Consider the following 57,671-nt stretch of genomic DNA (forward strand, 5'->3'; position numbering starts at 1 on the left):
ATGCTGGAGTCGTCTGAACGGTGCCGCCAGAGTACCGTCGCCGCCGCATTCCTGGCCGTAGAGCCGGAAGCGGGCTACACCCCCATCGCCGCAAATCTACAGTCGGAGACACAGCATGAAGAAATTGACGTTCCAGCAGAAGTTATGGATCCCCCTGATTTGCAGCCTGTTGTGCATCACCGTTATTTTTGTCTATAACGCCCTGGAAGTGCGCAAGATCCGCATCGAGGAGCGCAGCGCCGACTTGAGCAATGCCGCCGACCTGGGCCTGGGCGCCGTCAAGATGTTTGGCGACCTGGCCGCCAGCGGCGCCTTGACGAAGGAAGAGGCGCAAAAGCAGGCTACGGCCGTCATCAAGAGCATGCGTTTCGGCGAGACCGGTTATTTGTCCATCATCAACCTCGATGCCGTCGTCGTGATGAATCCCGCCGCGCCGCAAACCGATGGCAAGAACATGTCGGACTTCAAGGATGCCAACGGCACCTATCTGTACCGCGACATCGTTACCGTCGGCAAGAGCGATGCGGGCAAGGGTTTCGTTCACTATTATTTCCCCCGTCCGGGCCAGAAAACCCCCGAACCGAAGATGAGCCGCGTGGTGGCCTACAAGCCATGGGCCTGGACCCTGGTGGTGGGCGTGTACATGGATGATATCGATGCGGCCTTCCGCCAGTCGCTGCTGACCTCGCTGGGTGTGCTGGTACTGGTGTGTGCGCTGCTGGCGGCCGTCGTCGTCGTGATCAACCGCAGCCTGCGCCATGCGCTGGGCGGCGATCCCGAGTATGCGGCCGACGTGGCGGAAAAGATCGCGAATAACGATTTGAGCGGCGTCGTGCGCACGCATGCCAACGACCGCCACAGCGTGCTGTACGCGATGAAAACCATGCAGACCAATCTGGTCGATGCGATCAGCGAAATCCGCCACAGCGCCGAGACGATTGCCACGGCGTCGAGCGAAATTGCCAGCGGCAATATGGACTTGTCGGCGCGCACGGAAATGCAAGCCAGTTCGCTGGAAGAAACAGCCGCCTCGATGGAGGAGTTGACCTCGACCGTGACGCAAAACGCGGGCAACGCCGTGCAGGCGAATGAACTGGCGCAGTCCGCTTCCGCCGTGGCCCGTCAGGGCGGCGCCGTGGTGGCGCAAGTGATCGGCACGATGGACACCATCAACGCCTCGTCGCGCAAGATCGTCGACATCATCGGCGTCATCGATGGCATTGCCTTCCAGACGAATATCCTGGCCCTCAACGCGGCCGTGGAAGCAGCGCGTGCCGGCGAACAGGGACGCGGCTTTGCCGTCGTGGCGTCGGAAGTGCGCAACCTGGCGCAACGGTCCGCTGGCGCAGCGAAGGAAATCAAGGAACTCATCGGCGCTTCCGTCGACAGCATCGCTGCCGGCAGCACCCTCGTCGCACAGGCGGGCACGACGATGGATCAGGTGGTCGCTTCCGTGTCGCGCGTGACCGACATCATGGCCGACATCACGGCCGCCTCGCACGAGCAAAGCACGGGCATCGGCCACGTCAACCAGGCGATCACGGAGATGGATAGCGTGACGCAGCAAAATGCGGCACTGGTGGAAGAGGCGGCGGCGGCGGCGTCGAGCATGCAGGACCAGGCGGCCGTGCTGGCGCAACTGGTCGCCCGCTTCAAACTGTCGGCGCAAGAGTCGGGAACATCGCCACGCCTGGCGGCCACTTCGGCTGGCGCGCCACGCGCCGTGGCGAAAAAGCCGCTGCGCAGCCTGGCGGCGCGCTAAGGACTTATTGGGCTGGTGCCGCCGCTTACGGCGCCGGTTCGAATTCCAGCTTGTCATCAACGACCACGAATTGCCCGACCGGCTGGCCCAGGTCGGCTTTCGGGTCGTTTTCCATTTCCGTCAGTTCATTGCAGGTATTCGTTTCCGCCTGCCACAGCTGCTTGCCCATGCGGATATTCCACAAGCCATCGCCAGCCGCAAACAGCTCGACGGTGATGTCGGCCGGTGCATCCGTCGACAGGGTATGCAGGCGCTGGCATTGCGGCAAATTGGTCGCCATCAGCTGCACTTCCACGGTATCTTGCCAAAAATAACGTTGCTGACGGCGCACGGTCAGGGAATGGTCTTGCCCATCGAACATGTAGATGGCGAAGTCCTGGACACAGCCTGACAGCAGGACGGACAGCGTGACGATCAGGAGTTTGCGCATGGTCGGCTTTCTTGGTTGGTGCTCGGGAATGTCGGGATGCCTGCGTGACGGCGCTAGTGGGTGCTTGCGCCGTCTTGTTTTCCGCTTACGTGGCATTATATCCATGCATATCAGTTGCGGCGCGACAATAGTTATGCCAAGTGCGCCTGCCCCACTTATCTACCTGGAAAGACCACGATGATCGACCTGTATTACTGGACCACGCCCAACGGGCACAAAGTGACGATGTTCCTGGAAGAAGCGGGCATCCCCTATAACATCATTCCCGTGCATATCGGCAAGGGCGACCAGTTCAAGCCCGAATTCCTCGCCATCGCGCCGAACAACCGCATCCCCGCCATCGTCGACCAGGCGCCGGAAGATGGCGGTGCACCGCTGTCCCTGTTCGAGTCGGGCGCGATTTTGCAATACCTGGCCGAGAAAAGCGGGCAATTCCTGCCGGTGGATGTGCGGGGACGTGCCGAAGTCATGCAGTGGCTGTTCTGGCAAATGGGCGGCCTTGGCCCCATGGCCGGGCAAAACCACCATTTCGTGCAGTACGCGCCCGAGCCCATCGATTACGCCATCACGCGCTACGTCAACGAAACGAACCGGCTATACGGCGTGCTGAACAAGCGCCTGGCAGACCGCGAATTCGTGGCCGGCGACAGCTATTCCATCGCCGACATGGCGATCTACCCGTGGATCGTGCCGCACGCACGCCAGCGCCAGAAGCTGGAAGACTTCCCGCACCTGGCGCGCTGGTTCGCCGCCATTGCTGCCCGTCCCGCCACCGTGCGCGCGTATGCGCGGGCGGCTGAAATCAATGTGCAACCGACCGTCAGCGGCGACGCGAAAAGCGTGCTGTTCGGACAGACGGCGAAGACGCTCGGTTAAACTTAATTTCCTCGGGAGGTTGAAAAACCGAAAGGGCTGAGCAGCAAGGGAATGTGATAGTGCTGGTCAGTCTTTTCCACGTGAAATTGCACAGGAATTTCCGGGAAAAACGTTTCCTGTTTCAGGCGCGCATAGTGCTCGCCTGTCTTGAACACGATGCGGTAATCACCCGCCTGCATGGCGATATTTTCCGGATACATGGCCGCGATGCGCCCCTGCCCATTCGTCACGCCACTGCCCAGTTGTTGCCAGCCGTCGCCCTGCTTGTGCTCCAGGGTGACTGTCACGCCCGCCGTCGGCTGGCCGCTCTGCAAGTCGAGGATGTGCACGCTCAAGGGATTGGCGGCTTGCGCCATGGCGCACAGGCAGGTGCAGGCGAGCAGGATGCTGCCGGGAAGAATGGATTTCATGCGTTTTTCCGTTGAGTGCAATGGCGCCAGTATGGCCAGTGTTGCCCTACGCGACGATGATGGCCACATGACATTTTTATCATCCGCGGCCGTGTGTGCGCGGCGTAGAATGGTTTCATATTCTCTTTAGAAAGTGGCCATGCGCATCCTGGTAATCGAAGACGAACCGAAGACGGGCGACTATTTGCTGCGCGGTCTGGCCGAGTCCGGCTTTACGGTGAGCCTGGCGCGCAATGGTCGCGATGGCTTGCACATGGCAAGTACGGAGTCACCCGACCTCATCGTGCTCGACGTCATGCTGCCTATCATGGATGGCTGGCAAGTCTTGCGCGCGCTGCGGCTACAAGAAGGAGGCGCGGACGTGCCCGTGATTTTCCTCACGGCGCGCGACGAGGTGCAGGACCGCGTGAAGGGGCTGGAGCTGGGCGCCGATGACTATCTGGTGAAGCCGTTCGCGTTTGCGGAACTGGTGGCGCGCATCCGCACCCTGCTGCGGCGCGGGCCGCCGCGCGAAGACGACGTCATCCGCATCGGCGACATGGAAATCGACGTGATGAAACGCAAGGTCAGCCGCCAAGGCCAGCGCATCACCCTGACGGCCAAGGAATTCGGTTTACTACACCTGTTGGCGCGGCGCCAGGGCGAGGTCTTGTCGCGCTCCATCATCGCTTCGCAAGTGTGGGACATCAATTTCGAGAGCGACACCAATGTCATCGACGCGGCCATCCGCCGCCTGCGCAGCAAGCTCGACGATCCGTTCGAACCCAAGCTGATCCACACCTTGCGGGGCATGGGTTATGTCTGCGAACTGCGCGCGCCCACGGCGCCTGACAACGGCGCGGCCCCATGACGCTGGCGCAACTCCGCCGCTCGCTGACCCTGCGCGTCACGCTCGTCTTCGTGCTGATCGTGGCCCTCGTGTCGGCCGGGCTGGGCATGCATTTGTACCGTTCATTCGTCGCGGAAATCGAGCGCCGCGACGACATTTTATTATTGGGGAAATTGCGGCAGATCCAGCAGTTGCTGGGCAATGCGGGCACCCTCGACATCATCCGCGAGCGGCCTCAGTATTTCCGCGACACCATGAGCGGGCAAGAAAATTCCCTGGTGCGCATCGTGCGCGCCGATGGCACGCGTTTGATCGATGTCAATCCGAACGGCGAGACGGTGGCGCATGCTGTTCCTGTCGCCGTCGATGCGCCCGTCACCGACAGCGCCATCGTCAGCTGGACCAGCCGCGACGGCTATCCGGCCAGGGTCGTGGCGGCCAGCGCGCGCATCGGCGAGCCGGCGCAGATGGCCGACATTTCCGTCGCCCGCGTGTATGGCGACCGCACGGCCATGTTTGCCGCCTACCGCTGGCAGATCGTCGTGTCCGTTGCCGTCAGCGCGCTGGTGGCGGCACTGTTGGCGAGCTTGATGCTGCTGCGGGGGTTGCGGCCGTTGCGCAATATCGCCGCGCACGCGGCCCTCGTGCGGCCTGGCAAGCTGGAGCAGCAACTCGATGCGCGCGGCGCGCCGAGCGAGCTGCTGCCGCTGATCCAGGCCCTGAACGCCATGCTGGCGCGGCTGCAGGAAGGCTATGCGCGGCTGTCGCAGTTTTCCGCCGACCTGGCGCATGAATTCCGCACGCCCGTCACCAATCTGCTGGGGCAAAGCCAGGTGATGCTGGCCCGCCCGCGCAGTGCGCACGAGTATGAACAGCTGGTGTCGTCGAATGTGGAAGAGCTGGAACGGCTGTCGCGCATGATCGACAGCATGCTGTTTCTGGCGCGCGCGCAGCAGGATGAAATGGTACTCGTCAAACAGGTCTTGCCCGTGCAGGACGAGTTTTTGCGTCTGGCCGATTTCTTTGAGGGCCTGGCCGAGGAGCGCGAGCTGGCGCTGGCCTGCCACGGCAGCGGCAATGTGACGGCCGAGCCGCAACTGCTGCGCCGCGCGCTGGGCAATTTGCTGTCGAACGCCATCCGCCACGCGGCGCCCGGCAGCACGATTTTATTGCGCGCTCACGCGACGAACGAGGGCGTGGAATTGAGCGTGAGTAACCTGGGGCCCGCCATCCCCGCGCGCCACTTGCCGCACCTGTTCGAGCGTTTTTATCGCGCCGACCCGGCCCGCAGCGATTCGGCCGCTTCCACAGGCCTGGGCCTGGCCATCGTCACGGCCATCATGCAATTGCATGGCGGCAGCGCGACGGTCGCGTCGGATGCGGCCGCCACGACATTTACCCTCACGTTCCCAACGCAGCGTAGGTTGGATTAGCGGGGCGAAGCCACGCGTCATCCGACAATATTGTTGGCGTTGGCGGTGTCGGATTACGGTCCTGCGGCCCTCGGCGGCCCCACCTAATCCGACCTACGCAGCTGACCTTCCCCGTTTAGCCCATTTCTACCAAAAACTCATGCATGCCCGTATGCGGCAACTGCGCACACGCTGGCGCAAAGTGAGGCAACTGCCCCCACAGCTGCGGGTTGCCGACGATGTACACATAATGCTGCGCGCGCGTCAGGGCCACGTTGAGCAGGTTCGGCGTGGCGGCAGCCCATTGCGCCGCGCCTACCGTGCTGTCGTCGGCGCCGAGAACCAGCATCACCACGCTTTGCTCCTTGCCCTGGAAGGTGTGCACGGTGCCCACCATCTGGCTGCTCCACTGGCGCAATTCGCGCGCCGTCGGCGCCTTGCCGTAGCCGAGGCGGCGGTCCCAGTCCATGTCGACGATGCGCGAGCGCAATTCGTTGCGCACGGCCTTGAACGGCGTAATCACATACATGTCGGGCAGCTTGCCGTCGCGGCGATACAGTTTCAGCAGCACTTCCAGCACGAAATCGAGCTGCACCGGCACCACCTGCTTGTAGCTGACGGGGCCGACGGCGTCGATCCAGTGGCTGGCGCTCCGCGTCAGGCCCCGCGCGCCAGCCGGCGGCATGCGGTCAGCTAAGCCATAGACCATCTTGTCTTCGTAGGCGATGCTGTTGGCCAGCGAGAACATCGGTTCCACGCAGCGGCGGTGCACGCGCAGGGGGCTGCCGATCCACAGCGGCTGTGCGCTGCCGGTGCCGACAGTCGCGCCATAGCGGTTGGCTTTGTCCGCCAGTGTCTGCACGGAAACGGACGTTGGCGCATAGCTGCCATCCTGTGTGTGCGGCGACAGGGCGGACAGGGTTTGCACGAGGCGGCCCGGTACCGTGAACACGGGTTCGATCTGCAGCGGGTCGCCCACGACCACGGCGCGCTTGGCGCGCCACAGGCTGCCCAGCGCCGCCTGTGGCACGGCCTGGCCCGCCTCATCGATGAACAGCCAGCCCAGCGATTCGGGACCCATGCCCTGGAACTGGCGCGCGAACGAGGCAAACGTCGTCGACACGACGGGCACTACCATGAACAGGCTGTGCCAGACCATGGCGATGTGCGACTGGTCATAGGCGCGCTTGTTTTTCAGCAATTTCGACACGGCCAGCAAGTTGCCGCCAAAGCCGGGACCGCCCTTCTTTGCCACTTCCGCCAGCCACGCTTCATGCAGGGCCAGGGCCTTGGCGAACAGGCGCGAGCGCAGGCGGGCCAGGGCCGGTTCATGCCACAGGCCGCCAATTTGCAGGGCGTCGCCGTCCAGCTCGTCCAGGCTCGCCGGCGCGATAATGGTGGGGAAACGCATGCGCGCGCGGCGCAGCAGCTCCGTGCTGTCATCCCATTCGCGCTGGCGCGATTGCGCCGTGCGCAGGGCGATGTGCAGGGTGTTGCGGGCGCGCTCGCAGCGCGGCTCCAGCTCGCCCTTCAGCAGCAGCTTGATGGCGGACACGTCGCGCGCAGCCTGGCGTTGCGCTTCGGCATTGGCGACGACGGCCTCTTTGTAGGCGCGCGCCGGTGCCGTGCGGAACAGCCGGGCAAAGAAACCGGGCTGCGTCAGCGCCACCAGGCGTTCTTCTTCCAGCAATTCCTTCTTGCTGGCGAGCAGGGTGTCCTGCTGCGCCAGCGCGTCGGTCAGTGCGCCATTCGCCGCATCCATCTCTTGCTCAGCCGCAATCAGCGCTTGCTGGCTGGCCTCGATGAAATCGGCTTCCGTGCAGGTGCCCACGGCTTGCCACAGGGCCGCGTATTGGGCGTGCTCGGCCAGGGCCTTTTCCACCACGTGTTCCGTCTCGCGAAACTCGCGCGCCGCCTGGGCGAAGCTGACGCCCTGGTAGCTGGCCAGCCATTGGCGGATATTTTGCGCATTCGGTGTCTTGCGCGCCGTGGTCTTGTCCCAGTCATCGTCGTAGAAATTGCTGACGAAGCGGCGGCGGTTGGCGCTGTTGCCCAGCGCACAGGACATCATGCCCCATGGCGCTTCCGCCTCGCTCAAGGCGCGGTTGGCACCATTGCCGTCGGCCACGACCCGGCGCGCCACGCTTTCAAAGTAACGCGTGCGCGCCCATTCCTTGCCCAGCTGTTTAGGTTTCGGGAGGTCGCCGGAAATGTTTTCCACCGCCGCATTGTTCGACGAAGCGACGACCATTTCAAAGCCCGTCAGTTCCGGGCGCAAGCGCGCGATGGTGATCGGGTCGCGCACGCCTTCGAAGGCCACGGCCACCTTGCCGATGAAGGCGTCGCCGGCGCGGTCCAGGCAGGACAGCACGCTGGCGCGGCGCACGATGTTGTCGGCGAACAATTCGCGCAACAAGGTCGTCTTGCCCGTGCCCGGCGGACCGTTGACGGAAAAGATGCCGCGCTCGCTCAAGCCCGTGCGCGCGCCGTGGATGGCGAACTGCTGCATCAGGCTCATGGCGTAGCTGGCGTCTTCCAGCCAGTGGCCCCGGTTCATGTTGGCCGGATTGAGCATGGCGGCCAGCGCCTGGCGTCCGGCCGGGCTGTACAGGTCAATGCGCTCGTCCTGCGCCAGCGGCGTCAGGTAGTCGGCCACCGTCGCGGGCAACTTGCCGCCACGCAAGGCACGGATGATCTGTTCCAGGTCGTCCAGGTAAAAACTGTTGAGGATATCGATCGAGGGTTCCACTGCGTCGCCGAAGTCCAGGCTGCGGTTCTGGCTGGACTCCAGTGCATCGGCGTCCGCCACGGCGGCGCGTTTCTTGCGCGTGCGCAATTCCAGCACGGCCAGCGGCTGGCTGGCGGATGGGTGGAAACCGGCCCAGTCGCGCAGCAGGTCGGCCAGGGCCGCGATTTCCATGCCGGACAGGGGAGAAGACACATTGCCCGCCTCGTCCGTCACCTGCTGCGGGGCGCGGCTTGCCGCGAAGTTGCGCAGGCTGTCTTGCAGCGCCAGCTGGCTGTCGCTGAAGGCATCCAGGCTCAGGCCCGACCAGTCCGGCGTGCGGGCGCGGCCCAGGGCCCAAGGCAAAGTCGACACGGACACGGGGTCGAACTGCGGCTCGCCCAGCGCATTCAGGGACAGGCGGGCAAAGCACGAGCGTCCCAGCAGTTCTGTTTTTTCTGTTTCGGCCATGTTTTCCGGGCCGTTGGCTGGCGGACAAGCCTTGTTGATTTCGGCCTTGTCGAACACGCCGAGGAACAGCGAGTAGCCGTCGATCTCGCGGTCGGATGGCACTTGCCATTGCGTGGCGAACTGCAGCGGCAATTGCGCCAGCTGTTCGCGGTGCAGGAGACGCACGGTGGACTGGTCTTCAACGTCCGTGATTTGATTCAGGTCAAACGGGATAAAAAATTCGATCTTGTGCCAATACTCCAGGATAGCCAGGAGGCGCTGCTGTTCTGCCTGATTCATGATGACCAATATTTTGTAAAGCGAGCGAGGATTGTAAAGCGTATGCGCGGCGCGTGTTTTGCACTTTCGCCTATTGCGCGGGCTTTGCCGCAAAAAAAGTGGCGATTGCGGACGAAAAAAAGCCAGGCAGCAACTTCCTGCCTGGCTTTCCCTTATCCCGATGTTGCTGGGTGTTAAAACTCTTGTATTAAAGCTCGTGCCTTAAAACTCTTCCCATTCGCTCTCGGCAGTCGCATTGCTGCGGCGTGCCGGCGCGGCCACGACGGCCTTGCGCGCGGGTGCGGGCTTGGCCGATGGGCGTGCGATGGCTGGCGCTGCCGGCGTGGTGCGCACCGGGCTCAGTTTGGTTGCGCTGGCAACATGGTCGCCCGTCTTGAAGAAGCCCACCACGTGCGCCAGTTCGCCGGCCTGTTCCTGCATGCTTTGCGAAGCGGCCGCCGCTTCTTCCACCAGGGCCGCGTTTTGCTGCGTCACTTCATCCATCTGCGCGATGGCCATGTTGATTTGCTCGATGCCGATGGTCTGCTCGTGCGTGGCGGAGGTAATTTCTCCCATGATGTCGGTCACGCGCACGATGCTGTCGACGATGTCGCCCATGGTCTGGCCCGCTTCATTGACGAGGCGCGAACCCGTGTCCACGTTGGCGACGGACGCGGCGATCAGTTCCTTGATTTCTTTTGCTGCGCCAGCCGATCTTTGGGCAAGATTACGCACTTCCGTTGCCACGACGGCAAAGCCGCGTCCCTGCTCGCCTGCGCGCGCCGCTTCCACGGCCGCGTTCAAGGCCAAAATGTTGGTCTGGAAGGCAATGCCGTCGATGACGCCGATGATGTCGACGATTTTCTTCGACGACGCGTTGATGGTGCCCATGGTGTCGACCACTTGCGAGACGATGCTGCCGCCGCGCACGGCCACTTCCGACGCGCTTTTCGCCAGCTGGTTGGCCTGGCGCGCATTGTCCGCGTTCTGTTTCACGGTCGAGGTCAATTCTTCCATGGCCGACGCCGTTTCTTCCAGCGAACTGGCCTGCTCTTCCGTGCGTGACGACAGGTCGAGGTTGCCGGCGGCAATTTCGCTCGATGCCGTGGAGATCGCATCCGTGCCGTGGCGCACTTGCGCCACCACGCCCAAGAGGCTGGTATTCATGGCTTTCAGGGCGCCCAGCAGGCGGCCCGTTTCATCGCTGGAATTGACGACGATGTGCGACGACAAGTCGCCCGAAGCCACGGTTTCGGCCACGCTGACGGCCGCATTGATGGGCTGGGTGATCGAGCGGGTGATGATCCAGGCAACAAAAGCGCCCAGCAGCACGGCCACGCTGCCCAGGGCAATCATGGAGGCGCGCGCGCTCGTGCTCAGCGTTTCGGCGTCCGTTGCCGCCTGCGCCGCCTGCTGCGCTTCATACGCGACCAGGCTGTCGAGCGCGCCCAGCACGATTTTCAGGCTCGGTGCCGCCTGCTGCGTCAAAAAGGCGATCGCCTCTTCCGTCTGGCCCGCATTGCGCAGCTCGATGACCTTGTTGTTCAGCGGCGCGCCCGATTTCAGGGCGGCATCGAGTTCGGCCATCAGCGCCGTTTCCTTGTCCGTCGAGATTTTCTTTTGCAAGGTTTCCTTGGCGGCGCCGTATTTCTTGCGCGACTCGCCGATCTTGGCCAGTTCCGCCTGCACCAGCGCTTCCGTCGGCGCCACCACAATGCTCGTGATCGCCAGGGTAATGTTGCGCACGTTGTCGCTCATGGTATTGGCGGCCGCCATCTTGACGTTCTTGTCGGCCACGATGTCGTGCGTGCGCGCGCTCAGTTGCCCCATCGAGTACAGGCCGACGAGCAAGACGGCCACCAGCAGGCCGAGGACGACAGCAAACCCGATCCCGAGCCGGGTGCCGATTTTGAATTGTGTGAGTGACATGATTGCTTTCGTGTTGCGGAAGTGAAGGAAAACGTCGACAGGCCAGGGCTACGGGTTTATACGTAAGGGCGGCCAGCCTGTAATTGTTCCTCAAAATTCCGCACTGCAATACAAAAACTTGTATCAAGTCCGCGAAAAGTTTAAAAATTGGTAGCAAATTAAATAAGTTGTCGTGTGGAAACAACGAGCGCGGCGCTGGATGCGGTCTTAGTTTTCCGGAAACACGTGCTTGGCCAGGAAGTCGATGAAGGCGCGCAGTTTCGGCGTCAGGTGACGGCTGCTGGGCCACAGGATGCGAAAGGCGCCGTCGTGCTGGCGGTGCGTGTCCAGCACCGGCTGCAAGCGGCCTGCGGCGAGCGCCGCGCGTACGGCAAAGTCGGGCAGGGCGGCGATGCCCAGGCCGCTTTCGGCAAAGTGCAGCAGGGTCTCGACATTGTTGCAGTTGAGCAGGGCCGGCAAGCCGGCCGCGTGCAGGGCAGGCCACTCGGGCAAGGGCCAGGCTTCGACCTTGCCGCTGCTGGGAAACTTGTACAGCAGGCAAGTGTGCTGCGCCAGCTCGGCGGGAAGCCGCGGCGTGCCATGTTGCGCCAGGTAGGCGGGCGCGGCCACCAGCTGCAGCTGGAACTGGCCCAGCTGACGGCTCATCAAACGGCTGTCGGCGCTCTCTCCCGCGCGCACGACGGCGTCGTAGCCTTCCTCGATCACGTCGACCCGGCGGTCGCTGAAATCGAGGTCGAGTTCCACCAGCGGATAAGCGCGCGCAAATGCGGTCAGCACGGGATTGAGCAAGCTGCCTACCTGCGGCAGGCTGACGCGCAGCCGGCCTCGGGGTGCGCTCTTGCTATTGGATAACTCCAACTCGGCCGCCTCGATCTCACTCAAGATGCGCCGGCAGCGTTCCAGGAACACGGTACCCTCGCTGGTGAGCGCGATGCTGCGCGTGCTGCGCTGAAACAGTCGCACGCCGAGGCGCTCTTCCAGCCGCGCAATGCTCTTGCCCACGGCCGAGGCGGAAATGCCGAGCACCCGGCCCGCCGCCACAAAACTGCGCGTCTCCGCCGCCTGCACGAAGGCCGCGAATCCCGCCAGGTTATCCATGTGCTTCCTCTTTGATTGCGGATGCCAGCGTCCGCACAGACAGAAACTATAGCCTGTTTTTCTTTGATCGCGCCTGCCTTACCTTGGCAGCCTGATCATTTGAAAGGCTACGCCATGATGTACAACTTCTCTCCAGCGGCCCTGTCCGCCCGCATCGATCCCTTGCTGGACGTCGTGTTGCACCAGCAGCGCCTGGTGGGCGCCGTCGTGCTGGTGCGCCAGCGCGGCCAGGACGTGTATCGCCGCGCGGCCGGCTACCTGGATCGTGAGGCGGGCAAGCCCATGGTTGAGGACGCCGTCTTCCGCCTGGCGTCCGTCAGCAAACCCATCGTCTCGACGGCCGCGCTGGCGCTGGTGGGGCAGGGTCGGCTGGGGCTGGACGATCGGGTAATGCGCTGGCTGCCGTATTTCGCGCCGCGCCAGCCGGACGGCGCCGTGGCGGCGCTCACCGTGCGGCATCTGCTCACGCACACGGCAGGACTCGACTATGGCTTTTTCCAGCCGCCGGGCGGCGCGTATGCGCAGGCCGGGGTGTCGGATGGCATGGACGCGTCGCCCGTGAATCTTGAAGACAACCTGCGGCGCCTGGCCACCGTGCCGCTTGCGTATGCACCGGGCGAGCGCTGGGCGTACTCGATCGCCACCGACGTGCTGGGCGCCGTGATCGAAGCGGTGACTGGTTGGCCGCTGGCGCACGCCGTGGCACAGCTGGTGACGGCGCCGCTGGCCATGCGCGACACGGGCTTTTTGGCTAGCGACCCGGCGCGCCTGGCCGTCGCATATGCAGACCGCGCAGCGGGAGAGTCCAAGCCGCGCCGCTTGCTGGACGAGAGGGAAGACCATCTGCCGTTTCTTGATGGCATGGCAGGTTTTGCCTTATCTGCGGCGCGTGCCCGCGACGCGCACGCCTACCCGTCCGGTGGTGCCGGCATGGTCGGCTCGGCTCCCGACTTCATGCGTTTGCTGGAAACCTTGCGCCTGGGCGGCGCGCCGCTGCTGCCGCCGGCGCTGGCGCGCCAGATGGGAGAAAACCAGACCGGTGGCTTCGATTTGCCGTTCTGGCCCGGCCGTAGTTTCGGCCTGGGTTTTACCGTCTTGACGGATCCGCTTGCGGCCACCACGCCGGAATCCACGGGCAGCTGGCGCATGGGCGGCACGTATGGCCACTCGTGGTTTGTTGATCCTGCGCAGGAACTGTCCGTGGTGGCGTTCACGAATACGGCACTGGAAGGCATGGCGGGGCCGTTCGTGACGGAACTGTGCCAGGCTGTGTATGGCCGGGAGCCGGGACAATGACGCGCCCGCACCCCATCGTCTTCCTTGCGCTGGGCCTGTTCGGCGTGTATTGCATCGAGTTTGGCGTCGTCGGCATCTTGCCGATGATCATGCGTCGCTACGACGTGACGGCCGCGCAGGCGGGCTCATTGGTGAGCCTGTTCGCCCTGGTGATTGCCGTTGGCGGCCCCTTTCTCGTGCTGCTGGCCACGCGCTGGCGCCGCAAACCCGTGCTGATCGCGTCCCTGCTGGTGTTCGCGCTGGCCAGCGTGGTGTCGGCGTATGCGCCCCGCTTCGGGCTGCTGCTGGCGCTGCGCATGGTGCCGGCCCTGTTTCATCCTGTGTATTTCTCGCTGGCCATGGTGGCCGCTGCCGCCCTGTACCCGCCGCAACAGGCGGCGCGGGCCGGCGCGCATGCGTTTACGGGTACCAGCATGGGCATGGTGCTGGGCATTCCGCTCACGACGTGGATCGCCGCGCAGTATGGTTATGAGGCATCGTTCCTTGCCTGCGCGCTCGTCAATGCCCTGGCGGCGCTTGGGCTATTCCTGTTCTTGCCGGACACGCCGTGCGAGGCGCCGCTGGCGTATGGCCGCCAGCTGGCCGTGCTGCGCAAACCGGCCCTGTGGTTCAATATTGCCGCCGCCGTGCTCGTATTTGCCGCCATGTTTGCCGTGTATGCGTATGCGGCCGCCTACCTGCAGCAGGAAGTGGGCTTGTCGGCGCGCCAGACGGGGCTGGCGCTGGTGGTATTTGGCGTGGGTGGCGTGGCGGGCAATCTGTTCGCGGGGCGTCAGCTCGGCACGCACGTGCTGCGCACGGTGTTGCTGCAACCCCTGCTGCTGGGACTGGCGTACTGGCTGCTGTACCGCTATGCGGGTAGCGAAACCGGCTGGGCGGCGCTGGCCGTCTTGCTGCTGTTCTGGGGTGCCGCGCACACGAGCGGGCTGATCGTCACGCAAGTGTGGCTCAGCAGCGAAGCGCGCGAGGCACCCGCGTTTGCCATCGGCGTGTATATCGCCGCTATCAACCTGGGCGTGACGGTGGGTGTATTGGCGGGAGGCATGGCCATCGTGTCTTGCGGCATGCCGGGGGCGCTGGCTTGCGGCGCGCTGCTGGGCGGTCTGGCGCTGGCCTTGATCTTGCTCAAGGCGTGGCTGTACCGCCCGTCGTCAATCCTCGATATGGTTGGGGATGCGAAACAGTAGATCCGTGTCGCCGATGTCCACGCCCGCTTGCGACAGCAGGGTGCTGGCCTGGCCCCGGTGATGCGTCTGGTGGTTGAAGAAATGCATGAGCAGGCTGAAAAACTCGCGCCGGTTCGGCCCCTTGCTGTTGCGGTAATCGAGCAAATGGTCGAGGTCCGCTTCCGTGATCGAGGCGGCCCAGGCTACGATGAGCTGGTCCAGCCATTGCCGGTGCGCGTGCATGGCGGCAAAATCCTCGGCCGCGAACAGCGGGTGCGTGAGTGAGGCAGGCGGCGTGATGGCGCGGATGGGATCGAGCAGGGGGAAGCCGGCCGGGTGCTTGGCATAGCGCTGCAGCCACAAGGTGTCGCCCACCATCACGTGGTTCAAGGTGGCCAGCAGGGAGCCAAAAAAGGCGCCCCGCTCGCGCTGCAGCTCGCCGGGCGGCAGGCTGGCTGCCGCCGCGTAGACCTTGGCATTCATCCACTGGTTGTAATCGGCCATCAGGCAAAGGTGGGCGCAACGGCTCATGATGATTCCTCCGGTGGATGAATGATGATGTTAAACGGATTTCAGGAACGCGCGTATGCCGGCGAGCAACATTTCTATGGCCATCGCCGTCAGGATCAAGCCCATCAGGCGCTCGAAGGCCGTCATGACCCTTGGACCCAAGGCCCGCTGCAAGCGTTCGGCGCACAGGAACACGGCCAGCCAGACGACGGCCACGGCCGTCAGCCCCGCCACGTGGGCGATGACTTCGTTCATTTCATGCGAGGAAAACAGCAGCACGGTGGCCAGGGCCGACGGGCCGGCCAGCGCGGGGATGGCCAGCGGCACGATGAACGGTTCGCCGCCCATTTCGTGGTCGCTATTACCGGCGTTTGGCTGCGGAAACACCATGCGCATGGCGATCAGGAACAGGATCACGCCGCCGCCGATGCGCAGGGCCACTTCCGACAATTGCAAGGCGTTCAGGAAATGGCGGCCGAAGAACATAAACAGCAGCAAGATGCCGAAGGCGATCAGGCACTCGCGCACCACGACTTTCCAGCGCCGCTCGATGGGCACCCGTTTCAGGGCATTGACGAACAGGGAAACGTTGCCGAACGGATCGGTGACGAGCAAGAGCAGGATAAAAGTCTGGAAGAAATTCTGTGTCATGGTGGTGTGATTGAGGTCAACACCGCTGCCAGGATGGGCGCGGTGCGATAAGGCTTGCGATGATAGCAAGAGCGGCGGCTATCGCCCATGATTATTGATGCATAGCAGCATTTTTTTTACGCTGCGATGACTTTTGCCTGGTAAAACGCGCTGGGCGTGGTGCCAAAATGCTTCTTGAACATGGCGGTGAACGCGCTCTGGCTGGTGTAGCCATTGTCCATGGCCACGTCGATGACCTTGCTGCCATGCGCCAATTGTTCCAGTGCCCGCAGCAAGCGCGCCTGCTGGCGCCACTGGCCAAAGCGCATGCCCGTCTGTTTCTGGAACAAGCGGTGCAGGCTGCGCTCGGTGATCGCCAGCTCCTGTGCCCAGTGCGCCACCGTCTGCTGTTCGCCCGGTTGCGCCATCAGCCGCGCGCAGATGCCGCGCAGGCGCGCGTCAGAAGGCAAGGGCAGATACAGGGGCAGCACGGGCAGGCTGTCGAGCTCGTGCAACAGCAATTGCAGCAGATGCCAGTCGCGGCTGCCTTCCGTAAAGTCGGGCGCGATGTCGACGGCCGCCACGATCAGTTGCCGCAGCAGGGGGCTGATGTCGAGCACGCAACTGTGGCGCGGCAGCAAGGGCGAGCTGGCGCAATCGATGAAGACGGTGCGCATTTTCACGGCGCCGCTCATGCGCACCTGGTGCGCGATGCCGGGCTGCAACCACACGCCGCGCGTGGGCGGCACCACCCAGCGCCCACCCTGCGCCTCGATGGTCATCACGCCTTCGATGGCGTACAGCAATTGCGCATGCGTGTGGCGGTGCACGGAAATCACGTGGCCATGCGCATAGTCGACGGCCAGCGCCATGGCGCGCGCCGTGACGGGCAGCAATTCCTGAAAGGCGTGGGAGGAACAATCCATTAAATAAGGTCAGTTTTGCGATAGGTATGGACATCTTAGCGCGAGAAGGCGCGGCGTGCCTGCGGCATGATGGTTCCCCGCAACTATTCCCGGAGTGACACATGCCTGTGCGCGCTTATCTGTATCCGTTTCTGGCCATGCTGCTGTGGGCCGGCAACGTCGTCGTCTCGAAGCTGGCCGCGTCCAGCATCGCCCCCACAGCCATCACTTTTTACCGCCTGGTGCTGGTCTTGCTGGTGATGACGCCGTTTATCGCCCGCCCTCTGTGGCGCAACCGTGCCGCCATCCGCCGCCAGTGGTGGCAGCTGGCGCTGTGCGGCGTGATGTCGATGGCGCTGTTCCAGAGCCTATCCTACCGCGCCGCGGAAAGCACCACGGCGACGAATATGGCCATCGTCACGGCGCTGGCGCCCCTGATGACGGCCCTGCTCAGCGTGCTGCTGCTGGGCGAGCGATTGACGGTCGGCATGGCGGCCGGCGGCGTGCTGTCGTTTGGCGGCTTGCTGTATCTGGTAGGGCGCGGCGACGTGCTGGCCTTGCTGCATCAAGGCGTGCATGCGGGCGACGCGCTGATGCTGCTGGCCTGCCTGGTGTTTGCCCTGTACGGCGTGCTGCTGCGCCGCTGGCGTCTGTCCATTCCCGCCTGGCAAGCTATTTATTGCCAGGCGCTGGCAGCCCTGGCGTGCATGCTGCCGCTGTTCCTGCTGCTGCCGCCCGGCAGTGCCAGGCTGGACGCCACCACCTTGCCGCTGATCGGTTATGCGGGCATCGGTTCGTCCATCGTCCTGTCCTACCTGTGGATCGAAGGGGTAAAGCTACTGGGGCCGAACCGCTGCAGCATCTACGTCAACCTGCTGCCCCTGCTGACGGCCTTGCTGGCCATCGTCTGGCTGCACGAAAGCATGCATGTGTACCACCTGGTTGGCGGCGGCATTTCGCTGCTGGGCGTGTTGCTGGCGCAGACGGTGCAGCGGCCCCTGTGGCGCCAGCGTCCTGGCGTGTCCGGTCTTGCCTGAACGGCCATGCATAATGGCGCTTTTCAGGCAGTGGAGTTGGCATGCGGCAAATATTTTGGATGAGCACGATGGCAGCGCTGCTGGCGCTGGGTACCTTGGCGCCGGCGCAGGCGGCAGTGCGGTTCTACGAGGGTAAACCGATGGCTACCGCCAGCGTTGTCGAGCGCCGCGACGGCGGCGTGGTGCTGGCCTTCCTGCGGGAAAATGGCGAAGTCAACGGCTACTACTGCCAGTGCAACGGGATCAGTGAAAAACGCATGAACCTGGACAAGTACGGCAAGGCCAGCATCGCGGCCGTGTTCCAGCTTGACCTGGACAGCGAGGGCGAAACGACGTTCGTGCTCAGCCGCAACGGCGGTCAGTACGGCTTGCATGCCTACCGCTACGAGCGCAGCGGCGGCAGGATGTTCAAGGTCGCCACTTTGCAGCCCACCCTGGACGCCATCGTGCGCGGCGCGAAAACCATGGACGAGGCGCTGGTGCGCGCCGCGCTGGCCCGCTTGCAGCTGATCGACTACAGCATCGCGTATGCACCGACGGGCGTGGCCGAGTTCGACGCCATCGAGCATGGCCATGGCACCCTGGTCGGCTATTTCAATATCGATGGCGAGTTATTGCCCGGCAAGCCGGCGGACGCGCCGGCATTTGCCTATAAAAAAACCTTCGAGGAAAAGGACGGCCATTTCCTCACGGTGACCTATCTGCTGGGCAAGGGCTGGGAAGGGGGCCGCGCGCCCAGTTATCACGTCAAGTGGATCACCTGGGAAACGCAGCCGCAGCGCTTTGCCGCCAGCCAGGATGGGCTGCTCATCGAATACGACGTGAATTGCTGCACGGGCAGCGTGTTTGCCCGCGGCCTGTATGCGCAGGGCAAGCGCACGGGGCAGTGGCACTATGAAGAGCCGCTCACCATCCGCTCTTTTGGCGCCTTCGTCGATGACAAGGCCGAAGGGCCATGGACGTATGAAAGCGGCGATGAAACGACGACGGGCATGATGCAGCGTGGCCAGCGCACGGGCCGTTGGGAAGTGAGTCCGGGCGTGGAGGAGTGGCGCGCAGCGGACATGCACAGTTTCACCGGTTACGACACGTTTGTGAAAGACCGCTTGAACGGTCCCAGCGAACGCCGCGTCAATGGCGTGGTGCAATGGCAAGGTAACTATGTCAATGGCAAGAAGCAGGGCCAGTGGGTCGAGCCTGGCGGTGGCGGCAACTACGTCAATGATGTGAAACAGGGGCCGTGGAAGAAGGCGACGCCGGACGGCGGCTGGCAAGTGTTGACGATGATCGACGGCAAGCCCGACGGCAAGCTGGAACAATACGCGGCCAGCGGCCAGCTGGAACTGGCCGAACATTATCGCCTGGGCGACCTCGATGGCCCGATGGAGAGCTTTTATCCGGATGGCAAGCGGCGTTACCAGGGCAGCTTTGCCGGCGGCAAGCGCGATGGCGCGGAAACCCTGTTTTATCCCGATGGCGAAGTGCCGCAATTTCACCGCAACTGGCACAAGGGCGTGCTGCATGGCGTCAACATCGAGAATTTCCAGAATGGAAAACCGAAGCAGATCGGCGCCTACAACATGGGCAGGAAAACGGGCCGTTTCCAGTATTTCCGCGACGATGGCCAGCTCATCGAAGAAACCATGTATTAACTAATTGGCTAACATAAATGGCATTCCGGCGCGAGCGCGCACGATTGCGGAATGCCAGTTCTGCGCAAAAAACATCATCCGCTTGTTACAAAGCGTGAAAATCCATGCTGGATGTTGCTACTAGTAATCTTTCCCTGTATCTTGCAGTCAGGAAATAAAAGTACAGAAAACCTCAACCCTGTTGATCTGTCTTTCACTCCTGACGATATGCGCGGGCCGCCTTCCCCCCTGCCGCCGCACACGCCGTATCGACCTGTCCTGAACAATTCACGTGACCCGCCCGTCTGGCGCTTGCTGCTATCCCGTTTGGTGAGCGCAGGCATGGTTGCGCCCCTACCAAGGAAACTGCATGCTGTCGAATATAACAATAAAAATGCGCCTGATCGCCACCATGAGTGTGCTGGGCCTGCTGATCGCCGTGCTGGGCGTCATGAGTATCATCAGCCTGAAATCGGCCAACAACAGCCTCAACGAGGTCTACAGCAATCAGCTGGCATCGACGCAAGCGATCGGCGAATCGCAGATTTCCCTGGGCCGCGCGCGGTTCACGATGGACCGCGTGATGGTGCACCCCGAAGCGGCCGATGCCAAGGATACCCTGGCCCGTGCCGAACAATTCATGGAAGCGTCCAACAAGTCCTGGAAGGTGTACCTGGCCTTGCCGCAAAGCACGGACGAAAAGCGCCTGTCCGACGACATGGACAAAAAGCGCAGCGATTACATGAGCAACGGCTTGCTGGTCATGAGCAAGGCTTTGCGTGAAGGCAACGTTGCACAAGCGGACGGTTTGATGATGTCGGGACTGACGCCGCTGTACCGCACCCTGGACCAGGCCGCCGAAACATTGACGCAATACCAGGCCACTTCGGCCGCCGCGATGTATGCGGCCAGCCAGTCCAGCTATCGCAGCCAGGTGGCCATGGCCATCGGCGGCATGATCGTCGGCGCCTTGCTGACCATTATTTCCAGCTTTTTGCTGCTGCGCGCCATCTTTAACCCGCTGGACCAGGCCCTGCGCCATTTCGGTGCCATTTCCGACGGTAACCTTGCCAATGACATCGTCATCACGCGCAACGACGAGATGGGCGCCTTGCTGACGGGCTTGCAGAAAATGCAGGAACGCCTGTCGACCACCGTGCGCGGCGTGCGCGACGGCAGCGGCGCCATCGCCACGGCCAGCAATGAAATCGCCTCGGGCAACCTGGATCTGTCGAGCCGCACGGAGCAGCAGGCGTCGAGCCTGGAAGAAACGGCGTCCTCGCTGGAAGAACTGACCTCGACCGTCAAGCAGAATTCCGACAATGCGCGCCAGGCGAACCAGCTTGCCGTGTCGGCCTCGGACGTGGCCGTGAAAGGTGGCGCACTGGTGGCGCAAGTGGTCGACACCATGGGTACCATCAGCGAATCGTCGAAAAAGATCGCCGATATCATCGGCGTGATCGACGGCATCGCCTTCCAGACGAACATCTTGGCCCTGAACGCGGCCGTGGAAGCGGCCCGTGCCGGCGAGCAGGGCCGCGGCTTTGCCGTCGTCGCCACGGAAGTGCGCAACCTGGCGCACCGCTCGGCCAGCGCCGCCAAGGACATCAAGATGCTGATCGAAGCGTCGGTGCAGAACGTGGGCGCCGGCAGCGCGCTGGTCAGCCAGACGGGCACGACGATGGACGAGATCGTCTCCAGTATCCGCCGCGTGACGGACATCATGGGCGAAATCAGCGCCGCCGGCCGCGAGCAGGAACTGGGCATCGGCCAGATCAATCAAGCCGTGGCGGAAATGGATACCGTGACGCAACAGAATGCGGCACTGGTGGAAGAAGCGGCAGCCGCGTCGGAATCCATGCAGGAGCAGGCAGCGGCGCTGGCCGAGATGGTCAGCATCTTCAAACTCGATGCCAACCATAGCGGTCCTGCCGCCAAGCCTGCCTTGCGCAAGCCTGTCGTGGCCGCCGCCAGCACGGCCTTGAAACGCCCGGCCCTGCGCCTGGCGCCGGCCCGCGCCGCTGCAGCACCTGCCGCTGCAGCAAAACCGCGTCCAGCCAAACCTGCCGCGGACAATAGCGGCGAGTGGGAAGAGTTCTAAGTTACTGCGCCGGCAGGGTGGCCTTGCTGCCCTGTTCCTGCAAGCGCGCCGCCTCGGCCAGGGCCTGGGCGCGCGCTTCTTCCGCCGCCTGTTCCGCTTTCTCATGCGCATCATGGCGCGCCTGCAATGCCGCCCGCGCGCGCACGAAGACGATCTTGATGGCCGCCATCACGGGCACGGACAGGAAGATGCCCACCACGCCCCCCAACTGGTCGCCGGCCAGCAAGCCGACGATCACCATCAACGGGCTCACTTCCACACCCTCGCTCATCAGGTAGGGATTGACCACGTAATCCTGGAACAAACGGTAGGCGGCGATAAAGCCGATCAGCCAGAACACGTGCTCGAAACCGCTGAAACCGGCCACGACCACGGCGATGACGGCGGCGGCCAGCGGGCCGGCAAACGGGATGAATTCCAGCAAGGCGGCCGCGCCGGCCAGCAGCAGGCTGTACGGCACGCCCATCAGGGAAAAGGCGATGCTGTAGGAGACAAAGGTGGCGATCGACAACAGCAGCAGGGCGCGCACATAGCGCGACAGCAGGATGTCGAGGTCATCGATGATGGCGCCCCAGAGTTTCTTGTTCGGGCGGTTCAGCAGGGACAGCAAGCCGTCGCGCATGTCCGGCCCTTCCTTGATCAGCAAAAAACTCAGCACGGGCACCAGCACCAGATAGATCAGGTTGCTGGCCGCATGCATGACGGTCAAGCCCAGTTCCTTCGCCAGCGGCATGGCTTGTCCCGTACTGCTGCTCAGCTGCGTCTGCATGAACGACAGCAGGCGCGCGCGCAACGGTTCCATGAATTCCGGTAATGGGATGCGCTCGGCAAAGTTGTTGCCTTTGAGCAGGGTCGGTAACTGATCACTGAGCTTGATCGCCTCCTCCTCGATGCGCGAGCCGAAGATGGAGCCCAGCACCGCCACCAGCAGGATCACCACCAGGAAGACGATGCCGATATTGGCCGTGCGCGGCAAGCGCTTCGGCCCATACCGCTCCAGCAGGCCGATCAGCGGGTACACGAGATAGCTGAAGAAAATGGCAAAGACCACCACGATCAGGGTCGACGAGACCTTGTAGGTGAGAAAGAGCAGGAAGGCGATGAGGAAAGCCGTCCACACCATCTTGGCAACGCGCAAGTTAAAACCGAACATATGAATTCCTTAGGGCAGGAGGCGACGCAAGCGTGACTGGCTTGAAGGGCAGGGTGGGCAAGGCAGGGATCGGGCCGCGCCGCACGGCCGGAAATCATACCGCAAAATGCCAAAATGCCATGCTCTTGTGCGGAATGGCAATGCTTTCCCTGCTCTTGCGCTTATTTTTCCCGCCAGCTTGCCACGGTGATGAAGACGCCATCGTCCTTGTTGGGCTCGCGCAAGGTCACCGTATAGCGGCCGCTCGTATCGCTGCCGGTGAACACGACCTTGTCGTCATGGCCCTTTACTTGCGCGCCCTTGGCCAGCTTGGCGTAGGTGTTGAGCACCCAGTGGAAATCGGCATAGCTGCGCACGGTGATGTCGGCATCGGGCATGGGCTCGTCGCCGGCCTCGGCCGCTTCCGTGGGCGTGCGCATGGGCAAACCGGCCAGGCCGGCCGGTGTGACGATCTTGCCGCCGCTGGAACTGCTGTTCAACTCCGCATTCGGCAGCAGCAGATGCAACAAGCTGGCGGGAAAGCCGGGCGGCACGTCGCGCGAATCCCAGCCGGGCTGGCCGGGGCGGGTGGTGATGTATTCCACCACAGCAATACTTTGCCGCTGTTCCGGCGCACCCTGTGCCAGCATGGTCGGCAGTTGCCGCGCCCAGACCAGAAGCGGCGCGGCCGTCTCGTCCTCCGCGCCCGGCGGCAGGAACAGGGTCAGTACAGCGTGCGTGGACGGCAGGCAAGCGGGGCCGGCGTCGCCGATGGCGGCCTGGCAATGGCCGTTGACGAGGCCCAGGGCCAGCAGCTTGCGTTGCGGATCGAACAGCATGGCGGCGCGCCATGCACCGTGCGTGCCGGCATCGATGGAGGCCAGCACCGAGCGCCCGTCGGGCAGCATGGTGCGCGTGATGTCATCGAGTGAATGCATGCTGTCGAACACCTGGCGCGCGATCAGGGAGTTGCCTTGCGTATAGCTGCCGCGCGCATAGCCGAGCAGTTTCAAGACGTCGGCGCGGATCTGCGGATGCGCACTCAGGCGCAGCGGCGGCGACGGCACGGACACGGTGGCGGCCACGAAGGCGGAATCTTCGGCAGAAATGACTTGTGCCATGCTGGAAAGCGGCAAGCACAGGGCGGCGCACAGCGTCAGCATGCGCAGAGTGATTTTTCCTGGGGTGTTCAATGGCCATCCTTGTCGAGACGCCATGCCGGACTGGTTGCCGGCATGCGCGGGCCGCGATCTTAGCATTTCAGGAATAAATCCCTTTCTGCTAAGCTTGGCTATTGAATCACTGTCCCGTTGCCATGGCCAAGATCACCATTTCCTGCAGTATTCCCGTCGACGATGAAGTCGTGACCGAGTTCCTGTACAAGTACGTGGGCTACTCGCGTGTCGGCCTGGCCAGGAAATTGCGCATGGGAGAGAAGGGCTGTTTCTATACCTGCTCCTTGTATATGGACGACCACGCCAAGGTGAGTCGTTTGATTCGCCGCATGCTGGCGTTCTTTGAAAGCAAGGACATTCCCTTGACCATCCTCAAGATCGGCGCCCTGGACAGCTGGGACGAGGTGGACCCCGAGCAGCGCGACCCGTGGAAAATTGCGCCGCAAGCCTTGCTGGCGCTGCTCGACGCGACGCCGGACGGAGGTGTTCAGGCGGCGTTGAGCACGTAGCGGTTCTTGCCGCTTTTCTTGGCCTGGTACAAGGATTCATCGGCGCGTCGGTAGCTGTGCGACAAGTCCGCTTCCTTGATCAGTTCCGCCATGCCGATGCTGACGGACACCTTGCGTTCCGGCACAAAGGCCGCCTCGACAGCATCGACCAGCTGCGCGGCAAAGGCGCAGGCCGCGTTTTTTTCGCCCAGGTAAATCACGGCAAACTCCTCGCCACCCAGCCGGCCGCACAGGTGCTCGCCCGACAGTCCACTGATGACCTCGGCGATCTTTTTCAGCACCTCGTCACCCACGTCATGGCCATGCACGTCGTTGATTTGCTTGAAGTCGTCGATGTCGATCATCAGGAAATACGCGGGCGTGCGCGCCGTGCGCTGCAAGGCGCGGGCGCTTTGCGTGAACATGCGTCGGTTGTTGAGCCCGGTCAAGCCATCCTTGTAAGCCATCGTCGCCAGTTCGCGCTGGGAGCGGTAGTTATGGATGCGCAAGACGAGAAAATAGATATTCAGCGCCAGGCCGATGATCACGCTGATGGTGACGGCCAGCACGGGCCAATGCTGGTCGGCCTGGCCCGCATGCACGGGAAACTGCCCCAGCCCCAGGATGGCCCACACGCACAGCGATACGCCCAGGTAATACGCGATGCCGCTGAAGATGGGCGCCGTCGTCAGGGTGATCATCACGCCCAGCGGCAATACCCAGAAAGCGGGATCTTCCGTGCCCAGCATCAGCACGCGAAAGCTGAAAGCGATGAACAGCACGCTGATCGTGCCGCTGGCAATGATGGCCTGCAAGGACTTCGCATACACGGTCAGCAGCAGCCCGACCAGCATGCCCGTCACGCCCAGCGCCGCTTGCGCATGATCGAGCGAGGCGCGCGGCAAGGTCAGGCTGAACGTGACCAGCCAGCAGACCAGGCCAAACGTCAGGATGGCTATCGAAATGAAATGCAGTTCCTTGAAAAAGCGCTGCTGCTGCTCCCGTTCTCCTGAAAAGAACAGGTAATAGAAGGCAGGAGACAGGCTGCGCGAAGTGAACATTGCATTTGTCCAGGCAGACAACACGCCTTGCGGCAGGGGCGCCTCCCGGCAACGGCAGGCGGCTTGGTGCATGCGCAAAATTAGTTGCGCTCAGGAACTAGTGTACTGGTTTCTTGGGGGGAATGGTGACTGGGGCGAGGAAAACGGCGGCCAGTGTCCTGCTGCCGCCACAGTGAGCGTCACAGCTCGCGTGCCAGCACCTGGCCGACCAGGTCCTTGCCAAAGCTGTGATGCGCTTCTTCCTCGACCAGCTGGAAGCCAGCCTTGTCGTAGATGCGGCGCGCATCGGTGAGGATGCTGTTGGTCCACAACACCATGTTCGTATAGCCGACCTGGCGGCTGAAGCGCAGGCATTCATCGACCAGACGGCTGCCGATGCCCAGGCCGCGCGCGCACGGATCGACATACAGCAGGCGCAGCTTGGCCGTCGTATCGTCCTGGCGCACGATGAAGACGGAACCGATCACCTTGCCGTCTTTTTCGGCGATCCAGCAGCGCTCACGGGCCGGGTCGAATTCGCGCACGAACTTGGCGAGAATCTCGGCAACGAGTGCCTCATATTCGTTGTTCCAGCCATATTCCTGCGCATACAGCACGGCTTGCCGGTGGATGATCCAGCCCATGTCGCCCGGCTGTGGATTGCGCAGGATATAACTGGGTGACGTTTCTCCCAGCAAACCCTGGATTTGCCCCATCGCAGCGACCAGCTCCTGCTGCGCCGTTGGCGGCAAGCGCTCCAGCATGGCGGCAACTTCGCGCCGCGAAGCGTCGACCAGGGGCGCGAGGGTGCGCTGTCCTTGCTCGGTCAGCTGCAATTGCGCCGCGCGTGCATCCGTGGGCGAGCGCGTCTTCGCGATCAGCCCCTGCTTTTCGAACCCGGCAATGACACGGCTCAGGTAGCCCGCGTTCAAGCCCAGCTCGCGGCACAGGTCCGCACTGGTCAGTTGCGCCTGATGCGCCAGTTCATACAGGATGCGCACTTCCGTCAGCGAAAACGCGCTATCCAGCAAGTGTTCATGCAGCACGCCAATCTGGCGCGTGTAGAAACGGTTGAAACGACGCACGATCTCCGTGCGTTCGCCGAGTTGGTCTGTCTGCATGTGATACCTCTTATTTGCTTGCTTAAGGCAGATTATTGCTTGCTTTTGGCAAGTATGTCAATATGGCGACAGGATGCAGGCGTACATAAAAAAAGCGGCCCTGAAGAGGGCCGCCTTGGCGGTCACGCAAACCAGAAAAGCTGTGTCGTGTGACACAATACTTGCAAACACGTCGATTGATTTATAAGGGTTTTTTCACTTACTTTGTCACGCCTAGGATTAGGTTGTGACAAAATAAGTGAAAAAAATGTGATTCGTGCCATCAATAGTGAAAATTTTGTGCGACTCTATCGGTCATGGCCGTGATGATCCCTTCAATACACGTGTTGGTTTTTAAAGAAGGTTGAAATATTAAGAAGGGATATAAAACTACAGAGCGGGCGCAACGTTGTTATCTAGTTGATGATTCGCTAAATTGCGGTGGAAATAATCTTTAAATTTAGGATTCTTGACGTACTCTAAGACTCTGGCATAAAGCTTAACTTTTCCTAGCGAGGAGGCTCTTCCCTATCCGCCTGCCTCTCAGTTATCACCTCATCTATGTTTATCTCCCCAGCAATATACTGCTCCATCATATCCAGTACTCGTTGACTTACCGTGAAGCCAGAAAGCTCTACGTTTGCTCGTGCGAAATTCACTGCAGCACGTCGACGAAGAGATTCCACTTTGTCAATTTTTCCCATTGCACACCCTTCCAAGTGCTTGTTTTCAAGTAAGACCTTTACCCAACGTATCTTTGATCGTTTTATTTAGGTACTTCTTTACTTAACGAATTGATTGAGTCAAAAGCCCGTAGCGTACACAACACGTCAACCAAATTGCGACAGCATTGCTCCGCGAAATCTTCCAGGTGAGCGATTTGAGCAACTAGCTCATTATATTCAATTGCCCTGCGCATTGCGGCTTGAGTCGCTCTGACTTTTTCTGGATTGCAGCCGACGTACCGAAAAACTCGCCGTTCGCCTCGTTGCGATGGGGAGTAGAGGCAAAAATACTTGCGTTCCCGCCAGTACCCCTTTGCATGAATCAGTCCTTGATGCTCTAAGCCTGCCATGGTGGCTTCTAACGATTGATAGACGGCATGGGCGTTCGCTATCGACACCTGCAGTTCGGAGGTCAACTGCGTTAGTTGATTGAGTGTTTTTCGTAAATTCAAAGCAATCTCATTGGTTGGTGGCCGGTAAAGTCAGCGCTGTAACCCGGACATGAGTGTGTGTGATAACACGCGTCAAAAGCTAATCGACAGAGGAGTGGCGGCATCAACGGCATCTCTTCGGAAGAAATATTGCCGTCCGCCGTCGATTCCTGGTCCTGTTATCGGCCTTGCTGAAATGCGTTTAAGTAGCGCCGTCGTTGAGGTACCGTGAATCTGAGAAAGTTCTGAAGCTGAAACATAGGTCTGCTTAAATTGGTCGAGACTGGAAAGCGAAATTCGGCGCGTTGCGTGTCCATTTTTTGAAATTACGTCTGCGTCGATGTAGTTCCGAGAAACGAGTTCATACACTACTTGCTCCTTCAGACCAAGACGCACCGATGCGTTTGAAACGGAAACCCATTCGACTGTCGCGGCTCGGGCCCTTGATAGCCAGTTGCGCAGCACGTCTTCGCAGAATTTCAGCTCACCCAGTCGGCAACTCGATGACGCGGAGAACGGTATTTCTCGACGCTTCAATGCCTTGATCAATTCGCTCAGTTCTACTGAGGAGATGCGCCAGAACTGAAGGGCATGGGCTAGCGTGACTACCTCAGCCGCGTCTCCGGCTGGTTGGGCGTCGAGCAAGGATGCGTTTTGGATCTCATCCATGAAACCTTCTATGTCAGTGCGTCGAAAATGCCAACGATTGCTGATTCTGAAATCAGGTTTGGCGTCTGCTAGGATGGCGCCGTGCGCGACAAGTTGCCGTAGACGAGTCCGCTTTAATCCCAGTATTCGGGAGACGGTGCGTAGGTCTAGATACTCCGTTGGAGAAGGGACCAGACGAGCAAGTAAGTCTTTGTCGACAGTGATGATATTCCTAGCGGAATCCGGATTAAATTGATTCGCTGGGAACCGATCCTGGTGGATCATTTTTCGGAGGCGCTTACTGCTCATGCCGGCCGCCCGTGCAACTCGCGCAAGACCTTGATGACGATGATTCTTGATCGTCACTTCGCTGAAAAGCCGGTGCCGTCCACATAGTTCCCCGCGCCAATGTTCGAGTAAGAAGAGCTCGAATGAGTCGCGTAGGAATTGAAAAGACGGGTCGCGCAGGTCCTGATAAAGGACGTGGTACAAAGAACCGAATACTCGTCGGATGCTTGCGTCGGCGGGCGCAACGTCTACGAAGCTTTCAAGACAGCTCCAGAATGATGATGGCCAATCGGCCAGCAGTTTGGCTGTTCCGGCCACCAATTCGGCCGCTATCGATATGTCTTCTAACTCTCGAATTTTTCCTGGCCGGCGCAATGGTGGGCCCTTGATGAACTGACCTATATAGCAGATCATGCGTACTAGGTGAGGCGTGTCGAGTTTGACATTGGTCTCGCCCAAATTTAACGTGGCGACGCCGCTCAATGAATCGCTTAAAGCGCGTGCGATATGCAGTTCCGTTCGCGTAGCCGGGATCGAGGTCTCGACAAAGCGACTGCCACACTTGCAAGCACCGTGCAGCAGCTCCTGTAGGCTTGGGGATGAGCGGCACTGAGAACACGTCTGTAGCAGCCTTGTTCGATGAATAGCGCAGATCGTCACTACTTTGACCCGCCATATTGGACGCATCCATCCAGCCTGAACAATGCAGGACGGACACCAACGCCGATTAATATGTGTGAAATCGACTGTTTGCAGGCCAAACGTGTCAACATCGATGGGAGCCCATTGGACTACTGGCCCCGAGAACTTCGGTAGCGCACAGCCGTTCAAAATGCGTGCAAGCTTTTCTGGCGTAAGGCCATCAGAGCCACTTAGCGATGATGTGAATTCCCGAAGGGTATAGCCGTTCGCGTTGGCAAGGCGCTCCAGGTAATCGACAAGCGGTTCGGTCGGTATTGGCAGTGGTCGGATGGGCAAGGTTTTCAATATTTTCTCCTTGCCGCCGTGCTGCCGTTCATTTCACCGGTCTGGAATGGTTCCCCTGCGCGATCCAACGGACGAAATGGAAACGACGGATGGAACGGATTAAGCCCCCCGATCCCAGATGGCCAGATAGTTGTGGTGAATGCACGGGATAGATCGTTAATACCAATGCTGTCACTCGATTCAAGAACTGCCTGCGAATATGCGCTTACCAGAATCTTTTTCACGTATGCGACGCGGCCGTCGGTCGCGAAGTGTAGTCTTCGCGCAAGTTCCCCCCATTGATATGGGCGTGGGTCGAGCGGTAAGGGAAGCGCGCTTGCCAGCGATGTAAATAGCCGCAAGCTGTCTGCTTCGGTCGAGTCCGAATCCTGTTGTGTTGTAAGCGAAACACGATGTGTGAATCGCCTTCGTAGTTGTTCATTAACTTGAAGAAGAATCTGTGTTCTTGGCAGACCCAGTAAAGTGACTGGAGTGCCGAGAGCATCCATAAACGACTTGAGCCAATCGCCGACGAAATATTGCGAGTGCGCCCTGCCGCGATCTTGAATGTGCTGAGCCTCGTCAAAGATGAGCATTTCAACGCCGCAAGAACGCGCTATCTTGACCGCGCGAGCTGTTTTTACTGAAACCGTTCCTCGCTCCGGTTGAAGATCACCAAGCTGGGCGAGGACGGCTTCGACCGTGCCAGCAATCGTCGCGGCGGCAGGAACCTCGACCTTAAGCACCGGGATCAGGTTGCGTTCCGGAAGTTCAACCATTGGATACTCGTTGGCGAATAGTTCTGCCAGGCTCGTCTTCCCAGCGCCACTTTCTCCAAGGATAAGTAAGTTTTGTGCGACACCTGTCGCTCGAAATAATTTCAGATTTGTCTCAATCTGTTCGTACGCTGTGTCGAAAGCCGGAAACTTGATGCACTCATCCTGCAGTTGTTTAACAGCGTCATAGAATTGCAGGCTCATTTTCTAGGCTCCTCAGTCGGCTTGTTCTTTGGTCGGAAGAATGAATAGCTCGGAGGCGGTGCGTCGATTTTTGCAAATTTTCGGGGTGGTAGATTGACTGGGCTCGGCGAATCATTCCCATCACACTGCATGCCTTGAAACATCGTTGACGTCTCCGCCCCGGCTGATTTGCTTGTACTTGAACCTATGATTTCTGCTGCGCGGCGCCGATCCTTTTGCTTCCGGCTATCCATTAGGGTTTCCACAGCGCTGACGATGCTTTGCTTCGCGACGTAAAGTGCTCCAGCATCCTGCTGGGATGCGCCCTTCTCACGAACGGCCGCGCGAATGAGCTTGTTTTGCAAAGAAGTCAGGTCGCGTGCATAGGTTTGATCGAGAGCCAGCACGGAAACGGGGTCTGGGCTATTCGGCCCCCAAACTCTGATTTCACCGAGGTCTTCTGGGTTAAAGAGCACGCGTACCTTTGTACCTGGACCGAACGTGCGCAGCATCGGACCAAGCGTATCGCCGCTGTACTGAATCCCATGCAGCAAAATGCCGTCGGCGCGAAGGGTTCTCTCTTCTACGAGGCCGATGCGTTGTTCTAGTGCGTTGGCGCTTTCCGGGAGTTCTGGCTCTCGACGCTGCAAGCCCTGATGCCAACGCGCCCAGGGTGTCTCACGGGTGCCGCGGTGTATCGTCTGGGCGTATACATCAAGAACCCATTTTTGAAAGAGCTGATGAAACTCAGAGAGAGTAAGTACTGCGTGCTTCAGAGGATCATAGTCGCCGCGCAGGTGCCAGCGCGATAAACTTGTACCAGGAAGCTGGTGTGCGAAGAATCGATTGCAGGTGCCAAGATAGCGCTCGACAACTCCTTTGAAGCGGGGTTGATGTTTGGGACAAAATTGAATTCTGATTCCTAGATCATACGCAACGCTATCAAGGTCGTTCCCATGAAATTCCATTCCGTTGTCGACGACCATTACATCCGGCCGGCCATAGCATACCCAGTCGTGCTTAGGAGCCAATTCCGGGATCACGTTGTGCAGTGTACCTTTGGGTAAGATGGCGTGTCGGAGCGCGCCCATGACGGCAGCTGTGGAAGGGTTGCCAAAGCTAAGATGAAATCCCAAGAGCATCCGGCTGTAGTGATCGATGACGACAGTCAGTGTCGGGCGACCGAGAGGCAGTTTGCTTCTCTCGTCAATAAGGAAGAGGTCCAAAGGAGTATGGTCGATTTCGACTCGCTCCAAGATCTGCGAGGTTTTTACGCCAGCCTTAACGATGGCGAATTTCTTTTCCGCCTCGATCTTGCCCTCCCTAAGCACGGTCCGATCAAAAGCATCGATTCGCAGTAGCATTCGATAAACCGTACGGAGTGATGGTGCTTTTAGCTGACCCTTTTCAGCGAGGAAGCGGTTTTCCGCATCTATCTTCGTGATAAGCCGGGTGTAGATGCCTTGTCCACTAGCCATCGGTGAGGCTTTGCATGCTTCATCTATCGCGTCAGACGCAAGCTGCAAGACTCTTTCTCCTTGCCTGATCGCGCGCGGGCCCCTCAAATCGGTACGGGGAATCAATGCGCGCGAATCTTTGTCTCTGCAATAGCGACGATGCCACCGATAGATAGTGGTCGTGCTAGGTGGTTGTGCATCATTGATTTCAGCGGCCGCAAGTAGGATCAAAGGCCACAAGCGGGTCTTTGTAAAGACTACGTTACCAGCGCTGCAAATTCTCTGCAAATAGTGCCTACGGCGTGCCGCTTCATGTTGGACGGTCGCGGATAAATCGCATAGCGGGCGCGAGAACGACCTGATGGCTGGAGTTGCGCCAATTTCGACATGGGCGACAGCGACTATTTTTCCTTCGCGATAATCTTTGAGGAGATCCTCTCGCGTTCGGACGGACATTGCCCCATCGCCGGTACGCTCGAGCAGTATGTCGCCATTTTCATGTGCCCGCTCGATTCGAAAATTCACGCCGGACCAGTTAAAAACCATGTTCTTCCGAAATGCGAAACCAGTCATGATGTGCCTCCGTTGGTAATGTTACTGTCGTGTTCGAGTCGACCGCAGAGTCCAGCTTGCACAGCAATTGGCCGGCAAGAAGCGCGCTGTAAGGATCAATGCCGGCGGCGACGACTAAACCGCTTGCCGTGGTGATAGACGTTGGAAATTTATCGACGTACCTCGAGAGAGCAGTCTCTATGGCTGCATTCGTAGGTGGAACGCGGGCCGCACGGTGGTATATCCACTTAAGGTTTGTCAGTCGGGGCTCCTGCCGAAGCACGAGGTCGGTAAGTATCTCGAATTGAACTGACGAGCGTTGCATGTGCTTTTCGATACAATCGAATGTTCCCCGGATGTCTGTTGATGCCAATCTGCGGGCGGGCTTAATTTCGACCAAGACGATCTCTCCGGTAGCAAGCACCAGCTCGAAGTCAGGCGTATAGCGACGAAGGCGTGTCCCATCTGGATACTGGATTGTTATCGGTTGTTCCCTGAACCGGGTAATCAATGGTGAAGCCTCGAACAGGTAGATCGCATCGAGTTCCAGCAAGCCTTCGTGGTGAACCATGCGACCGTTTTTCCTGCTAGGAAACTTGCCTCGAACTATCCCGCCAGTGGGCCGCACAATTGTTCGCGCTCGTTGATGAACGTCGCCATCAGGAATTTTTCCACGCCAGTTGCCGTGCCATAGATGATTAGGCATAAGTATGTCCTTGGTTAGAAGGGGCGCGGACGCCCCTCCAGTACCGATTCAAGGGTTAGGAATGTCCGTTTTTGGGCGTACGAATACCCGCACCGCAGAATTCTCGTGCAGCGAAAAACAGACGTGTCTGGGTTTGAGGCTTGACGTTGGCGGGAGCTTTAGCGATACTGAAGATGCGACTCTGCGTATCGATAGATGCTCAGGACAACGGGGCAAGCCGAAAGGGTTGTCCCGTTTTTACATTGTGGCCTCCTCTCGGCGCCGGCGTTTGAGGCGGCGAACCGGTTCAGGGCTCGGTTCCACGAGCGAAGAGCGTATGGCCAGGGCATCCTGGATCATTTTCACTTGCAGCGGATGCAGGTTGTCGAGCTGGTCTCTTAGCCGCTTAAGCATCCAATAGACTGATTGTGGGCTGTCCGCCGGGAGCGCAAGCTTTCGATCTGAGGCAGCGATTGCTTCACGCAGTTCCAATTGTGCACTTGGGGCAAGCGCCATCGTTGTGATGAGCTTCCCGACAAATTCGTCAGTGGGGGGCCCTTTTATCCCCACTTCAAGCGCTGAGATGTAGCTTTGCTCGTAGCCAAGCAATTCAGCCAGCTCCGACTGGCGAATTTGATGCTGCAGACGCAGCTCGTGCAGGAAGTGCGAAAAGGGGCTCATGGATTCCAGAGAGTGGCAATCTTTATGAGCCTGAGCGTAAATAGTAAACACCTCGTTGTCAATGTGGGATCGTTCCGTAAGTCATTGAAAAATAATGACTAATTTGGTTTCCAAAGCAATGCACTTTGGTAAGCCTTGCTCCTATGGGACCATCAAATTTCTTAACCGTTCCACCCGCTCGGAAAGGGGCCCTTCCAGGCTTACAATTTCCACATTTTTTCTGTAGTTGGTGGGACTTTCACAACACAGCGGGTGGACCTGCAAAACCTTCCAATGCGAGTGCTTGCCTGCTGGCGCACGTTCTGTGAACAACATCTTCGCGAGCCACTATAACCCGCTTTCATGGAGCGCGAGTTGGCCGATATGTCGGTTTAAACCCCAGTTCTGTCGGTCGGCGGGGCCATCTGACCGTGCCGACCGGCTGCTCCGTCGTTGCGCGCCGCCAAGCATTTCCTTGCACGCCGTCTCTTTCGGTGCAAAATGGTCAATCAATATTGTAGATTTATCCAGCTAAATGTAGAATGTTCCCCATAATCAAGGAAACTGCGAGACCAGCCATGCATGAAGAATGGAACGATAGAGCTACCAATCTGCTCAAGTCCGAAATGGCTCGCGCTGGAGTCGGCTATGAAGAGTTGATCATCCGCTTACATGAAATCGGAATCGATGAAGGCTACAAGGGCTTGGCGAACAAAATAAATCGTGGTGCTTTTAGCTTCGTGTTCTTCATGCAGTGCATGAAGGCGCTCGGCATCAACGAAGTCCGGCTTTGAGCTGGGCAATAAGAAGAACATCATAGGATGGAAAATTGAAATGCCGATACTGACGTGGGTAGGGAAAGACAAGGTGGTCAATCACCACCATGATGTGCCATTCCGAGTACTGGATAAGCAATATGGTTTCAATGCGTCACCCGGCGAGGACAAGCCGGCGGGCAACCGCATCATCCATGGCGATAATCTTGAAGTGCTGAAAAGCCTGGTGCCTGAATTTGAAGGCAAGGTGAATTGCATCTACATTGATCCGCCATACAATACTGGCAACGAGAACTGGGTTTATAACGATTCCGTTAATGATCCAAAGATCAAGAAATGGCTCGGTCAAGTCGTCGGCAAGGAAGGGGAAGATCTGACGCGTCACGACAAGTGGCTCTGCATGATGTACCCAAGATTGAAATTGCTGCACCGACTGCTGGCGCAGAACGGATCAATTTGGGTATCAATCGACGACAACGCGGTTGGAATTCTACGCCCGGTCATGGATGAAATTTTTGGTGCAGGTAATTTTGTCGCCAACATCATTTGGGAAAAAGCCGACTCGCCACGCAATTCTGCGCGCCAGTTTTCCGTTGATCACGACTACATTCTCGTGTACGCGAAGAACTTTGATTGGCAGCCCGCGCGCCTTCCCCGCGATGACGAATCAAACTCGATTTACAAGAATCCGGATAACGACCCGTTGGGCGATTGGATTCCTGGAGACCCGTTCGCGAACAAGCCATACTCCAAAGGACAGTACACGATTACAGGGCCGACCGGCCGCGAGTTCTCACCACCGCCAGGCCGCTTCTGGCGGATTTCAGAAGAGAAATTACGCGATATGGACAGCGATGGACGGATTTGGTGGGGACCGAAAGGCGACGCCAGGCCCAGCATCAAACGGTACGTGAACGAGGTTTCCGACTTAGTTCCGCGAACGATCTGGACAAAGGAAAGCGTCGGTAGCAATCGCTCTTCAAAAAATGAACTGCGCAATTTATTTCCGGACACGTCATCGTTTGATACGCCAAAACCTATTGCCTTAGTGGAGCGTATTTTGAGAATGGCGACGCAGAAGGACGCTATCGTCCTCGACTCATTTGCTGGATCGGGTACGACAGCCCATGCTGTTCTCAAGCTCAACGAGGAAGACAAAGGCAATCGACGCTTCATTCTCGTTGAAATGGAGGAGTATGCCGAGACTGTTACTGCCGAGAGAGTTCGACGTGCTATGAATGGGTATGGCGATGGCAATAGGACTGTCGCGGGCCTCGGTGGCGGGTTTGATTACCTAACACTAGGCGAGCAAATCTTTCTCGACTCGGACACGTTAAACGAAGCAATTGGTCGCGATGCGATCCGTAGATATGTGGCATACAGCGAAGGGATTCCTGACGCCGACCGCACAGACGAGAGCAATCCCTACACACGTTATTTGCTTGGCCTCAATCGTGACACTGCATGGATCTTTCAGTACGAGCCGGAACAGTCGACGAGTCTCGACTTGGATTTCCTCTCCACGCTGAAGTTCGGGGAAGCCAAGCCCGATGTAGCGATCATCTATGCCGATCGCTGCTTGCTCTCCTCAGAATTTATGTTGAAGCATCGAATTATTTTTAAAAAAATTCCACGCGATATTACGCGCTTCTAAGGACGGCATGGAACCGAAACCGTATCAACAAAGTGTCATCGATGATCTCGCGACCTATCTCGCAACATTGGAAAAAACTCCTCACCTAGCGAAGTCCTTTAAAACATACTGGGCTGAAAAAGGTGTCACTGGTATGGACGCCTACAAAAACAACGTGCCGGGTGTTCCGCATGTCTGTGCAAAGGTGCCGACTGCTGGCGGAAAGACGTATATCGCCGTCAACGCGATCAAGACCATTCTTGACGTGTTCACTGCCCACAGTCCGGAACGCGCAAAGCTCGTAGTGTGGCTAGTTCCATCTCTCACGATTTTAGAGCAAACGGTAAAGAATCTATCCGACCCTGATCACCCATACCGCAAGCGACTCAATCAGCTTTTCAAAGGCCGAGTGGCAATCTATGAAAAGCGTGACATGCTGCTGGGTGCTGGGTTCTCCGCCGACGCGGTACGGGAACAGCTATCCATCGTGGTCATGAGTTTCGATAGCCTGCGCGCCCGCAATAAGGAAGATAGGAAGATATTTCAGGATAACGGATATCTCGCCTCATTCCTGGCTGCAGGAGAATCGCAGGACGACGATTGGCGCCTTCCCGAGTATGACGCGTCGGCGCTTATCAATGTGATTCGTCGCCTCAAGCCCGTTGTGATCGTCGATGAAAGCCACAACGCGGAAACCTCGCTATCCGTTGAAATGCTGGTGAACCTCAATCCACACTTCATACTCGACCTTACGGCAACGCCGAAGAATAACAGCAATATCATCAGCTATGTGGATGCGATGGCCCTGAAGCGTTACCACATGGTTAAGCTTCCGGTGATCGTTGCGAACCAAGCCAGCAGGGGCGAAGTGATTGAGAGCGCGTTGATTCTTCGTCGTCAGCTTGAAGAAATTGCGATCTCGGAAGAGAAGAAAGGGGGAAAGTACATTCGCCCCATCGTGCTTTTCCAAGCACAGCCGCGAATCGGCGACGACAATACGACCTATGAAAAAATCAAAGAAAAATTGGTTGAGCTTCATATTCCTGCCGAACAGATCAAAATCAAGACAGCCAGCATCAATGAGCTGAAAGGCATTGATCTAATGAGCCGGGACTGTCCGGTGCGCTATATCATCACAGTCAACGCTCTGAAAGAAGGATGGGACTGCCCGTTTGCATACGTCCTTGCATCCCTCGCGGACAAGTCGTCTGCGGTCGATGTTGAGCAGATTCTTGGGCGCGTACTCCGTATGCCACACGTCCAGCAGCACGGTCACGACCTATTGAACCTATCCTATGTCTTTACAGCGAGTAGCCGATTTATGGATACGATCCAGAGCGTGGTTCGCGCGCTGAATCGGGCTGGTTTCTCCGACAATGATTATCGTACGCTCGACACCGCTGTTCCTGCGAACGAGAGTGAAACTGCCAAAGGGCAAGCTGTGTTCGATTTGGCGGGAACACAGATCGAACAAACTCAAGACGCGTATGTGTTTGATACGAGCGCTGTGTCGCATGAGTGGTCAACAGTAGCTATCAATACCACCTCCGCCCCCCTCGACGCATCGTCGCCCATTGCCGAGAGCATGGCCTTTGTTGAGGCTGTAAAAGCCCAGGCCATAGTAGAGAATAAGGAATTCGAGGCGAAGGCCGAGGCGGCAGCGGATTCGGTCGTGCCTGCGGAGCTTGAGGACAAGATGAATAAGCACAAGTTGAAAGAAATATTCCGGGACGATGCACTCGCGCTGAAATTGCCGCAATTTTTCATCCGGGTGCAAACTGGAGGATGGTTTAGCGACGACAATGCGCTCCAACTATTTGAGCGTGATGAACTACTCAAGGACTTCAGGCTTTCCCAGGCGGACGGCAATATCAGTTTTGAGGATGTAGCTGCCGAAATGTATCGCGTGGATCTGGAGGAGCTTGGAGATCGCAACTATGCGCCGAAGCCATTTAAGGCCAACATAGCGGAACGCGAACGTTTCAACAGCATCATTCTGACTGGCTCACATGACAGCCAGGTGCGCAACCTGACGGCGCGGCTTGTTCAACTCATTGGAAACCTGTATCCGATCACCGATCCGGAACTGAAGAAGTACGTCCAGCGGATCGTGGAAGCGTTGGCCCCAGAGCAGATTCGCGACTGCCTGGAACGCGATGTTGCCTACGTTCGTAAAATCAAGCAAAAAATCACCACCCTTGCGAACGCGCACGCGACTAAAGAGTTCAACGATCTACTCGACGTCGACAAGATCCTCGTTCAGCCTCAATTCAGCTTCTCCGTCACAATTGCGCCGTCCGCGAATGCACCGGCATTGCCGAAGAGCTTATACGTCACGGAGGCTTCCATGGGGACGTTTGAAGGCCGCGTAATCAACGACATCGCAAATTTGGAAAGCGTTCAATGGTGGCATCGAAATCTTTCGAGAGGAAAGGGCTTCCGCATCAATGGATTCCTCAATCACTACCCAGATTTCATTTTAAAAATGAAATCTGGAAAAACCGTAGTCTTGGAAACTAAGGGTGATGACCGAGATAATACCGATTCAGAACTCAAGTTGAAGCTCGGGAAATTATGGGAATCGAAAGCTGGAGCGTCGTTCAAGTACATGATGGTATTCGACAATAATCCCATTGAGGGCGCCGAACGCCTTTCGGATGCGCTGAAGAAGTTAGCACAGTTCTAATTACCATGACAAGTCAACGGAAATCAACTACGACTCCATTGGATCGGTCTCGATACAAAAATCCCGACAATGATCTGCGAGGGCCGTATGTTTCGGTCGATGTAACTGCGCCTATTGATCGACCGATTTTACAATACGAATGGCACGGAAAATTTCCTCCAAGCGGCAGATCTTGGCGCTACCTTAAGGAAAGAGCATTTGAACTCGAAGCAGATGGACGCATTCAGATTTCATCGTCCGGAAGGATCACTCTAAAACGCTTCTTAAGCGAAGTAAGCGCACCAGATACTAGCGATTCGCTCACCATCGCTTCGTCGGGGCTGGAAATCATTGTTCGTGCTGCGATGAGAGGTATAGCAATTGCTATCGCTGAGAATCCGTTGTGCTTGAAGGATGTCGAATGGCGAGATTTAGAACGTGTACTTCGCGAGGTGTTTGAAAAAATGGGATTCATGACCCGGCTAACGCGCTCGGGCAAGGACGGCGGATTCGATCTTGAACTTCAGTGTACCGGTCTTAGTGGGAGTAAGACGTTTCTTGTCGAGGTCAAGCACTGGGCAGGTAGCGGCAAGAAACCCGGTCGCACAGCTCTAAAATCACTGATCGACGTGATCGCACGAGCAGCTGACGGGACAACGGGATTGTTACTTTCATCAACGGGATTCACCACCGATGTTATGAACGGTCGAACTGAAGTCGAACAGCACATAGTTCGCCTCGGGACGGAGAGCAAAATCGTTTCCTTGTGTCAAAACTATCTGCAAGGCGAATCCGGTTTATGGGCCCCAACGACCGAACTTGCAGACATGCTACTTCAAGGGACGACGTAATGCCTGCACTGCCGATGCCGATATCGTTCACTTCACTTGCCGTGAAAGGCGTGCCGGCTTTCCTTTCAGAATGTCACGGCATGCACTTATTACAAAAAACGCGTATTTTCGTGTGAAATTTTCGGAACTATTTTCCCTCATGACGAACTATATATTACAGAAGAGGCGCTCGAGGCTACAATTTTTTTCGAATGTAAAACTGCCATTTAATATCTCCGCCTAGGCGGAGTTTCGCCGAACGATTATACCAAGGATAAACATGCCAACAGTACTTAACATCCATAGCGTGGAACGAGACGATGTTATTAGAAGTATTTTCGTCAGTGCACAGGCCAACTATGAATTTGCTCTGGATAATCTGGTTCCACTAATGGGGAAACTCGATATACAGCGCGAGATTCAAAATCCGAAATTCTATGACCGACTAGCTCGTGACATTGTCGATGGTTGCATAATGCCGCCCCTCACCCTGGCCATAGTTGATCCTGAAATAGTTTCTACGACCCCGACAAAACAAGAAACAAAACGCTATATCTTGGAAAATATAGATCAATGCTTCATTTTAGACGGAATGCAGCGGTTGAATACGCTTAAGCGGGCGCACAGTCGAGATGAGGTGAACTTTCCATTAAACCGAAAGCTTTATCTGAACGTTCTCATTTGCGGGTCGATGGATCTTTTGCTTTATCGGATGATTACGCTTAACAATGGGCAAAAACCCATGACTGCACGCCATCAAATTGAAATTGTTGCCTCCAATGTCTATGACTTCGAGGACGAGGACAGAATCGTTCTTACCGAAAAGCGAAAGTTAGGACAAAAGCGAAAGCGAGGTGCTTTTAAAAAGGTCGATCTTATTAAAGGGTATCTCGCTTTCTTGAGTGAGAGCATTAACATCGATAATGACAAAATAATCCAAGAAAAAATGGATGAACTGATTGCCTCAAAAATTATGCATTCGGACATCACGTCATCTGAAAATACGTTTGAATTGGTGCTCGATGAAATTGACCGCCTTCACAGCGCTGAAAATACTCGCTCATGGATACTCGTACAAAATAACTTAATCGGTTTCTGCGCTGGAGCTCGTCAGACAGCGAAGAAAATATCTAATATCCCGGTAGCGGAGATGGGTCAAATAATTGAAACTTTTGAAAATGCATTCACCGCGATCAACATTTCAAAAATTAAGCTAGGTAACGCGCGTAGAAAGGCAGTTTCCCATCTGATCGCAAACATCGCTAAATATAAAGAAATGGATCAAGACGAGATGCTGGATAACATTAGCCAGGAGATCTAAAGTTGTACACATCACCTTTCATTGAGGTTGAGAACAGTTACCCTCTGCGGAGTGAAGCTACTGATCCAAATTTGCGATTATGTCTACTCACGAATAGTCCGCAATCGCTAGTCCTTTTTAGGTTGCTTCTGGGTGGGGTTCGCGTAGGAAAGGTTGGCGGCGATTCGGCAAATCAAAGGATTAATTATTTTTGCGTCGGCGCTCCGGCAATATCCGGTTACTCGCTTCACACAGAATTGTCGCGCGCATTTCCGAATCTGGGTGCTCAAGATCGCGCAGGATCATTCTTGCCAGTGACATTATTGAAGCCGCTTGAGAATTTCTTTTCCGCCGCCGGAAGCAGGAAAGGTTTTTTTGACGTCTTATTGAACGAGTTGGCTCGTGCGCTAATAGCCGATGCAAAAGGAAATCATTTATCCGCCTTCGTCTATGTTTATCGAGCCATAGAACACATGAGCTATGCTCTGCCGCTGTTTCATGCAAGACATTCTCGCGACTATATAAAGGCGTTTCACGATCTACGTGCATTAATTTCGACAGGAGATGGCGAACTAAAATTCTGTGGAAAATTCATAAAAGCTTTGTTCGAGGGTAACCAAATTCTTAGTAATCATGTCTATGACGTTGACTATCCGGCAGCATATGCGGATAAATATTCTTCATACTTGCAGGGTAATCATTCAAAACTTTGTACTCGTACCGCTCTCGGCGCGAGTGTGGATTTCTTGGACAGTTTTGACTTTCTCGTAGATGTTAGAAATAAGTTCTTTCATCATCTTTCCGGGAGCAATCAAAGTGCATCGTCTCGTGAAATTCCCGACGCAGATGTTTTTTTCAACCCGCTAAACAAAATAGCCCTTTCTGTTGTTGCGCTTGTTCTTGGCAGAATTATTGCTTCGGAATTGTAAGTTGCAGCCTCGGCAATTTCTCATATGGCCGAGCTAGACCTGGAAACCACTTTTCGCACCTCGGTCTTTTCCCGCGTGTTCGGCATGGGTACCTTGTACGCGATGGTCCGCTGGCCAAGCTGCATCTGTATGGCGGTAATGCCGCCGCGCTTGCTCATGAGATATGCGTTCCTTGCCGTAAGGAAAGCAGAGCGATTTCAAATTCAGATCCCCATGCCTGTTCTGATTAATTCATAGGCATAGAGAGCTTGATTTGCTAAAATTATGAAATTGGCAATCATAGAGCCATCTGCATGCCATCTACACTAAATGCGTTGACACGACGCCTGGCAAGAAAAGAACAATTCTAAGGGAGTGACGATGGCAGGTGAAACAATCAACAAGGCCAAAATGGCCGAAAAGCTGTCGAAAGAGATTTTCGCTGAATTCCTTTGGCAAAGAATGGGGCCGACAAACCTGAATTGGCCGTGCGAGGACGAAGCCACCCACAAGGTCAAAACGCATCCGTCGGATGTGGTCTTCTACTATGAAGAACCATATCGGCAGGCTCGAACCTACGTGAACTGTGACCTGAAGAGCTACGGTAAAGGTTCGATTACTGTCGGCAGCATTCGGTCCGCGATTGAAAGTCTCGCGAGAGCGATCAGCTGCGCCGAAAAAAGCGAAGAGTTCCGGACCAATTTTTTGCACGACCACATTTCGCCGGAAATTTGTGGCCTGCTGTTCGTATACAACCATGACGGGGAATACGACAAGGACTTCAATGGGTTGTTGACCCAGATCAAGAACGAGAAGCTCGATATCCCGACCAAGTCGAAAGTCGTCGTGTTCGGGCCAAGCGACGTGTATTGGTTGAACAACGTGCATCACGAAATCGCCTATATGCGCGGTAGCGCTGGCATCCTGCCGGACCGGGAATATTGCCGATATTTTTACCCGCATCTGGTACGGCGGAAGAACGTGCAACTCGAACACGCAAAAGCGTGTACGTTGGAAATGCTTACTGCGCCTTGGATAGTGCTGTCATATACGGACCCAAAGAAACAGAACAGAAAGGGCTTCGTCGTTTTTTGCAGGCAGCGGGGAACGTCTGTGGAAGAGTACCTGTACCTCATCGACTACCTCATGCACTACCAAGTCCTCGTGGACGGCACAGACGTTTTTATCAAGACGCTGGACGCCCATCCGAGTGCGGCAGCGCATTTCGGCAAGGCGAAGGATCAGTATGTCGATGAATACGGCGGCGGTAGTGACATCAAGGAACGCCTGAATTCGATCCAGTTTTCCCAGATTAACGACGTGCGAACGAAATTTTCTGAACTTGAATTGGGGATGGACAATGGCTAAGAACACGCTGCTGTACTGTGCGACCGATAAGGAAATTTATGATGTCCTGATGTCATCGAGACAGCGCATCAGCCCAGCCGTGATCCTCGAACTGGCAAAGGACAGGGGCATCTTCTATTCGTCGAAAGACAGTCGGGAAACCTTGGTTGACAGCCTGTCGTTGCTGACTCACGACTACAACGACCTGAACATTATCCTGGACCAGCGCGAGCATGCCGGTCGCGCGGAAAAAATCACTTCGGTGACCCTCAATGCCGCGCTGACGATAGAAGACATCAAGGAGATAGCGAAAGAATATATCGCCGATTCCCCGCCGGACGAGAAGGCAACCGCGCATCAAAAGGGGACGGACCAATACGTGGTCAACGTCAAGTACTCCGAAATCGATTATTCGAAGACTCGCTTAGTCCAGCGCACACCGAAGGAGGCCGGCATCGAGTTTCACGTTGAAGGCGACAAGACGATTGTGCGGATGCCCGCAAACGCGAAGGCGAAGGAAATCGTCAGCGACTTGAAGGACCGCCTCGACGGCAGGAAGAAGGCCGATATCCCGACGGAGCTCATCGAGATATCGGAATTTTCTACTGCGGCCCAGAGGACGCAGTTCTTCACTTCGCTGATCAGTTCATTGAACGGCTTCAAGCTCGACAATGTAACGAGTGTCAAGGTCGAGCCGATCAAGCGGGAAGTTGACGACGACGAGCTAGACCTTGAGGACGATCAAGGCAAGGATCTCGCAAAGCAGGAAGCATTGGCATTGGTTAGGAACGTAGCTCTCAAGGGGGAAAGTCTGCTCGCGTCCGAAGAGTACCAAAGCCTTCAGAAAAAAGGGTTCTTCATCACCTCGATTATTTGGCGGTCGAAACAAACGCAAGTGCCGTATCCGATTGTCGAATTCGAAGCCGCGTTCGAAGAGCCGGGTGCGGGAAAAGGCTTCAAGTATTCCGTGCGCGGCGCATTGAATTTTTCCGACGGCGAATACACGAAGACGCTGCGTCCGATTTCGACTGAAGACAGGCAAGAATTCCTGGCAACCATCGAGCAGACCGCGAGTCGCATCATTTCGGAAATCCGAAAGGCCATCGCCGAATCGGAGTCCGCCGCCGTGCGGCCTATGTCAGGAACCCAATCATGAAACGAGTTCGGTGGTTGAAAGCTCAGTGGCCCGTTACGATTAGGACGCTGGCCGCGAAAATGAAGACGCAGCTTTTTACCCCGGACAGTTTTGACGGGTTCGTAATCGAACGAGTTCGCGATGACTCCATCGAAGCCCACTACATCGAAAAGCTGAACTATAAGGAGACCGTTACCGATCCGTTCGGAAACGAAGAATCATTTGATCGGATAACATACCGGCGAATTGACTTCACCTTTTTTTCAGAATTCCCGAATATTGAGCTGCGCGATGCTCACCGGAGTACGCGCGAATTCCTCAGCAAGGTACTCGAACTATGTAATTTCTCGGTTGCGGTGGAGCCAATCACCGTCGATCTCTTGCTGTGGGTTGAAACTCTCCAAAAACAATTGGGCAAGAAAGTGATTGTCGATTCGCTTCAGGTCGCTGGTCTTGAACTCGAACCGGAAATTAGCGCAAAAATTCTGCTGAAGGGCGGGAAAGACGTTCGTGACGCTCTGAAACAGCTATCGGGCAAAAGGAAATCTACGCTGGAAAAAATTCAAGTGAAAATCCCGGTTGGCCAACTCGTGTTTCCAATCCATATGTCCAACTCTGGTATCGCTAGGATTCCGGAAGAACACCTGAACGACTATATCCGGATCGTCCGCCAGAGTTTGACGGAAAATCCTTAGAACGGGCATACGAATGAATCGCCGCCTGAAGATCGGATGCCAACCGGTAGGGCACTGGCTGCTGGAAGAACGCGGACCAACACTGCACCTGTGTGCACTTACCGAAAGTAAGAACATCCTATATGCGTACGTCACCGACGGTGAATTGAAGTACATCGGGAAGACAACGCCACCTCTAAAAGCAGGAATGCTGGGATCCGGCGCTACAACGCGCGCGTGCTCATCCGCCCCTTCCGCAGGGCGTCGATTTGCGTTGGTATACAAATGCGGTTGCGCTCTTGACCCAGACGAGCGTCTGAGCTATGGCGCTTGGTGTCGACAAGTTTGAAAAGTAGAGTCAAATGAAAAAACCAACCTCGTCGGTTGGCTTTTTCAATTTCAGTGGCACGCTTTTTTCACTAACTTGGCACAGTTTGCACTAATTGTGTCACCCGACAAGCTGGATTACACGTCGATATTGCCCGCGCGCAATGCGTTGTTTTCAATGAAGGCGCGGCGTGGTTCCACGTCGTCGCCCATCAGTGTCGTGAAGATTTGATCTGCCGCAATCGCATCTTCGATCTGCACCTTCAGCAGGCGGCGCACGGTCGGGTCCATCGTCGTTTCCCACAGTTGATCCGGGTTCATTTCGCCCAGACCTTTGTAGCGCTGTTTCGAGACGGTGCGTTCGGCTTCGTCGCGCAGCCATTGCATGGCCTGGTGGAAGTCGACCACGGCGATTTCCTTGATGCGCTCGCCTTCGCCGCGGCGCACGAAGGCGCCTTCGCCGATCAGGCCTTCGAAGGTGGCGGCGCCGCTGCTCAGCACGGCGTAGTCCGGGCCCTGCACGAAATCGGCGTCAATGGCGCTGACTTTCACGTTGCCGTGGTGCATGCGCTCGATACGCAGCATGTGTTTTTCCGACAAGTCGTCGGAACGCACATGCACGCGCACGGCGCTGTCGTTGATGGCCGTCTGCAGGGCCAGGGCGGAGGTTTCCGCCAGGTCCAGGGTCGACAGGTCCAGCTGCACGCCCGTCATGATGGCCGTCAGGGCGGCGCGGTCGATGACGCGCGTCAGACGGGTCATGATGGTGTTCGACAAGTTGAATTTGCGCACCAGTTCCGTCAGCGTTTCGCCGGAAATGCCTTCCGCGCCTGTGCGCGGCACCAGCACGGCCGTGTTCAGCGCCACCGTCATCATGTAGCTCGCTTCCTCGGCGTCATCTTTCAGATAGCGCTCGTCGCGGCCCGACTTCACCTTGTACAGCGGCGGTTGCGCGATGTAGATGTGGCCGCGCTCGACCAGTTGCGGCATCTGGCGGTAGAACAGGGTCAGCAGCAGGGTACGGATGTGGGCGCCGTCGACGTCCGCATCGGTCATGATGATGATGCGGTGGTAGCGCAGTTTTTCGACGTTGAATTCATCCGGTCCGATCGAGGTGCCGAGGGTGGCGATCAGGGTGGTGATCTGCTCCGACGACAGCATTTTTTCGAAACGGGCTTTTTCCACGTTCAGCACTTTACCGCGCAGCGGCAGGATCGCCTGGAACTTGCGGTCGCGCCCCTGTTTTGCCGAGCCACCTGCCGAGTCACCCTCGACGATGTACAGTTCGCACAGGGCGGGGTCTTTTTCCTGGCAGTCGGCCAGCTTGGCTGACAGGCCCAGGCCGTCCATGATGCCTTTGCGGCGCGTCAAGTCGCGGGCCTTGCGTGCCGCTTCACGGGCGCGCGCCGCTTCGACGATCTTGCCGCAAATGATCTTGGCGTCGTTCGGTTTTTCCTGCAGGTAGTCGGCCAGGGTCTTGGCGACGATCTCTTCGACGGGGCCGCGCACTTCGCTCGACACCAGCTTGTCTTTCGTCTGCGACGAGAATTTCGGTTCCGGCACTTTTACCGACAAGACGCAGGTCAGGCCTTCGCGCATGTCGTCGCCGCTGATTTCCACTTTCGCCTTCTTGGCGAACTCGTGTTCATCGATGTATTTGTTGATGACACGCGTCATTGCTGCGCGCAAGCCCGTCAGGTGGGTGCCGCCGTCGCGTTGCGGGATGTTATTCGTGAAGCACAGTACCTGTTCATTGTAGGCATCGTTCCACTGCATCGACACGTCGACCGAGATGTTCGTGCCCTGGTCCGACATGCGCTCGCCCGTGGCCTGGAAAATGGTCGGGTGCAAGACCGACTTGGCCTTGTTGATGTATTCGACGAAGCCGCGCGTGCCGCCTTCGAAGGCGAAGATTTCTTCCTTGCCTGTGCGCTGGTCCGACAACTTGATGTTGACGCCATTGTTCAGGAAGGACAGTTCGCGGATGCGCTTGGCCAGGATTTCGTAGTGGAATTCCACGTGCGTGAAAATCTCTTCATCGGCCCAGAAATGCACGTCGGTGCCGCGCTTGTCGGTGTCGCCGATGACCTTGATCGGGGAAGTGGCGATGTCGCCGACCATGACGATCTGGCGGTCTTGCGGCACGCCGCGCACGAATTCCATGTGATGCACTTTGCCATCGCGGCGGATGGTCAGTTTCAGCAATTTCGACAGACCATTGACGCAGGACACGCCCACGCCATGCAAACCGCCCGATACTTTGTACGAGTTCTGGTCGAACTTGCCGCCCGCGTGCAGCTCGGTCATGACGATTTCTGCCGCCGAACGCTTCGGATCGTGCTTGTCGTCCATTTTCAGGCCGGTCGGCACGCCGCGGCCATTGTCGGTGATCGAGATCGAATTGTCGCTGTGGATGGTGACGTGGATTTCCGTGCAGTGGCCGGCCAGCGATTCATCGATCGAGTTGTCCAGCACTTCGAATACCAGATGGTGCAAGCCGGTGCCGTCCGAGGTGTCGCCAATGTACATGCCCGGGCGTTTGCGTACGGCTTCCAGGCCTTCCAGGATCTGGATGGAGGAGGCGCCGTATTCTTCCGTTTTGGCCTGGATCGGGGTGTCTTGTGGATTCTCGGACATGGACTGCTTTCTCAAATAACGATTGCTGATTGCGGGGCCTGACCCTGTTGGATCAGACCCCAGTTTTGCATTGGGTTACGCTTAAATCCGCATCGGCATGACGACGTACTTGAAGTCGGCATTGTCGGGGATGGAGATCAGGGCGGACGAGTTCGAGTCGCCCAGCGCGATGTTGACGTATTCGCATTTCAGGTTGTTCAGCACGTCCAGCAGATACGTCACGTTGAAGCCGATGTCGACGGAGTCGCCGCCGTAATCGATTTCCAGCTCTTCGACGGCCTCTTCCTGGTCCGCATTGGTCGAGCTGATCTTCATGCTGCCCGGGGTGATGATGCAGCGCACGCCCTTGAACTTGTCGCTGGTCATGATGGCGGCACGTTGCAGCGAGCGCAGCAGTTCATCGCGGCCGATGGTGAAGTCGTTTTTGTAGCCTTTTGGAATCACGCGCGTGTAGTCGGGGAACTTACCTTCCACCAGCTTCGAGATCAGCTCGATGTCGGCAAAGGTCAGTTTCACCTGGTTGGCGGCGATGTCCAATTGCACCGGCTCATCGTTTTCTTCCAGCAGACGCTGCAGTTCGATGATGGTCTTGCGTGGAATAATCACTTCCTGGCGTGCAAACGTCTGCTCGGTGGCCACCTGGCAAAACGCCAGGCGGTGACCGTCGGTGGCCACGGCGATGACATTATTGCCATCCAGAACCAGCAGCAAGCCGTTCAGGTAATAGCGGATGTCTTGCTGCGCCATCGAGAAATGCACCATGTTGAACAGGTGCTTCAACGTTTTCTGGGGCAGGGTGACGGACGCGTTGTAGCTTTCCGCCTGTTGCACGGTTGGAAACTCTTCCGCCGCCAGGGTTTGCAGGGCGAAGCGCGACTTGCCCGTTTGCACGGTCAGGCGCTTGTTCAGCAGGGTCATCGTGACGTCGCCCGATTCGGGCAGGGCGCGCAGGATGTCCAACAGCTTGCGCGCGGCCACGGTGGTGCCGGTGACGTCCGCGCCGGAACCGATTTCCGCGTGCGTGGTGATCTGCACTTCGGTGTCGGTCGACAGGAAGGAGACATTTTCACCGTCTTTGCGGATGAGGATATTGGCCAGAATCGGCATAGTGTGCCGACGCTCGACAATACCGCTCACGATCTGCAGTGGCCGGAGAAGGGTATCTCGGGTGGTTTTGACCAATTGCATATTTATCCTCAATGTATAGGTTGAACAGTACGACGTTTAACGTATTAATTTAACAATTGTTGCCATGGGGAGCCCCGACAGACCGGCTGCGGCGCCCTCCCAGATAATAAGGGTAAAGCACGTTTTGAGCCAGTCTTGCCAAAGCCGTGCTTAGCCCTTCAACGTTTGCTCCAGCACATGCAACTCGTGGTTGCATTCCGGGTTCTTGGTGCGGTCCAGCGCGATCTTGCGCACGGCATGCAGCACCGTGGTGTGGTCGCGGCCGCCGAACAGCTCGCCGATCTCCGGCAGGCTCTTCTGTGTCAATTCCTTGGCCAGGTACATGGCGATCTGGCGCGGCCGGGCGATATTCGCGGGGCGGCGCTTCGAATACATGTCGGCAACCTTGATATTGAAGAAGTCGGCCACGGTTTTCTGGATGTTTTCCACGGAAATCTGGCGGTTCTGCACCGACAGCAAGTCCTTCAGGGCTTCCTTGACGATATCGATCGTGATGTCTTTGCCATGGAAACGCGAGTACGCGAGGATCTTGCGCAGCGCGCCTTCCAGCTCGCGCACGTTCGAGCGCAAGTGCTTGGCGACAAAGAAAGCCACGTCGTCGGAGAAGGTCACGCCTTCCTGCTTGGCTTTTTTCAGCAGAATCGCCACGCGCATTTCCAGTTCCGGCGGTTCGATGGCCACCGTCAGGCCTGAATCGAAGCGCGAGATCAAACGGTCGTCCATGCCCGTGATTTCCTTCGGATACGTATCCGAAGTGATGATGATCTGCTTCTTCGCGGCAATCAATGCCTCGAACGCATAGAAAAACTCTTCCTGCGTGCGGCTCTTGCCGCCAAAGAACTGGATATCATCGATCAGCAGCATGTCAAGCGAGTGATAGTAATGCTTGAAGTCGTCGAAACCCTTGCGCTGGTAAGCGGTCACTACGTCGCGAACGTACTGTTCCGCGTGGATGTAGCGAATTTTTGCGCCCGGATTGTCGGCCATCACCTGGTTGCCGATGGCGTGGATCAAGTGGGTCTTACCGAGGCCGACGCCGCCGTAGAAGAACAGCGGGTTGTACGACACGCCCGGATTGTTCGCCACCTGGATGGCGGCGGCGCGCGCCAGCTGGTTGGCTTTACCCGTCACGAAGCTGTCGAAGGTCAGGTCGGTGTTGATGCGGCTCTGCTCGCGGCGCGGCGCGGCACCAATGCTCAGTTCCGGCACGCTGGGCTGCGGCTCCGCGGCGCGTGCGCTGGGCGCGCCGCCATTCGGATCGCTGGCCGGGGTGCTGGCGGTGACGGGTTTCTTCGGCAGGGCCAGGCGCGGGTCGAGCACGAACTGCACTTCCGTCGGCGCTTCGAAGTACTGAATGGCCAGCGCAGTGATGCGGCTGGCGAACTGGGTCTTGACCCAATCGAGCTTGAAGCGATTGGGCGCAGCAATGCGCAGCTTGCCCTCTTCGTAATCGAGAGGGATAAGCGGTTTGATCCACGCACTGAATTGTTGCGGTGTCAGCTCCAGTTCCAACTGCGCGGAACAGGCCTGCCAGAAATTATCCATGTATGTCTATGTGAAAAGGTGTGGGAGGGCGTATCGATTCTGCCCTGCGTTCACCGTGTTGCAAGGCCGGCGTCGCGCGAGGGCTCGCCACACGTAACGCGCTATTCTACTCCCGACTGTCAAAGTTATCCACAGGCACGACGCTTATTTTTCTGTGGCAGGGTGGGGCGCCATGTGCATAAGAGGCGACTTATCCCCCGGTTATCCCGCCACACGCAGTGCTGGCGCGGCCTGTGGCGGGGCCTTGCCGGCAGATGGGGGGCGGCGCGGAAATTTCCAGGCGATCACGGCAATCCTTGACAAGAGGGGGGCATATGCTGAATAATTCAGGGTTCCCCGCCCGTATTCCGTGTTTATTCATTTGGAACGACAATATGGACTAAGCGTGGATTAAGCGGGCGATGAGATTGGCCAGCTTGTGCCTTGGCATAAGTGCGCGATTGTCATTGGCACCAAAAACTGACGGGACGTCAGACCCGATTTTGCATTTTTTTTGTTTTTAGCGAGACCAACATGAAACGTACTTACCAACCTTCCGTCGTTCGCCGCAAGCGTACGCACGGCTTCCGCGCTCGTATGGCTACCCGTGGTGGCCGTGATGTGCTCAACGCACGTCGCGCAAAGGGCCGCAAACGTCTGGCCGTCTAGGCTTGTCGTTGACAGCTGATCGCGTGGCTAGCTGTACTCCAGTCGGCAATCAACGCGAAGGTTCACACGACTTCGCGCGCGTTCGGCGTATCGTTAAAACGGATGAATTTTCATCCGTTTTTCGTTTGCGCCCTTCGCAAAAAACAGCGCATTTTGTGCTGTACACCCGACACAATCAATTGCCGCATGCGCGGCTGGGCGTCGTTGTGGCCAAGCGTTTCGCGCCGCGCGCGGCGACCCGCAACACGATCAAGCGCGTCACGCGCGAGCTGTTTCGCAACAGCGCGATGCCGCCGGTCGACTGCGTGGTGCGTTTGTCGCGCGCCGTCAACAGCAAGGATGGTCCGGCTACCACGACCCAGCTCAAAGCCGAGCTGCGTGAGGAATTGAGCCGCCTGTTCGCGGCGCAAATCGCCGCCCAGGCCCGTTCTGTTGCTGCGCCACCACCATCCGCGCCATGAAAACCCTGCTGCTGTTCTTGCTGCGTGCTTATCAGTTGCTGATCAGCCCCATGCTGGGACAGAATTGCCGTTTCTATCCGAGCTGTTCGCATTACGCGATGGAAGCGCTGCGCGTGCACGGTACGGCCAAGGGCAGCCTGCTGGCTGCCAAGCGCCTGTGCCGTTGCCACCCCTGGAATGAAGGGGGCGTCGACCCGGTGCCGCCGGCCGATGCTAAACAATCTTCAACGACCGCTTGCGGTTGCAACCACTCCTGACAAATACCCTAATGGATATCAATAAACGTACCATCCTGTGGATCGTGTTTTCCGTCTCGCTGGTAATTCTCTGGAACGAATGGATGATCTCGAACGGCAAGCCGTCGATGTTCTCCGCGAACACGGAACAAACCGCCAAGGCACCTGCGACCCCTGCCAAGACGGCTGCCCTGCCAGCTGCGGCAGGCGTGCCTGCCCTGCCGGGTGAGGCTGTCGATCCCGCCGCGTTCAAGCGCGAAGTGATTACCATCACCACCGACGTCATCAAAGTCGATATCGATACCCTGGGCGGCCAGGTCAAGCGTCTGGAATTGCTGAAATTCAAGGGCGCGGGTAATCCGGGCTGGTTTGGCGGCTGCTTCGGCCTGTTCAAGGTATGCCAGCCGGACGATGGCAAGCAGAACGAAGTGCTGTTCGACGAAGGCGCGAACCACACCTACCTGGCGCAATCGGGCCTGGTCGGCGGTCCCTTCCCGACCCATGCGAGCGGTTTCACCGTGCAGCCTGGCGTGCGTACTTTGGCCGACGGCAAGCAGATTCAACTGGTGATGGAAGCGGTCGAAGGCGGCGTCAAGCTGACCAAGACGTTTACCTTCAAGCGCGGCGACTACGTCATCGACGTGCGCCATGACGTGTCCAACGTGGGCGCGGCTCCTGTCACGCCGCAGCTGTACCTGCAACTGACGCATGACGGCAACAAGCCGGTCGGCGATTCGTTCTTCAACAGCAGCTTCACGGGTCCGACCCTGTACACGCCGCAAGACAAGTACCAGAAGCTGACGTTCGAGAAAATCGAAAAAGCGGCCGTGGAAGACGAGAAGAAGGGCAACGACAATGCCATGAAGGGCCTGCACCCGGCGACGGCGAATGGCGGCTGGTTTGCGATTTCGCAACACTTCTTCGTGTCCGCTTTCGTTCCGCCTGAGAACGCCAAGCGCGACATCTTCACGAAGAAGGTCGGCCCCAACCTGTACGCCATCGGCAACGTGCTGCCCCTGCCTACCCTGGCGCCAGGCGCCTCGGCCAGCATGGACAGCAAGCTGTACTCGGGTCCGCAAATCGCGCACCTGCTGGAAAACGTCTCGCCTGGCCTGGAACTGGTCAAGGATTATGGCTGGCTGACCATCATCGCCAAGCCGATGTTCTGGGTCATGGAACAGATCCACAGCGTGCTGGGCAACTGGGGCTGGACCATCATCGCCTTCACGATCCTGATCAAGCTGCTGTTCTTCCCGCTGTCGGCCGCCGGCTACCGCAGCATGGCCAAGATGAAACTGGTCACGCCGAAGATGCAAGCGATCCGCGAACGCTTCAAGGGCGATCCGCAAAAGATGAACCAGGCCACGATGGAGCTGTACAAGACGGAAAAGATCAATCCGCTGGGCGGCTGCCTGCCGATCCTGATCCAGATGCCCGTCTTTATCGCGCTGTACTGGGTCTTGAACGCGTCCGTGGAAATCCGCGGCGCGCCATGGATCGGCTGGATCACCGACCTGGCCCAGCATGACCCATGGTGCATCCTGCCCGTGCTGTACGCGATCTCGATGTTCATCACGACCAAGCTGAACCCGGCCCCGGCCGATCCGATGCAAGCGAAGATGATGCTGTTCATGCCACTGGCATTCTCGGTGATGTTCTTCTTCTTCCCGTCGGGCTTGGTACTCTACTGGGTCGTCAACAACGTCCTGTCGATCGGCCAGCAATGGGTGATCACCAAGAAATACGCGCCAGCCGTCAAGTAAGTCCGGCCAGCGAATCGAAAGCCCGCCTCGCGCGGGCTTTTTTTTGACATCGTGCCCAATGGGTACGATGTCAAAAAAAAGTGGGTTTTGCCGGCTTTCCACTGAGCGCCCCCTTCATGTGCACCGGTTTGTCGCTGACAATAGCGCGGCCCTGCAGCCTTCCCCGAATACATTACAATTACCCCATGAAACTCGACTCTTCCCCTATCGCCGCCATCGCCACCGCTCCCGGCCGCGGCGGCATCGGCGTGGTACGCGCCTCCGGCAAAAACCTCGCACCCCTGATGACGGCCCTGTTCGGCGCGCAGCAACTGAAAGCGCGCCACGCCACCTATTTGCCATTCACTGAAAGCGACGGCGCCATCATCGACCAGGGCATCGCCATCCACTTCAAGGGCCCGCATTCGTACACGGGCGAAGACGTGCTGGAACTGCAGGGCCATGGCGGCCCCATCGTGCTGCAACTGCTGCTGGCGCGCGTGCTGGAAGCGGGCCGTGACAGCGGCCTGCGCCTGGCCGAACCGGGCGAATTCACGCGCCGCGCGTTTTTGAATGACAAGCTTGACCTGGCGCAAGCGGAAGCCGTGGCCGACCTGATCGACGCGTCGACGGAAGCGGCGGCCAAGTCCGCTTCGCAATCGCTGTCGGGCGCGTTCTCGAACACCATCCACGCGCTGGTGGAGCAGGTGACGGGCTTGCGCATGCTGGTCGAGGCGACCCTCGACTTCCCGGAAGAAGAGATCGATTTCCTGGAAAAATCGAATGCGCGCGGTCAATTGAAAGCCGTCATCGCAGCCTTGAATAAAGTGTTTGCGCAAGCAGCGCAAGGCGCGCTGCTGCGCGAAGGCCTCAATGTCGTGCTGGCCGGCCAGCCGAACGTGGGCAAGTCGTCGCTGTTGAATGCGCTGGCGGGTGCCGACGTGGCGATCGTCACGCCGATCGCCGGCACCACGCGCGACAAGGTCAGCGAAACCATCCAGATCGAGGGCATTCCCCTCAACATCATCGACACGGCCGGCATCCGCAGCGCGGGCGACACCATCGACGCCGTCGAGCGCATCGGCATCGAACGCACGTGGGGCGAGATCGGCAAGGCCGACGTGATTTTGCACTTGCTTGACGCAGATCATGGCCCCACGTTGGCCGACGAAACCATCGTCGCCGCCTTCCCAGAAGGCGTACCCGTGGTGCGCGTGTGGAACAAGATTGACCTGTCGGGCCACAAGCCCAGCGTTGACAGCCTGCCCGACGCCACCCACGTGTATCTGTCGGCGCACGAGCACATCGGCATCGACTTGCTGCGCGCCGAGCTGCTGCGCATCGCCGGCTGGCAGCAGACGGGCGAATCGCTGTACCTGGCGCGCGAACGCCATTTGATCGCGCTCAAATCGGCCGGCAAGCACCTGGACATCGCCGCCGAACACGCGGCGCAGGACGACCAGTCGCTGGACCTGTTCGCCGAAGAGCTGCGCCTGGCGCAGGTGCAGCTGTCGAGCATCACGGGCGAGTTCTCGCCTGACGATTTGCTGGGCGTGATTTTCAGCCGTTTCTGCATCGGCAAATAAGGAAATTCGATGAAGCTGCTGCTTGCTCTGCTGTTCAGTTGCCTGCCCCTGCTGGCCGGTGCGCAGGAAAAGTTGCCGAAGGACGTGGCGCGGTTCGTCGAGAACGCCCAGATGTGCGAGCATTTTGCCGGCGAGTGGGATGACAACGACAAGGCGCGCCAGCGCGAGATCACGCAAGCCGTGGCCAGCTCGTGCGGCCAGGCGCAGCGGCAGTGGAAGCGGCTGCGCGTGAAATATGCGGGGCAGCCGGCAATTCACAAAGTCATCGACGCGCATGCGAATGATGCGGTCAGGAGCTTTCGGAAATAAGTCCGAACCGTGAAAGACCGGGGGTCAGACCCTCAACACCGCTAACACAAAGGTCATTGCTAACGTGCGAGGGGGTCTGACCCCCGGTTTTGTTACCCCTTCTTTCCTTTTACCTGTTCTTCCCTGAACTTCTGGAAGGCATCGATATGCTCGGCCTGGCGCAGCACGCGCGAGCGCGGGTCGAGCGTGTACGTGGCGCCAGCCGGCAGGGGCAGTTCGCCAAATCCCAGCGACATGGAAACGGTATGGATTTCCTTGCCAATACGCACTTCCACCGGCATCGGAAAGGCGATGTCAGCCGGCGTCTTCCATATCAGGCGCAAGGTGTCGCCGTCACGCACGGCGGACAGTTCCGGCAGTGCGGCCTGGTACAGATAGGCCTGGAAGAACCAGTCGTAATTGCTGCCCGTGACTTTGTAGACGATGTCCATGAATTCCTTCGTGCTGCCATAGCGCGGCTGGAACTGGCCCGGCTGCGGCTGTTCCGTGCCGTACACGAGCAGGCGCACGGCGCGGAAGAAGGCGTCGTCGCCGATCAGTCCGCGCAAGGTGTGCAGCACCAGCGCCCCTTTCACATAAATATCGCCGCCCGGTCCGCCCTTTTTCAGGTCGTACACTTCTTCCTCGGTTTTCGGCTTGCCCGAGACCATGGGCGCCTTATTGACGATGCCGGCGCGCATTTGCTGCAACGAAGCGTAATACTCCTGTTCTCCCCGCAGATATTGCATGTACAGCGGTTGCATGTACGTGCCGAAGCCTTCGTGCAGCCACATATCGTCCCAGTTGCTGTTGGTGAGCTGGTTGCCGAACCATTCATGCGCAAATTCATGCTGTAGCAGCTCATCGTAGCCATAGCTGGTCTTGGCGAATTTGTTGCCATAGGCATTGATGGTCTGGTGTTCCATGCCCTTGTGCGGCGTTTCGGCGATGCCGACTTTTTCATCGCCGAACGGGTAGGGGCCGATGACGCTTTCAAAAAAATCGAGCATGGGCGGCAATTCCGCGAACAGGGCGCCCGCCTTGGCCTCGCTTTCCGGCAGATACCAGAATTGCAGGGGGATGCGGTTGCCGTAGCGGCTCGCATACTCGCCCTGCAGGCTGCGGTAGGGTGCCACGTTGAGGGCGATGCCATAGGTGCTCGGGTGCTTGGCGCGCCAGTGCCAGGTGCGCCAGCCGTTGGCCTCATCCATGCCGAGCGCGATGCCGTTGCCGGCCGCCACCAGCGGTGCCGGCACGATGATGTGCTGGTCGATCAGCCGCGCCTTGCCCATCGGATGGTCGATGCAGGGCCAGAACAGGTCGCAGCCTTCGCCTTGCACGGCGCTGGCGATCCACGGCGCGCCATCGGCCGTGCTCGACCACACCATGCCGCCATCCCACGGCGCTTTCACGGCGACGTGCGGCACGCCGTGGTAGACGATGCGGATGGTGGTGCGCGCGCCGGCCGCCAGGGTGGCCGGCAAGGTCATGCTCAGGCGTCCGTCCGGGTTGGCATAGTCCTGCGGCGGCAGCGCCTTGCCGTCGATTTCGATGCTGTCGACGGGCAGGTTGTGGTCCAGGTCCAGCGCGAAGCGCGAGATCGGTTGCGTCGCCAGGAAGGTCAGGCGCGCATCGCCGGCGATGCTGCGGCTGGCCGGGTCGATGCGCAGGGTGAGGTCGGCGTGTTCGAACACCACTGCCAATTGTTCCGGCGTGCGTTCGGCGCCCGAATTGAGGGTGTAGGCGGTGGGCGCGCGCGTGGCGCAGGCGCTGAGCAGCAAGCAGGAGAGCAGCAGGGGGATGTGTTTCATGGCGAAGGCGCAAGTGAACGGAACACTGATTGTAGTGTGAAGTGACAACGTTGTCGTTTGGAAATTTCAAGACGCCGATGGGGCAAGCGTGGCCGCCGTTGAGAAATGTCATGGGCTGCAAACTGCGCTGACGTAATCTTGCTGAGCGGCCT

The 57,671-nt window shown here is 58.3% G+C and carries 48 protein-coding genes; 25 read left to right on the forward strand and 23 right to left on the reverse strand.

Features of this window, described 5'->3' with window-relative positions:
* Positions 1–115: 115 nt before the first annotated feature.
* A complete protein-coding gene (locus tag SJI03_RS24755) occupies positions 116–1,762 on the forward strand; it encodes a methyl-accepting chemotaxis protein (RefSeq protein WP_099379268.1) in 1,647 nt (548 codons plus the stop codon).
* Positions 1,763–1,787: 25 nt separating this feature from the next.
* Here the strand turns inward: SJI03_RS24755 and SJI03_RS24760 are convergent, their stop codons facing one another.
* A complete protein-coding gene (locus SJI03_RS24760) occupies positions 1,788–2,192 on the reverse strand; it encodes a hypothetical protein (protein ID WP_322428961.1) in 405 nt (134 codons plus the stop codon).
* Positions 2,193–2,369: 177 nt separating this feature from the next.
* Between SJI03_RS24760 and SJI03_RS24765 the strand changes: the two genes are divergently transcribed.
* Entirely contained in the window at positions 2,370–3,068 is a 699-nt protein-coding gene (locus SJI03_RS24765) for a glutathione binding-like protein (protein ID WP_099379270.1), read from the forward strand.
* 2 nt (positions 3,069–3,070) lie between these two features.
* Here SJI03_RS24765 and uraH read toward each other — a convergent pair whose 3' ends face one another.
* Complete coding sequence (gene uraH, locus SJI03_RS24770) at positions 3,071–3,478, reverse strand: hydroxyisourate hydrolase (RefSeq protein ID WP_322428962.1); 408 nt, start codon at positions 3,476–3,478, stop codon at positions 3,071–3,073.
* A 139-nt stretch (positions 3,479–3,617) separates the two neighbouring features.
* Here uraH and SJI03_RS24775 point away from each other — a divergent pair, with 139 nt between their 5' ends.
* A complete protein-coding gene (locus SJI03_RS24775; protein WP_322428963.1) occupies positions 3,618–4,328 on the forward strand; it encodes a heavy metal response regulator transcription factor in 711 nt (236 codons plus the stop codon).
* Positions 4,325–5,740 carry a heavy metal sensor histidine kinase gene (locus SJI03_RS24780; RefSeq protein ID WP_099379273.1) on the forward strand — a complete coding sequence of 472 codons (1,416 nt, stop codon included), beginning with the start codon at positions 4,325–4,327 and terminating at the stop codon, positions 5,738–5,740. Before SJI03_RS24775 ends, SJI03_RS24780 begins: the two co-directional genes overlap by 4 nt.
* Positions 5,741–5,855: 115 nt before the next feature.
* On the opposite strand, the gene SJI03_RS24785 is transcribed toward SJI03_RS24780, so the two are convergent.
* The 3 genes from SJI03_RS24785 to SJI03_RS24795 all read right to left on the reverse strand — a co-directional run bounded on the left by SJI03_RS24785 (position 5,856) and on the right by SJI03_RS24795 (position 12,200).
* Positions 5,856–9,194: a DEAD/DEAH box helicase gene (locus SJI03_RS24785; RefSeq protein WP_322428964.1), complete on the reverse strand. Its 3,339-nt coding sequence runs from the start codon at positions 9,192–9,194 to the stop codon at positions 5,856–5,858.
* A 201-nt stretch (positions 9,195–9,395) separates the two neighbouring features.
* Positions 9,396–11,102 (reverse strand): methyl-accepting chemotaxis protein, encoded by a 1,707-nt coding sequence (locus SJI03_RS24790; protein ID WP_322428965.1) that lies wholly within the window; start codon positions 11,100–11,102, stop codon positions 9,396–9,398.
* Between the two features lie 207 nt (positions 11,103–11,309).
* Positions 11,310–12,200, reverse strand: a complete 891-nt coding sequence (locus SJI03_RS24795) for a LysR family transcriptional regulator (RefSeq protein WP_322428966.1) — start codon at positions 12,198–12,200, stop codon at positions 11,310–11,312.
* Between the two features lie 114 nt (positions 12,201–12,314).
* On the opposite strand from SJI03_RS24795, the gene SJI03_RS24800 reads away from it, so the two are divergent.
* Both SJI03_RS24800 and SJI03_RS24805 read left to right on the forward strand, forming a co-directional pair.
* On the forward strand, positions 12,315–13,496 hold the full coding sequence (locus SJI03_RS24800; RefSeq protein ID WP_322428967.1) for a serine hydrolase domain-containing protein: 1,182 nt from the start codon (positions 12,315–12,317) through the stop codon (positions 13,494–13,496).
* Positions 13,493–14,683, forward strand: coding sequence for an MFS transporter (locus SJI03_RS24805; protein WP_322428968.1), 1,191 nt, complete (start codon positions 13,493–13,495; stop codon positions 14,681–14,683). Before SJI03_RS24800 ends, SJI03_RS24805 begins: the two co-directional genes overlap by 4 nt.
* On the opposite strand, the gene SJI03_RS24810 is transcribed toward SJI03_RS24805, so the two are convergent.
* From SJI03_RS24810 to SJI03_RS24820, 3 genes are all read right to left on the reverse strand, one after another.
* Positions 14,648–15,193: a DinB family protein gene (locus SJI03_RS24810; RefSeq protein WP_219312148.1), complete on the reverse strand. Its 546-nt coding sequence runs from the start codon at positions 15,191–15,193 to the stop codon at positions 14,648–14,650. The two genes, SJI03_RS24805 and SJI03_RS24810, sit on opposite strands and share 36 nt — an antisense overlap.
* 30 nt (positions 15,194–15,223) lie before the next feature.
* Complete coding sequence (locus SJI03_RS24815) at positions 15,224–15,823, reverse strand: MarC family protein (protein ID WP_034781292.1); 600 nt, start codon at positions 15,821–15,823, stop codon at positions 15,224–15,226.
* Between the two features lie 116 nt (positions 15,824–15,939).
* Positions 15,940–16,728 (reverse strand): helix-turn-helix transcriptional regulator, encoded by a 789-nt coding sequence (locus SJI03_RS24820; protein ID WP_322428969.1) that lies wholly within the window; start codon positions 16,726–16,728, stop codon positions 15,940–15,942.
* Positions 16,729–16,829: 101 nt separating this feature from the next.
* Here SJI03_RS24820 and SJI03_RS24825 point away from each other — a divergent pair, with 101 nt between their 5' ends.
* The 3 genes from SJI03_RS24825 to SJI03_RS24835 all read left to right on the forward strand — a co-directional run bounded on the left by SJI03_RS24825 (position 16,830) and on the right by SJI03_RS24835 (position 21,476).
* Positions 16,830–17,744, forward strand: coding sequence for a DMT family transporter (locus SJI03_RS24825; RefSeq protein ID WP_322428970.1), 915 nt, complete (start codon positions 16,830–16,832; stop codon positions 17,742–17,744).
* Between the two features lie 41 nt (positions 17,745–17,785).
* On the forward strand, positions 17,786–19,396 hold the full coding sequence (locus SJI03_RS24830; protein WP_322428971.1) for a hypothetical protein: 1,611 nt from the start codon (positions 17,786–17,788) through the stop codon (positions 19,394–19,396).
* Between the two features lie 349 nt (positions 19,397–19,745).
* Positions 19,746–21,476, forward strand: coding sequence for a methyl-accepting chemotaxis protein (locus tag SJI03_RS24835; protein WP_099379282.1), 1,731 nt, complete (start codon positions 19,746–19,748; stop codon positions 21,474–21,476).
* Position 21,477: 1 nt separating this feature from the next.
* On the opposite strand, the gene SJI03_RS24840 is transcribed toward SJI03_RS24835, so the two are convergent.
* A complete protein-coding gene (locus tag SJI03_RS24840; RefSeq protein ID WP_322428972.1) occupies positions 21,478–22,629 on the reverse strand; it encodes an AI-2E family transporter in 1,152 nt (383 codons plus the stop codon).
* Positions 22,630–22,790: 161 nt separating this feature from the next.
* Positions 22,791–23,801, reverse strand: coding sequence for a hypothetical protein (locus SJI03_RS24845; RefSeq protein WP_322428973.1), 1,011 nt, complete (start codon positions 23,799–23,801; stop codon positions 22,791–22,793).
* Positions 23,802–23,923: 122 nt separating this feature from the next.
* Here SJI03_RS24845 and SJI03_RS24850 point away from each other — a divergent pair, with 122 nt between their 5' ends.
* The gene (locus tag SJI03_RS24850) at positions 23,924–24,292 is read left to right on the forward strand and encodes a hypothetical protein (RefSeq protein ID WP_322428974.1); all 369 of its coding nucleotides are present in this window, start codon (positions 23,924–23,926) and stop codon (positions 24,290–24,292) included.
* On the opposite strand, the gene SJI03_RS24855 is transcribed toward SJI03_RS24850, so the two are convergent.
* From SJI03_RS24855 to SJI03_RS24890, 9 genes are all read right to left on the reverse strand, one after another.
* Entirely contained in the window at positions 24,271–25,332 is a 1,062-nt protein-coding gene (locus SJI03_RS24855) for a GGDEF domain-containing protein (RefSeq protein ID WP_322428975.1), read from the reverse strand. The genes SJI03_RS24850 and SJI03_RS24855 overlap by 22 nt on opposite strands.
* Positions 25,333–25,511: 179 nt before the next feature.
* The gene (locus SJI03_RS24860; RefSeq protein ID WP_322428976.1) at positions 25,512–26,432 is read right to left on the reverse strand and encodes a bifunctional helix-turn-helix transcriptional regulator/GNAT family N-acetyltransferase; all 921 of its coding nucleotides are present in this window, start codon (positions 26,430–26,432) and stop codon (positions 25,512–25,514) included.
* A 488-nt stretch (positions 26,433–26,920) separates the two neighbouring features.
* Entirely contained in the window at positions 26,921–27,115 is a 195-nt protein-coding gene (locus SJI03_RS28960) for an antitoxin VbhA family protein (RefSeq protein ID WP_416208786.1), read from the reverse strand.
* Positions 27,116–27,177: 62 nt separating this feature from the next.
* Complete coding sequence (locus tag SJI03_RS24865; protein ID WP_322428977.1) at positions 27,178–27,588, reverse strand: hypothetical protein; 411 nt, start codon at positions 27,586–27,588, stop codon at positions 27,178–27,180.
* Between the two features lie 72 nt (positions 27,589–27,660).
* Positions 27,661–29,490, reverse strand: coding sequence for a TniQ family protein (locus SJI03_RS24870; RefSeq protein ID WP_322428978.1), 1,830 nt, complete (start codon positions 29,488–29,490; stop codon positions 27,661–27,663).
* On the reverse strand, positions 29,487–30,449 hold the full coding sequence (locus SJI03_RS24875; protein ID WP_322428979.1) for a TniB family NTP-binding protein: 963 nt from the start codon (positions 30,447–30,449) through the stop codon (positions 29,487–29,489). Before SJI03_RS24875 ends, SJI03_RS24870 begins: the two co-directional genes overlap by 4 nt.
* Positions 30,446–32,458 carry a Mu transposase C-terminal domain-containing protein gene (locus SJI03_RS24880; RefSeq protein WP_322428980.1) on the reverse strand — a complete coding sequence of 671 codons (2,013 nt, stop codon included), beginning with the start codon at positions 32,456–32,458 and terminating at the stop codon, positions 30,446–30,448. Before SJI03_RS24880 ends, SJI03_RS24875 begins: the two co-directional genes overlap by 4 nt.
* Positions 32,421–33,008, reverse strand: a complete 588-nt coding sequence (locus SJI03_RS24885) for a TnsA endonuclease N-terminal domain-containing protein (RefSeq protein ID WP_322428981.1) — start codon at positions 33,006–33,008, stop codon at positions 32,421–32,423. Before SJI03_RS24885 ends, SJI03_RS24880 begins: the two co-directional genes overlap by 38 nt.
* A gap of 372 nt (positions 33,009–33,380) precedes the next feature.
* Entirely contained in the window at positions 33,381–33,803 is a 423-nt protein-coding gene (locus SJI03_RS24890) for a helix-turn-helix transcriptional regulator (RefSeq protein WP_322428982.1), read from the reverse strand.
* Between the two features lie 557 nt (positions 33,804–34,360).
* Here SJI03_RS24890 and SJI03_RS24895 point away from each other — a divergent pair.
* The 9 genes from SJI03_RS24895 to SJI03_RS24935 all read left to right on the forward strand — a co-directional run bounded on the left by SJI03_RS24895 (position 34,361) and on the right by SJI03_RS24935 (position 45,071).
* Complete coding sequence (locus tag SJI03_RS24895; RefSeq protein ID WP_322428983.1) at positions 34,361–34,576, forward strand: DUF6471 domain-containing protein; 216 nt, start codon at positions 34,361–34,363, stop codon at positions 34,574–34,576.
* Positions 34,577–34,616: 40 nt separating this feature from the next.
* Positions 34,617–36,212 (forward strand): site-specific DNA-methyltransferase, encoded by a 1,596-nt coding sequence (locus SJI03_RS24900; RefSeq protein WP_322428984.1) that lies wholly within the window; start codon positions 34,617–34,619, stop codon positions 36,210–36,212.
* A 7-nt stretch (positions 36,213–36,219) separates the two neighbouring features.
* Positions 36,220–38,877 carry a DEAD/DEAH box helicase gene (locus SJI03_RS24905; RefSeq protein WP_322428985.1) on the forward strand — a complete coding sequence of 886 codons (2,658 nt, stop codon included), beginning with the start codon at positions 36,220–36,222 and terminating at the stop codon, positions 38,875–38,877.
* A 5-nt stretch (positions 38,878–38,882) separates the two neighbouring features.
* Positions 38,883–39,707 (forward strand): restriction endonuclease, encoded by an 825-nt coding sequence (locus SJI03_RS24910; protein WP_322428986.1) that lies wholly within the window; start codon positions 38,883–38,885, stop codon positions 39,705–39,707.
* 259 nt (positions 39,708–39,966) lie between these two features.
* Positions 39,967–41,007 (forward strand): hypothetical protein, encoded by a 1,041-nt coding sequence (locus SJI03_RS24915; protein WP_322428987.1) that lies wholly within the window; start codon positions 39,967–39,969, stop codon positions 41,005–41,007.
* Between the two features lie 2 nt (positions 41,008–41,009).
* Positions 41,010–41,915: a hypothetical protein gene (locus SJI03_RS24920; RefSeq protein ID WP_322428988.1), complete on the forward strand. Its 906-nt coding sequence runs from the start codon at positions 41,010–41,012 to the stop codon at positions 41,913–41,915.
* Positions 41,916–42,275: 360 nt separating this feature from the next.
* Positions 42,276–43,262 (forward strand): hypothetical protein, encoded by a 987-nt coding sequence (locus SJI03_RS24925; RefSeq protein WP_322428989.1) that lies wholly within the window; start codon positions 42,276–42,278, stop codon positions 43,260–43,262.
* Positions 43,255–44,397, forward strand: a complete 1,143-nt coding sequence (locus SJI03_RS24930; protein ID WP_322428990.1) for a hypothetical protein — start codon at positions 43,255–43,257, stop codon at positions 44,395–44,397. Before SJI03_RS24925 ends, SJI03_RS24930 begins: the two co-directional genes overlap by 8 nt.
* The gene (locus SJI03_RS24935) at positions 44,394–45,071 is read left to right on the forward strand and encodes a hypothetical protein (protein ID WP_322428991.1); all 678 of its coding nucleotides are present in this window, start codon (positions 44,394–44,396) and stop codon (positions 45,069–45,071) included. Before SJI03_RS24930 ends, SJI03_RS24935 begins: the two co-directional genes overlap by 4 nt.
* A gap of 444 nt (positions 45,072–45,515) precedes the next feature.
* Here the strand turns inward: SJI03_RS24935 and gyrB are convergent, their stop codons facing one another.
* From gyrB to dnaA, 3 genes are all read right to left on the reverse strand, one after another.
* Positions 45,516–48,014: a DNA topoisomerase (ATP-hydrolyzing) subunit B gene (gyrB, locus tag SJI03_RS24940; protein ID WP_322428992.1), complete on the reverse strand. Its 2,499-nt coding sequence runs from the start codon at positions 48,012–48,014 to the stop codon at positions 45,516–45,518.
* Between the two features lie 81 nt (positions 48,015–48,095).
* Complete coding sequence (dnaN, locus tag SJI03_RS24945) at positions 48,096–49,202, reverse strand: DNA polymerase III subunit beta (protein ID WP_034754341.1); 1,107 nt, start codon at positions 49,200–49,202, stop codon at positions 48,096–48,098.
* Between the two features lie 150 nt (positions 49,203–49,352).
* A complete protein-coding gene (gene dnaA, locus SJI03_RS24950; RefSeq protein ID WP_034781304.1) occupies positions 49,353–50,747 on the reverse strand; it encodes a chromosomal replication initiator protein DnaA in 1,395 nt (464 codons plus the stop codon).
* A 513-nt stretch (positions 50,748–51,260) separates the two neighbouring features.
* Here dnaA and rpmH point away from each other — a divergent pair.
* From rpmH to SJI03_RS24980, 6 genes are all read left to right on the forward strand, one after another.
* Positions 51,261–51,395 (forward strand): 50S ribosomal protein L34, encoded by a 135-nt coding sequence (rpmH, locus tag SJI03_RS24955; protein WP_010401996.1) that lies wholly within the window; start codon positions 51,261–51,263, stop codon positions 51,393–51,395.
* Between the two features lie 23 nt (positions 51,396–51,418).
* Positions 51,419–51,856 (forward strand): ribonuclease P protein component, encoded by a 438-nt coding sequence (rnpA, locus tag SJI03_RS24960; protein ID WP_099380766.1) that lies wholly within the window; start codon positions 51,419–51,421, stop codon positions 51,854–51,856.
* The gene (gene yidD, locus SJI03_RS24965; protein WP_099380761.1) at positions 51,853–52,113 is read left to right on the forward strand and encodes a membrane protein insertion efficiency factor YidD; all 261 of its coding nucleotides are present in this window, start codon (positions 51,853–51,855) and stop codon (positions 52,111–52,113) included. Before rnpA ends, yidD begins: the two co-directional genes overlap by 4 nt.
* A gap of 11 nt (positions 52,114–52,124) precedes the next feature.
* A complete protein-coding gene (gene yidC, locus SJI03_RS24970; RefSeq protein WP_099380760.1) occupies positions 52,125–53,855 on the forward strand; it encodes a membrane protein insertase YidC in 1,731 nt (576 codons plus the stop codon).
* 185 nt (positions 53,856–54,040) lie between these two features.
* Positions 54,041–55,420 carry a tRNA uridine-5-carboxymethylaminomethyl(34) synthesis GTPase MnmE gene (gene mnmE, locus SJI03_RS24975; RefSeq protein ID WP_099380759.1) on the forward strand — a complete coding sequence of 460 codons (1,380 nt, stop codon included), beginning with the start codon at positions 54,041–54,043 and terminating at the stop codon, positions 55,418–55,420.
* A 9-nt stretch (positions 55,421–55,429) separates the two neighbouring features.
* Positions 55,430–55,729, forward strand: coding sequence for a hypothetical protein (locus tag SJI03_RS24980; RefSeq protein WP_219312175.1), 300 nt, complete (start codon positions 55,430–55,432; stop codon positions 55,727–55,729).
* Positions 55,730–55,821: 92 nt separating this feature from the next.
* Here the strand turns inward: SJI03_RS24980 and SJI03_RS24985 are convergent, their stop codons facing one another.
* Positions 55,822–57,519 (reverse strand): M1 family metallopeptidase, encoded by a 1,698-nt coding sequence (locus SJI03_RS24985; protein ID WP_322428993.1) that lies wholly within the window; start codon positions 57,517–57,519, stop codon positions 55,822–55,824.
* Positions 57,520–57,671 lie beyond the last annotated feature (152 nt).

Origin of the sequence: Janthinobacterium sp. GMG1 (assembly GCF_034427795.1) — a bacterium.
Taxonomy (GTDB): Bacteria; Pseudomonadota; Gammaproteobacteria; order Burkholderiales; family Burkholderiaceae_D; genus Janthinobacterium.

Bases quoted from the DNA above. Each gene is read 5' to 3' on its own strand.
- SJI03_RS24755 (WP_099379268.1), top strand. From the start codon at position 116: ATGAAGAAATTGACGTTCCAGCAGAAGTTATGGATCCCCCTGATTTGC.
- SJI03_RS24760 (WP_322428961.1), bottom strand. From the start codon at position 2,192: ATGCGCAAACTCCTGATCGTCACGCTGTCCGTCCTGCTGTCAGGCTGT.
- SJI03_RS24765 (WP_099379270.1), top strand. From the start codon at position 2,370: ATGATCGACCTGTATTACTGGACCACGCCCAACGGGCACAAAGTGACG.
- uraH (WP_322428962.1), bottom strand. From the start codon at position 3,478: ATGAAATCCATTCTTCCCGGCAGCATCCTGCTCGCCTGCACCTGCCTG.
- SJI03_RS24775 (WP_322428963.1), top strand. From the start codon at position 3,618: ATGCGCATCCTGGTAATCGAAGACGAACCGAAGACGGGCGACTATTTG.
- SJI03_RS24780 (WP_099379273.1), top strand. From the start codon at position 4,325: ATGACGCTGGCGCAACTCCGCCGCTCGCTGACCCTGCGCGTCACGCTC.
- SJI03_RS24785 (WP_322428964.1), bottom strand. From the start codon at position 9,194: ATGAATCAGGCAGAACAGCAGCGCCTCCTGGCTATCCTGGAGTATTGG.
- SJI03_RS24790 (WP_322428965.1), bottom strand. From the start codon at position 11,102: ATGTCACTCACACAATTCAAAATCGGCACCCGGCTCGGGATCGGGTTT.
- SJI03_RS24795 (WP_322428966.1), bottom strand. From the start codon at position 12,200: ATGGATAACCTGGCGGGATTCGCGGCCTTCGTGCAGGCGGCGGAGACG.
- SJI03_RS24800 (WP_322428967.1), top strand. From the start codon at position 12,315: ATGATGTACAACTTCTCTCCAGCGGCCCTGTCCGCCCGCATCGATCCC.
- SJI03_RS24805 (WP_322428968.1), top strand. From the start codon at position 13,493: ATGACGCGCCCGCACCCCATCGTCTTCCTTGCGCTGGGCCTGTTCGGC.
- SJI03_RS24810 (WP_219312148.1), bottom strand. From the start codon at position 15,193: ATGAGCCGTTGCGCCCACCTTTGCCTGATGGCCGATTACAACCAGTGG.
- SJI03_RS24815 (WP_034781292.1), bottom strand. From the start codon at position 15,823: ATGACACAGAATTTCTTCCAGACTTTTATCCTGCTCTTGCTCGTCACC.
- SJI03_RS24820 (WP_322428969.1), bottom strand. From the start codon at position 16,728: ATGGATTGTTCCTCCCACGCCTTTCAGGAATTGCTGCCCGTCACGGCG.
- SJI03_RS24825 (WP_322428970.1), top strand. From the start codon at position 16,830: ATGCCTGTGCGCGCTTATCTGTATCCGTTTCTGGCCATGCTGCTGTGG.
- SJI03_RS24830 (WP_322428971.1), top strand. From the start codon at position 17,786: ATGCGGCAAATATTTTGGATGAGCACGATGGCAGCGCTGCTGGCGCTG.
- SJI03_RS24835 (WP_099379282.1), top strand. From the start codon at position 19,746: ATGCTGTCGAATATAACAATAAAAATGCGCCTGATCGCCACCATGAGT.
- SJI03_RS24840 (WP_322428972.1), bottom strand. From the start codon at position 22,629: ATGTTCGGTTTTAACTTGCGCGTTGCCAAGATGGTGTGGACGGCTTTC.
- SJI03_RS24850 (WP_322428974.1), top strand. From the start codon at position 23,924: ATGGCCAAGATCACCATTTCCTGCAGTATTCCCGTCGACGATGAAGTC.
- SJI03_RS24855 (WP_322428975.1), bottom strand. From the start codon at position 25,332: ATGTTCACTTCGCGCAGCCTGTCTCCTGCCTTCTATTACCTGTTCTTT.
- SJI03_RS24860 (WP_322428976.1), bottom strand. From the start codon at position 26,432: ATGCAGACAGACCAACTCGGCGAACGCACGGAGATCGTGCGTCGTTTC.
- SJI03_RS28960 (WP_416208786.1), bottom strand. From the start codon at position 27,115: ATGGGAAAAATTGACAAAGTGGAATCTCTTCGTCGACGTGCTGCAGTG.
- SJI03_RS24875 (WP_322428979.1), bottom strand. From the start codon at position 30,449: ATGAGCCTGCAATTCTATGACGCTGTTAAACAACTGCAGGATGAGTGC.
- SJI03_RS24880 (WP_322428980.1), bottom strand. From the start codon at position 32,458: ATGACTGGTTTCGCATTTCGGAAGAACATGGTTTTTAACTGGTCCGGC.
- SJI03_RS24885 (WP_322428981.1), bottom strand. From the start codon at position 33,008: ATGGTTCACCACGAAGGCTTGCTGGAACTCGATGCGATCTACCTGTTC.
- SJI03_RS24890 (WP_322428982.1), bottom strand. From the start codon at position 33,803: ATGAGCCCCTTTTCGCACTTCCTGCACGAGCTGCGTCTGCAGCATCAA.
- SJI03_RS24895 (WP_322428983.1), top strand. From the start codon at position 34,361: ATGCATGAAGAATGGAACGATAGAGCTACCAATCTGCTCAAGTCCGAA.
- SJI03_RS24900 (WP_322428984.1), top strand. From the start codon at position 34,617: ATGCCGATACTGACGTGGGTAGGGAAAGACAAGGTGGTCAATCACCAC.
- SJI03_RS24905 (WP_322428985.1), top strand. From the start codon at position 36,220: ATGGAACCGAAACCGTATCAACAAAGTGTCATCGATGATCTCGCGACC.
- SJI03_RS24910 (WP_322428986.1), top strand. From the start codon at position 38,883: ATGACAAGTCAACGGAAATCAACTACGACTCCATTGGATCGGTCTCGA.
- SJI03_RS24915 (WP_322428987.1), top strand. From the start codon at position 39,967: ATGCCAACAGTACTTAACATCCATAGCGTGGAACGAGACGATGTTATT.
- SJI03_RS24925 (WP_322428989.1), top strand. From the start codon at position 42,276: ATGGCAGGTGAAACAATCAACAAGGCCAAAATGGCCGAAAAGCTGTCG.
- SJI03_RS24930 (WP_322428990.1), top strand. From the start codon at position 43,255: ATGGCTAAGAACACGCTGCTGTACTGTGCGACCGATAAGGAAATTTAT.
- SJI03_RS24935 (WP_322428991.1), top strand. From the start codon at position 44,394: ATGAAACGAGTTCGGTGGTTGAAAGCTCAGTGGCCCGTTACGATTAGG.
- gyrB (WP_322428992.1), bottom strand. From the start codon at position 48,014: ATGTCCGAGAATCCACAAGACACCCCGATCCAGGCCAAAACGGAAGAA.
- dnaN (WP_034754341.1), bottom strand. From the start codon at position 49,202: ATGCAATTGGTCAAAACCACCCGAGATACCCTTCTCCGGCCACTGCAG.
- dnaA (WP_034781304.1), bottom strand. From the start codon at position 50,747: ATGGATAATTTCTGGCAGGCCTGTTCCGCGCAGTTGGAACTGGAGCTG.
- rpmH (WP_010401996.1), top strand. From the start codon at position 51,261: ATGAAACGTACTTACCAACCTTCCGTCGTTCGCCGCAAGCGTACGCAC.
- yidD (WP_099380761.1), top strand. From the start codon at position 51,853: ATGAAAACCCTGCTGCTGTTCTTGCTGCGTGCTTATCAGTTGCTGATC.
- yidC (WP_099380760.1), top strand. From the start codon at position 52,125: ATGGATATCAATAAACGTACCATCCTGTGGATCGTGTTTTCCGTCTCG.
- mnmE (WP_099380759.1), top strand. From the start codon at position 54,041: ATGAAACTCGACTCTTCCCCTATCGCCGCCATCGCCACCGCTCCCGGC.
- SJI03_RS24980 (WP_219312175.1), top strand. From the start codon at position 55,430: ATGAAGCTGCTGCTTGCTCTGCTGTTCAGTTGCCTGCCCCTGCTGGCC.
- SJI03_RS24985 (WP_322428993.1), bottom strand. From the start codon at position 57,519: ATGAAACACATCCCCCTGCTGCTCTCCTGCTTGCTGCTCAGCGCCTGC.